The following is a 56,806-nucleotide window of genomic DNA, read 5'->3' on the forward strand; positions in this document are numbered from 1 at the left end:
CCGCGAAGCTTTTGCCGGCTCCAGGGCCACCATCGCCAGCAAGCTGGCCCCTACAAGGGGCCGTGCGGCCCCTGCCTCAACGACTTACAGGCTCGGGAAAGCGAATTGCGACGCCTCATGGCTGGCACGTTGCGGCCAGCGCTGGGTGATTGCCTTGCGCCGGGTATAGAAACGCACGCCATCCGGACCGTAGGCATGCAGGTCGCCAAACAACGAACGCTTCCAGCCACCAAAGCTGTGATAAGCCACCGGCACCGGCAACGGCACGTTGACCCCGACCATCCCCACTTCGATCTCGTCGCAGAACAAGCGCGCCGCTTCACCGTCACGGGTAAAGATGCAGGTGCCGTTACCGTATTCGTGATCGTTGATCAATTGCATGGCCGCTTCCAGGCTGTTGACCCGGACGATGCACAGCACCGGCCCGAAGATCTCCTCCTTATAGATACGCATCTCAGGCGTCACGCGATCAAACAGGCAGCCGCCAAGGAAGAAGCCCTCCTCATGATCCTTGACGCTCAAACCACGACCGTCGACCACCAGTTGCGCCCCCGCCATCACACCGTCTTCTATATAGCCACTGACCTTGTCGCGATGCTGACCGGTCACCAATGGCCCCATGTCCAGCCCGCACGAAGTCCCCGCACCGATCTTCAACGCCTTGATCTGTGGCACCAACTTGGCCACCAGCGCGTCCGCCACCTGGTCGCCCACGCAAACCGCCACGGAGATCGCCATGCAACGCTCGCCGCAGGAACCATAGGCGGCGCCCATCAAGGCACTGACCGCATTGTCCAAATCCGCATCCGGCATCAGCACCGCATGGTTCTTTGCCCCGCCCAGGGCTTGGACGCGTTTGCCGCGCTTGGTCCCTTCGGCATAGATGTACTCGGCAATCGGAGTCGAACCGACAAAGCTCAGGGCCTTGACTTCCGGGGCCTCGATCAGCGCATCCACCGCAGTCTTGTCACCATGCACCACATTCAGCACGCCCTTGGGCAGACCGGCTTCCAGCAGCAACTGGGCGATCAGCAAGGTCGAGCTCGGATCGCGCTCGGAGGGCTTGAGGATAAAGCAGTTGCCGCAAACGATCGCCAGCGGATACATCCACAGCGGCACCATCGCCGGGAAGTTGAACGGCGTGATACCCGCCACCACGCCCAGTGGCTGGAAGTCGGACCAGGCGTCGATGTTCGGACCGACGTTACGGCTGTATTCACCCTTCAACACTTCCGGCGCGGCGCAGGCGTACTCGACGTTCTCGATACCGCGCTTCAATTCACCGGCGGCGTCTTCCAGAGTCTTGCCGTGTTCTTCGCTGATCAGTTGGGCGATGCGCGCCTCGTTCTGCTCCAGCAATTGCTTGAAGCGGAACATCACCTGGGCCCGTTTGGCCGGCGGGGTATTGCGCCAGGCCGGAAAGGCCGCCTTGGCCGAATCGATGGCCCGCTGGATGGTCTCGCGATCCGCCAGCGGCACCTGATGGATCACCTGGCCGGTAGACGGGTTGTACACTGCCGCCGTGCGACCGGAATCGCTGACCAGTTGGCCGTCGATCAAATGTTGAATTGCGCTCATTGCGGGGCTCCAGAACATGGGTATAGCGGAGCGAGTGACCTCGCTCCCGCCAGGGAATAACGTTGGCCGTCTATACGGAAGGATCAGTCGAGCTTGTTCAGCACTTCGCCGACCGCATCGAACAGGCGATCAAGGTCCTGCGGCTGGCTGTTGAAGGTTGGCCCGAATTGCAGGGTGTCGCCGCCAAAGCGCACGTAGAACCCGGCCTTCCACAGGGCCATGCCGGCTTCGAACGGCCGCACGATGGCGTCGCCGTCACGAGCAGCGATCTGGATCGCGCCAGCCAGGCCGTAGTTGCGGATGTCGATGACGTTCTTGCTGCCCTTCAAGCCATGCAGGGCATTTTCAAAATGCGGCGCGACTTCGGCCACGCTCTGCACCAGGTTTTCCTTTTGCAGCAGGTCGAGTGCCGCCAAGCCGGCCGCGCACGCTACCGGGTGCGCCGAGTAGGTGTAGCCGTGAGGGAATTCCACCGCGTACTCAGGCGTTGGCTGGTTCATGAAGGTCTGGTAGATCTCGCTGCTGGCAATCACCGCGCCCATCGGGATGGCACCGTTGGTCACCTGCTTGGCGATACACATCAAGTCTGGAGTCACGCCAAAGCTGTCGGCACCGAACATCGCGCCGGTACGCCCGAAACCGGTGATCACTTCGTCGAACACCAGCAGGATATTGTGCTGGTCACAGATTTCCCGCAGGCGCTTGAGGTAACCCCGTGGCGGCACCAGGACACCGGCGGACCCGGCCATGGGCTCGACGAAAACGGCGGCGATGTTGGACGCATCGTGCAGTTCGATCAGCTTGAGCAACTCATCGGCCAAGGCGATACCGCCCTGCTCCGGCATGCCACGGGAAAACGCATTGCTCGCCAGCAGGGTATGAGGCAGGTGATCGACATCCATCATCGCCTGGCCGAACAGCTTGCGGTTGCCGTTGACACCACCCAGGCTGGTCCCGGCGATGTTCACCCCGTGATAACCACGGGCCCGACCGATCATCTTGGTCTTGGTCGCCTGGCCTTTCAGGCGCCAGTAGGCGCGCACCATCTTCACCGCGGTATCGGCGCACTCGGAGCCGGAGTCGGTGAAGAACACATGATTCAGATTGCCTGGCGTCAGCGCGGTGATTTTCTCCGCCAACTGGAACGACAACGGGTGACCGTATTGGAAGCCCGGCGAGTAGTCGAGGGTGCCCAGTTGCTTGGCCACCGCTTCCTGGATTTCCTTGCGGGTGTGCCCGGCACCGCAGGTCCACAGACCGGACAGCGAGTCATACACCCGGCGGCCCTTGTCATCGATCAGCCAGCTGCCTTCGGCGGCAACGATCAACCGCGGATCGCGCTGGAAGTTGCGGTTGGCCGTGTAGGGCATCCAGTGAGCATCGAGCTTGAGCTGGCTGGCCAGGGAAGCGGGTGCGTTTTCAGACATGTTCATGGGCGAAACCTCGCAGGGCAATAAGCGGCGCAGGAGTTGAAAGCGTTCTTGCAGCTAAATTGCCACGGCGATAAAGTCGGTGAAATCCAACTTTTCTAATGTTCAGTCAGCAGACTACTAAACTATATGACTAAGCTATGAGCAGCCGCCGCCTCGACCCCCTGGCGCAAGTCAGCGACTTTGATATCCGTTTGCTGCGTATCTTTCGCAGCGTAGTGGAGTGCGGCGGCTTTTCCGCGGCGGAAACCGTGCTCGGTATCGGCCGCTCGGCCATCAGCCAGCAGATGAGCGATCTGGAGCAACGCCTCGGACTACGCTTGTGCCAGCGTGGAAGGGCCGGTTTCTCGCTGACCGAGGAAGGCCGCGAGGTGTATCACTCGGCGCTGCAACTGCTGGGCGCACTGGAGAGTTTCCGCACCGAGGTCAACGGACTGCACCAGCACCTGCGCGGCGAGTTGATCATCGGCCTGACCGACAACCTGGTGACCCTGCCCCATATGCGCATCACCCACGCGCTGGCCCAGTTGAAGGAACGTGGGCCGGACGTGCGGATCCAGATCCGCATGATCGCCCCCAACGAGGTGGAACAAGGCGTGCTCGACGGCCGCCTGCATGTCGGGGTGGTGCCCCAGGCCAGCGCCTTGTCGGGGCTGGAGTATCAACCGTTGTACAGCGAGCGTTCGCTGCTCTACTGCGCGGTGGGACATCCGCTGTTCTATGTCGACGACAAGCAATTGGACGACAAACGTCTCAATACCCAGGATGCCATCGCCCCGACTTTCCGCCTGCCGGCCGAGATCCAGGCGCATTACCAGGCGCTCAATTGCACCGCCAGTGCCTCGGACCGCGAGGGCATGGCGTTCCTGATCCTGACCGGACGCTATATCGGCTACCTGCCCGATCACTACGCCAACCTCTGGGTCCAGCAAGGTCGGCTGCGGGCCCTCAAGGCCGGCAGTCGATTCTATGACCTGAGCCTGGCCTCGGTGACGCGCAAGGGCCGGCGCCCGCACCTGGTGCTGGAAAGCTTCCTCGAGAGCCTGGCGGCGACCCGCTGAAGATGATCACGCCCCCTGCCCCGTAAGAACAATACACGGCTCAAGGGCCTCTTCGCGGGCAACGCGTGGCTAAAATCCCCAATCGCCAACAAGCCGGCGCCAGCAGAATATCGTGCTCAACCCACTGCCGTGAATAGTTACCCCTAAAGCGACAGAATCGACTCGTCTCAAGGCTTTATATGATCACAGGACTTGTCTGAACCCCGTGGGTACGCTATCTGTGCACGGGTTACGCCCACAGACCCGCTCGGAACTGCCCATGACCGTTGAAGCCCTTGTCCTCGCCGGAAAGCCCGCCAGCCGAATTCGCCAGAAAAACCAGGACGCGATTATCAAGGCCGCCGCGGACGAATTCGCCCGCCATGGTTTCAAAGGCACCAGCATGAACACCATTGCCCTGAATGCCGGGCTGCCCAAGGCCAACCTGCACTATTACTTCACCCACAAGCTGGGGCTGTATATCGCGGTACTGAGCAATATCCTCGAACAGTGGGACAGCACCTTCAATCACCTGAGCGCCGACGACGACCCGGCCCAGGCGTTGGCCCGCTATATTCGCGCCAAGATGGAGTTCTCCCGACGCCAGCCACAGGCCTCGCGGATCTTCGCCATGGAAATCATCAGCGGCGGCGAATGCCTGACCGAGCACTTCAACCAGGATTACCGTACCTGGTTCCAGGGCCGCGCGAACGTGTTCCAGGCCTGGATCGATGCGGGCAAGATGGACCCGGTCGATCCGGTGCACCTGATCTTCCTGCTCTGGGGCAGCACCCAGCATTACGCCGACTTCGCCACCCAGATCTGCCGCGTCACCGGCCGCCCGCGGCTGACCAAGCAGGACATGGAAGACGCCAGCAACAACCTGATCCGTATTATCCTCAAGGGCTGCGGCCTGACGCCGCCCCTCTGATCCTCTTGAACTGAAGCCGAATAGCGTATGCCTTTTACCCTTGCCGGCGTTTGCGAATACCGAGAGGAAATTCGCAAAAGCCGCTTTATCACCCTCGCCGCGCCCATCACCAGTGTCGCCGAAGCCCAGGCCTTTATCGAGCAACACAGCGATCTGGATGCGACCCACAACTGCTGGGCCTGGAAACTGGCCGACCAATACCGCAGCAGTGACGACGGAGAACCCGGCGGTACCGCGGGCCGGCCGATCCTGGCCGCCATCGAGGCCCAGGATTGCGACCAGGTCGTGGTCCTGGTCATCCGCTGGTATGGCGGCATCCAACTGGGCACCGGAGGCTTGGCCCGTGCCTATGGCGGCGGCGCCAACAAGTGCCTGCAAAATGCCGAGCGGTTGCCGCTGATCAACCGGGTCGCACTGAGCTGCGCCTGCGCCTTCAGCGAGCTGGCCCTGGTCAAACTGCGAGTGGCCGAGCTGGGCGGCCTGATCGTGGCGGAACAGTTCACCGCCAACGGCGTGGAACTGGAGCTGGCCGTGGGCCAGGCACAGATTGATACGCTACAACGGCAACTGGCCGATCTCAGTCGCGGGCGCATTCTCTTGCAGCGCCAGGCATGACCGATCAGTTCAGCCATGCGCTTCACACACGTGGCACACACCACGGGGTTGCCCACAATCACTGTGCACCCGACTGTGGATAACCTGAGCACATCCGCCTGTAACCCTTCTGCAACGTGGCTTTGCGGCTGCTGATCAGTTTTTGTCCAATCGCCCTTCGGTACCGCAAAATCTTCCGCTAAACAGCAAGTTAGCGGGGTTTATCGCGTTTGGAGAATAGCCCAATGGTCTTTATGCCCAAGCGTCGGGCTTGCACACAGATACTGTGGAGCAACCTGTGGATAAGCCGTGCAAGGGTGGCCGAGCCGCCGATCCAGCCGAGCCTGCGTGAAGTTGATCGTTTTTTGATCAGGCGCATGATCCGATATCGCCTGGCCCGACTGCCTCGCCTGCGCCCTGGAGGGTCGGTCCCTGGCAGGGATGACGATGCAGAAACTGCGATTGCAATCGCCGGCAAGCGGGCTACAGAGGTTGTGCATCGGTCGAAAGCGCTGGGCGTACCGGCCATAGCTGCGCGATCCCCCAAACCAGTTCGAAGAACAGAAATACGGCGATGATCATGTTCGCTCCCTGGCTCAGGGCATAGGCCTGCCAGGTCGCGAACAGCATCCGGCCCACCGCGTCATAACGGCCGAATGTCTGTTGCGGGTCACGGATGCGCAATACCGCCCAGACGCAGACGATCGACCCCATCAGGTTCGCCATCAACAGATGCGCGGGCGCGAACGGCGGAAAACTTCCCGACAGGTTCAACGCCGCGGCCAGTGCCAGCAGAACACCATGCAAGGCGAGAAAACTCCAGGGCGTGACAAAGCCCGCCGTGACGATCAAGTCATACCAAGCGCTGACCCGAACCAGCCGACGGTACTGTTCTGTGCTCCACATGCTGCGTCTCCATGGACATTCAGGGAACACAGAGGCTAAAGCCTGGAGTATGCTCCAAGGTCAAGCCTTTCCAGAGAGCAAGTAGCATGCGTATCGGTGAGCTGGCGCGGGCCTGTGCCGTCAGTTGCGACACCCTGCGTTTCTACGAACAGCGCGGTTTGATCGTTGCCCAACGTAGCGCCAACGGTTATCGGGATTATCCTCCCGAGATGGTGCAACTGGTGCAGTACATCAAGACCGCCCAGCGCCTGGGCTTCAGCCTGGGCGAAATCGGCAGCAGCGTCGCCGGGGTGTGGAACGCTCCGGATGCCGACAGCGCCGTGACGCAACTGCTGCAAGACAAACTCGTGCTGATCGAGGCGCGTATCGCCGAGCTGGGAGACTTGCGCCTGGAATTGCAGCATCGCCTGCAACAAAGTTGTCCTCTGAGAACAGGACTGTCATTACACAAGGAGTTTGCTCATGAGCAATAAGAACGCGTTGATCATCGGTGCTTCCCGAGGCCTTGGACTCGGGCTGGCCAAACAATTGCTGGCCGATGGCTGGGACGTGACCGCCACCGTGCGCGACGTGCACAAGGCCGACGCCCTGAAGGCCCTCGGCCCGGTGCGGATCGAAAGCCTGGACATGGCCGATCACGCGGCCGTGACCTCACTGGCGCAACGCCTGGAAGGCCAGGTATTCGACTTGCTGTTCGTCAATGCTGGCGTCAAGGGGCCGGAGGACCAGCGGCCGGGCAGCGCCTCGCTGGCAGAGATCGGCCAGTTGTTCATGACCAATGCCATCGCCCCCGTGGCCCTGGCCCAGCGTTTTGTCGGCCAGATCCGTCCGGGCAACGGGGTGATCGCCTTCATGAGTTCGGTCCTGGGTAGCGTGACCTTGCCCGATGCCCCGGACCTGGCCTTCTACAAAGCGAGCAAGGCCGCGCTGAATTCCATGACCAACACCTTCCTGAGCGAAGTCGAGGCCCCCACCTTTACCGTACTGTCGATGCACCCGGGCTGGGTGAAAACCGACATGGGTGGCGAGGGCGCGAATCTCGATGTGGCAACCAGCGTCCGCGGCCTGATCGACCAGGTCAATGCCTATGCCGGCCGGGGTGGGCATCACTTCATCAACTACAAGGGCGAGACGATTCCCTGGTGAACGCCGCCCCCCCCCTTGTAGGAGCGAGCAAGCTCGCGCCTACAAGGGGGCGAATTCGAGCTGGATTTGGTCAGTGTCTCGATGACATCTGTAGAATGTCTGCCATCTGCACCTGATGAGAAGAAAACCATGTACGACTGGCTCAATGCCCTGCCCAAGGCGGAACTGCACCTGCACCTGGAAGGCTCGCTGGAGCCGGAGCTGCTGTTCGCCCTGGCCGAACGCAACAAGATCGCCCTGCCGTGGAGCGACGTCGACACCTTGCGCAAGGCCTATGCCTTCAACAACCTGCAGGAATTCCTCGACCTCTATTACCAGGGCGCGGACGTGCTGCGCACCTCCCAGGACTTCTACGACCTGACCTGGGCTTACCTGCTGCGCTGCAAGGCGCAGAACGTCATCCACACCGAACCCTTCTTCGATCCCCAGACCCACACCGACCGGGGTATCCCCTTCGAAGTCGTGCTCAATGGCATTGCCGCGGCCCTCAAGGACGGCGAGCAGCAACTGGGCATCGGCAGTGGCCTGATCCTCAGCTTCCTGCGTCACCTCAGTGAAGACCAGGCGCAGAAGACCCTGGACCAGGCGCTGCCGTTTCGCGACGCGTTTGTCGCGGTCGGGCTCGACAGTTCGGAAATGGGCCACCCACCGAGCAAGTTCCAACGGGTCTTCGATCGGGCCCGCGGCGAGGGCTTCCTGACCGTCGCCCACGCTGGCGAGGAAGGTCCGCCGGAGTACATCTGGGAAGCCCTCGACCTGCTGAAAGTCCAGCGTATCGACCACGGTGTACGGGCCATCGAGGATGAGCGGCTGATGCAGCGGATCATCGACGAACAGATCCCGCTGACCGTCTGCCCGCTGTCGAACACCAAGCTCCGGGTGTTCGACAACATGTCGCAACACAACATCCTCGAGATGCTCGAACGCGGCGTGAAGGTCACGGTGAACTCCGATGACCCGGCCTACTTCGGCGGTTACGTGACCGAGAATTTCTACGCGCTGCACACACACTTGGGCATGACCAAGGAACAGGCCCAACGCCTGGCGCAAAACAGCCTGGATGCGCGCCTGGTCAAACCCTGATTAGGTAAGCACCGGACACTGAGGGAGCGGCGCTGCTCTTGTGGGAGCGGCGCCCCGACAAGCTCCGCGCCCACACAAAATCCGCTTCCACAGGTTCGAACTCCACCACCCGGACTACCCCCCAGCCACTTCGCTCAACTCCTCCAGCGCCTTGCCCTTGGTCTCCATGCCGAAGCGCCAGACCAGCGCTGCCGCAATTACAAAACACAACGCCCCCAGGGCGAATACCCCGCCCTGTCCGGTCACCGGGAACACCAGCCCGGTCACCAGCGGCCCGAGCAACGAGCCGATCCGTCCCACCGCCGAGGCAAAACCGGAGCCCGTGGCCCGCGCCGAGGTCGGGTACAACTCCGGCGTATAGGTGTACAACACCGCCCACATGCCGAACAGGAAGAACTGCATCAACAACCCCGACCCCACCAGCAAGCCGACATTGCCGCCGAACACCGCACTCTGCCCGTAGAAAAACGCCATGACCCCACCACCGAGCAAGGTGACGATGCACACCGGCCTGCGCCCCCAACGCTCCACCAGCCAGGCCGCCATCAGGAAGCCCGGAATCCCGCCCAGGGAAATCAACACCGTGTAATACACCGACTGCGTCACCGCGAACCCCGACTGCTGCAGCAAGGCACTGAGCCAGGAGGTCAGGCCGTAAAAGCCGAGCAAGGCAAAGAACCAAACGCTCCAGATCATCAGCGTGCGCTGGCGGTACAACGGCGACCACAGCTGTTGAAAGGCCGAAAAGAAACTTGGCGCACGCTCCACGCCACGCGGCAAGCGCAGCGGAATCGGCAGCGTGCTCTGCTGGAGCGACGTCCGCACCCGCTCCTCGATGGCGCACAGTACCCGATCCGCCGCCTCGTGATGCCCGGCCTGCTCCAGCCAACGTGGCGATTCGGGGATGAAAAAGCGAATCGCCAGGACGAACACCGCCGGTATCGCCAGCACCAGGAAGATGTCGCGCCAGCCCACCAGCGGCAGCAGGAAATACGACAGCACCCCGGCAGCGACAAAGCCGAGGGGCCAGAAACCGTCCATCAGCGCGATATAGCGCCCGCGCCGCTTGGCCGGAATCAGTTCCGAGAGCATCGACTGGGCAATCGGAAACTCCATGCCCATGCCGAACCCCAGCAGAATACGAAACAGCGTCAGTGTCTCGACGGTCTGCGCGGTGGAACACAGGTAACTGGCCACGCCCCAGAGCACGATGCTCCATTGGAACACCGGCTTGCGCCCGAAACGGTCGGCAAGCAGGCCCGACAACGATGCGCCGACCACCATGCCAAAGAAACTCGAACTGGCCAGTAAACCGGCCTGGGCACTGCCGAGGGCGAACTCGGCTTTGATCGAGCCGAGCAGGAAAGTCATCATCGCCAGGTCCATGGAGTCGAAGAAAAACGCCAGGGCAATAATGATGAAAATCAGCCGGTGATAACCGCTGATGGGCAAGCGTTCCAGTCGTTCCGCCGCGCTGTAGCCTTGAGCTTCCATGGGATATCTCTCGATTCGAATCTTCGATCGAGTGTGCGGGATCGTCAGGAGGGCTTGTTTCTGGATACGACCTGTTCGCAGCCTTGAGCGACGCCCACCGCATCCATGCGGCGGGCTGGTGGAGCTCAGCTGGCCAATTCGAGCTCGACTTCACTGGCCAGTTTGTCGATCTGCCGCTGTCCGAGCGTGGACACCTGCAAGGCCCGGGAGTCTTCCCGCGCGGCCAGCCAACCCGATTGCAGGAACAGTTGCAGCAGCCCGGCACCCAGCGCGCCCCCCAGATGGGGCCGACGTTGCACGTCGTGGCAGACACAGGCGATCTCGCGCTGACCATGGACCAGCGCCTGAATGTACAGGCCGCGCTCGGCCAGGTGGGCGGCGCCCTTGCTGGTCACCCGCAGGCGCAGTTCCTGTTGTTCGATCCAGCCCGCCCCGAGCAGACGCTGGTAGAGTTCGCCAGCCAGCGTACCGCCCAGGTGATCGTGGCAAACCCTGGCGTGGCGCAGAGCCTCGGCATCCGGCGCCAGGGCCTTGACCGCATGCGCCAGCGCCAGTGGCGCACTGGCCAACGAGGCGCTGGCCAAGGCTTGCACCGCCGTGCCGACTTCCGGGGCGGCGAGTCGGAAGAAGCGCTTGCGGCCACGCTCCTCGATACGAACCAGGCCACCAGAACTCAGGCGCGCCAGATGGGCGCTGGCCGAGGACAGCGACAGCCCCGTGCACAGGGCCAACTCATCGGCAGCCCGGGCGCTGCCATCCAACAACGCCCACATCATCGCACTGCGCTTGGGGTCGGCAAGCAACGTGGCAATCTGACTGACGCAAGGTGCATATTCCATGTCTTCACTCCCTGTTGAAACACTGATCGAACGCACACGGGGCATACTGAGGAGTAATCCCGCCCAAGCCAAGACGCGAAAATGCCAAAAACCGGGCGATTCTTCGTCGTTTGGCAATCAACGGCGGCGAATGAAACAAAATGCGTAATCCGCCGAAAGGATATTGGATCCAATGCAATCAGCCTAAACCACAATGTGCCCGGAGCCGACCTTTATTCCTGAACGGGTTGTAACAGAACCTCTTCGAAGTCGACGTGTCTCATCGGCGGGACACCGGCGCCAAGCGTCCCAGTTGCGCACATCGCCGGCTCAGCATCTCGCGCAGCAGGTTCACCGGCTTACTCAATTGAGCGCGATGGGCGCACAACAAATTCAGCGGCGCGCGCTCACAGCGCAGCTCTGGCAACAGCACCTGCAAGCGTCCCGCCAGGACATCGGCCGACACATCCAGCCAGGATTTGTAGGCGATGCCAGTACCGGCGACGGCCCAGCGGCGCACCACATCGGCGTCGTCACTGAAACGGTCGCCGCTGACGGTCAGGCCGACTTCGCGCTTGCCGTCGTGAAAACACCAATGGTCATGGACCCGGCTGCTGAGCATATAAAGCAGGCAATTGTGCTGCGCCAGTTGCGCCAACGCGCGAGGCTCGCCGTGTCGTGCCAGATAACTCGGTGCCGCGCACAGTACCCGGCGGTTGTCCGGCGCCACGGGCAACGCCACCAGGCTGGAGTCCTCCGGCTCGCCATAACGCAAGGCAATGTCCACCGGCTGGCGGAACAGATCGGCGATACGATCCCCCAGCAGCAAGCGCACCGTCAGTTGTGGATATTCGCGCTGGAACTCGTCCAGCCAGGGCAGTAACAGGTTGCGTCCGAAGTCCGAGGGCGCCGATAGCTGCAAGACACCACTGACCTGGTCCTGACCGCGAGCCAGCAGCCGGCGCCCTTCATCGAGTTGGCTCAAGGCCGCCCGGGCATACTCAAGGAACCCCTCGCCCTCGGCGGTCAGCCGCAGGCTACGGGTCGAGCGCGCCAGCAAGCGCGCCCCAAGTTGTTGTTCGATGCGTTTCAGCGCGGCGCTGGCCACCGCCGCCGACATGTCCATGACCCGCGCCGCCGCCGACAGGCTGCCAAGGTCGGCGGCACGGACAAACAACTGCAAGTCATCGAAACGCAACATGACGGACTCCGGCATTATCAAAAAAAAATTGAAAGAGACTGCTGTTTTAGCCGGTTTTATCTCCAAGAGAAATAACCAATCATGGCGCCATCGAAATCACTGTTCTCTGGAGTGCTCCTATGAAAGCCATTGCCTTCTACGCGTCCCTGCCCGCCAACGACCCGCTGTCGCTGCAGGACATCGAACTGCCGGCCCCGGTCGCCGGCCCTCGTGACCTGCTGGTCGAGGTCAAGGCCATCTCCGTCAATCCGGTGGACACCAAGGTCCGTCAGTTCATGCCGCCGGAGAATGGCGAAGCCAAGGTGCTGGGCTGGGACGTGGCCGGCGTGGTCAAGGCGGTGGGCAGCGAGGTCGGCCTGTTCAAGGTCGGCGACCGGGTCTTCTATGCCGGCTCGCTGACTCGCCCCGGGGCCAACAGCGAACTGCATGTGGTGGATGAGCGCATCGTCGGGCGCATGCCAAACAGCCTGGGGTTTGCTGAAGCCGCCGCCTTGCCCTTGACCGCCATCACCGCCTGGGAGCTGCTGTTCGAGCGCCTGCGGATTGCCGAGGGCAAGGCCGATCAGGGCCAGAGCCTACTGATCGTCGGTGCCGCCGGCGGCGTGGGTTCGATCCTGACCCAACTCGCCAGCCAGTTGACCGGCCTGAAGGTCATCGGTACGGCTTCGCGCCCCGAAACCCAGGACTGGGCGAGGAAACTCGGCGCCGACCTGGTCATTGATCACAGCCGGCCCTTGAGCGAAGAACTCAAGGCACACGGACACCCGCAGGTGACCCATGTCGCCAGCCTGACCCAGACCGATAGCCACCTCGATGAACTGGTCGAAGCCCTCAAGCCCCAGGGCAAGCTGGCCCTGATCGACGATCCGAAGGGCTTCGACATCAGCAAGCTCAAGCGCAAGAGCCTGTCGTTGCACTGGGAGTTCATGTACACCCGCTCGATGTTCGAGACCGACGACATGATCGAACAGCACAACCTGCTCAACCGCGTCGCCGAGCTGATCGATGCCGGGGTGTTGAAAACCACGCTGGGCGAGCACTTCGGCCAGATCAATGCCGCCAACCTGCGCCGTGCCCATGAATTGCTGGAAAGCGGCAAGGCCAAGGGCAAGATCGTGCTGGAAGGGTTCTGAGTCGAATTCCGCGAGTCTATCGACCTGACACCCCCCTCCCCTGTAGGAGCCAGCTTGCTGGCGATGGCGGCCAGACTTACCGGCCTCATCGCCAGCAAGCTGGCTCCTACAGGGGAGCGGCGGTTCTGGAGTCGTGGTTTGATGAGAACGGTTTGCTCCCGCAAAAACCAGAACAACCACCAGTCAGATGTTTGATCCTGGTCATTTGCCAGCAAGAAATCAGCGCTACACTCGTAGCCTCACTGCTGTTTTGGTTTTAATGCAGTCATTTTCAAAAAACAGAGAATGAGTCGTTACCAACAGGAGGAAGTCCGTAATGAAGATACTGGTTAAAGAACTGACCAGGCCCCACGGCAATCAATGGCAGGTCCGTCTGGACCAGCACGTGGTGACCTTCCGTAGCGAATCCGAGGCCCGCGCCTTTGTCAGCACCCTGCAAACCAGGTTGCAGGCCCCCCACGTCTTTCCCGAGCATCAGCAACGCGCCGTTGGCTGATCCCGCCGGGGACCTAGCCCTGAATGACTCGCGCGTGTTGCACGCGACGAGTTGTCATGGCCAGTGTCACCACCAGTACACCGCACAGGCTGATGACCAAGGCCATCGGCACGGCGCTGCCATCGTGCAATATCCCCACCAATGACGCCGCGGCCGCCGCCACGCCGAACTGCAGGCAGCCCAGCGTCGCCGACGCACTGCCGGCGCGCGCGCCCTGGCCGTTCATGGCGCAGGCCGAGGCGTTGGGCAGGATGCAGCCCAGGCTGGAAATACAGATGAACAACGGCACCAGCAAGGGCCACAGTTGTTCCGTGTGCAAGCTGCTGACCGCCAACAGTGCCAGGCCGGCCGCCAGGTAAACCCACACGGCGCGCGCCAGCAGATAGGCCGGGCCGCGCTTGGCCAGCAAGCGGGCATTGACCTGAGCCGTCAGAATGAAACCCGCCGCGTTGCTGCCGAACAGCCAGCCGTAGTGCTCGGCCGGTACCCCATAGAGCTTGATGAACACGAACGGCGAACCGGCGATATAGGCAAACATCCCGGCAATCGCGATACCACCGGTCAAGGCGTGGCCGAGGAACAGGCGGTCGGCCAACAACCGACCGTACTGACGCAGCGCCCCCGACAGTGGCGGGCGCGGATGATTGGCCGGCAGGCTCTCGGGCAGGCCGAGCATCACGGCGATGGCCGCCAATGCACTGAAGAACGTCAAGGCGATAAAGATCGAGTGCCAGCCATAGAGGTTGACCAGTACTCCGCCGAGCATCGGCGCCAGGATCGGCGCCAGCCCCACCACCAGCATCAGTTGCGAGAAGACCTTGGCCGAACCCACCGCATCGCATTTGTCGCTGACCACCGCCCGGGATATCACCATCCCGGCGCAGCCCCCCAGGGCCTGGACGAAACGCGCGGCAATCAGCCACTCCAGGCTCGGGGCAAAGGAACAGGCCAGGGACGCGACAGTGAACAGCGCCACCCCCACCAGCAGCGGCACCCGTCGACCGAAGCGGTCGGCCACCGGGCCGTAGGCCAACTGGCCGATGGAGAGTCCGAGGAAATACACGGCCAGAGTCAGTTGGATATGTTTTTCATCGGTCCCGAACGCGGTGGCCATGGCCGGAAAACCCGGCAGGTAGAAATCGATGGCCAAGGGCGCGAAGGCGCTCAGGGCTCCGAGAATCAGGATGGTTCGCAGGTTCATCAGGGGTCCAGGGAAGATCGGCGCGGGCTGCTAGTCTAGCGGCGCGCGAAGTCCTTGAACATTCTGATAGGTCGCTAACTATTAAAAATACCGGATTCGCGTCAACCCGCCAGCTTCGCCTCATAACCTTCTTCGCTGATCGCGCCGAGCACTTGCTCCGCCGACAGCCGACTGCTGCTGACAACGACTTCCTTCGCCGCCAGGTCGACCCGCACCTCGGCGGTCGAATCCAGCGCCTGGACCGCCTGGGTAATGGCCCGTACACAGTGAGCGCAAGACATACCCTGGACATTGAAGACTTGCATGACACAGCTCCTTTCATGGGGGAATGTCCGTAGTCTCAAGCTTACCACCATGGCAAGGTCAAGTTCCTGACGACACTGCCGGGCTGGCATTCAGCGCGAGCTTGCGCCAAGCTTCGGCATCGACGATCAAACCGTAGGAGATTCAGCCATGCGCTGGTCAGTTTTCAGCCTGTTCGGCCTTCTCAGCCTTTTCGGGGCGAGCCCCTTCGCCAATGCGGCCGGAGAGAACTACGCCGTTCTGATCATTTCTCGCGAGCGCCTGGAAGTCTCCACCTCCTGCGAGATCGGCGTTTATCTCCAGGACCAACTGTCCGCCCGGCTGTTCCAGGAACAGTCCACCTCCTTCAACCTGCCACCAGGCAATGTCTCCGTGCGCTTGAAATCCCTGCCAGGGCAGGCTCCCGGCTGCGCCCCGAGCATGCTGACCACCCCCGAACAGGTGATCAAGCTCAATGGCGGAGATGTGCGCAAGTTCTCCATCGTCGGCGGACCGGAAGGCCTGCGCTTGAAACAAGCACCACTGGGTTATCAATAAGCGCTTGACCTTGCCAGGGGGGCAAGGTTGATCCTTGGGGCAACTTCTCCAGGAGTATTGCCCATGCTCGAATCCACCCTCTTCGACCTGCCGATCGCCGGCATGACCTGCGCCAGTTGCGCCGGCCGGGTCGAGCGCGCCTTGAGCAAGGTGCCAGGCGCCAGTGCCGTGAGTGTCAACCTTGCCACCGAACAGGCCCGCGTCCAGGCCCCGGCCGACAGCCTGCCGGCGCTGCTCAGTGCCGTCGAACAGGCCGGCTACAGTGTACCCACGCAAACCCTGGAACTGGATATTGGCGGTATGACCTGCGCTTCCTGCGCGGGCCGGATCGAGCGCGCCTTGAGCAAGGTGCCCGAGGTGCGGCGGGTCAGCGTCAACCTGGCCAGTGAACGGGCCCATCTGGATCTGCTCGGCCAGGTCGATCCCGCCGTGCTGATCGCCGCGGTCACGGCTGCCGGTTACACCGCCAGCCTGCGGCAAAACGAGGCCGCCGGCGCCCTGGATCAACAGCGGCGCCTGAACCGCGAGCGCATGTCGCTGTTGCTGGCGATTGCCCTGGCCCTGCCGCTGGTGGTGCCGATGCTGGTCCAGCCGCTGGGCTACCACTGGATGCTGCCGGCCTGGTTGCAATGGGCGCTGGCCACGCCGGTACAGTTCATCTTCGGAGCACGCTTCTATGTCGCCGCCTGGAAAGCCGTCAAGGCTGGAGCTGGCAACATGGACCTGCTGGTCGCCCTCGGTACCAGCGCCGGCTATGGCCTGAGCCTGTATCAATGGGCCAATACCGCCCCGGGCAGCATGCCTCATCTGTATTTCGAAGCCTCGGCGGTGGTGATCGCCCTGGTGCTGCTGGGCAAGTACCTGGAAAGCCGCGCCAAGCGCCAGACCGCCAGTGCCATCCGTGCCCTCGAAGCCTTGCGTCCGGAGCGGGCGATCCAGGTGCTGGATGGCCGAGAGCAGGACGTGGCCATCAGTGCCCTGCGCCTCGATGACCTGGTGCTGGTCAAGCCCGGGGAACGTTTTCCGGTGGACGGCGAGGTAGTCGAAGGCCGCAGCCACGCCGATGAGGCGTTGATCAGTGGTGAAAGCCTGCCGGTGCCCAAGCAGCCCGGTGACCCGGTCACTGGCGGTGCCATCAACGGCGAAGGTCGGTTGCTGGTGAAAACCCGGGCATTGGGCGCCGAAACCGTATTGGCGCGAATCATCCGCCTGGTCGAGGACGCCCAGGCCGCCAAGGCACCGATCCAGAAGCTGGTGGACAAGGTCAGCCAGGTGTTCGTCCCCAGCGTCCTGCTGCTGGCCCTGGCAACGCTGATCGGCTGGTGGCTGCACGGCGCACCGTTGGAGACCGCGTTGATCAATGCGGTGGCGGTGCTGGTGATCGCCTGCCCCTGTGCCCTGGGCCTGGCGACGCCAACGGCGATCATGGCCGGCACCGGCGTGGCCGCCCGCCACGGCATCCTGATCAAGGACGCCGAAGCCCTGGAACGCGCCCATGAAGTCAGTGCCGTAGTCTTCGACAAGACCGGCACCCTCACTTCCGGCACGCCACGCATCGCTCACCTGGTCACTGCCGACGCGGATGACGACAACGCGCTGCAACTGGCCGGCGCCCTCCAGCGCGGCAGCGAACATCCCTTGGCCAAGGCGGTGCTGGACGCCTGCGCGGAACGCGGCCTGGCCCTGGAGAATGTCAGTGACAGCCGGGCGCTGAGCGGACGCGGTATCGCCGGGCGTCTCGGCGAACGCGCCCTGGCACTGGGCAATCAACGCCTGCTGGATGAAAGCGGCCTGGACGCCGGCGCGCTGGCAACGTCGGCGAGCACCTGGGAAGCCGAAGGCCGGACCTTGTCCTGGCTGATCGAGCAAAGCCCGCAACCGCGCGTGCTGGGCTTGTTCGCCTTCGGCGACACGCTCAAGCACGGTGCCCTGCAAGCCATCGAGCAGCTCAAGGCCCGGCAGATCAGCAGCCACCTGCTGACCGGGGACAACCGCGGCAGCGCCCGGGTGGTCGCCGAGGCCTTGGGCATCGATGATGTTCACGCGCAAGTGCTGCCGGCGGACAAAGCCGCCATCATCACAGCGTTGAAGCTACAGGGGGTAGTGGCAATGGTCGGCGACGGCATCAACGACGCCCCGGCCCTGGCCGCCGCCGATATCGGCATTGCCATGGGCGGCGGTACCGATGTCGCCATGCACGCGGCGGGCATCACCCTGATGCGCGGCGATCCGCGGCTGGTGCCGGCGGCCCTGGAGATCAGCCGCAAGACCTACGCAAAGATCCGCCAGAATCTGTTCTGGGCCTTCGTCTATAACCTGATCGGCATTCCCCTGGCCGCCTTCGGCCTGCTCAACCCGGTTCTGGCCGGCGCGGCCATGGCCTTGTCCAGTGTCAGCGTGGTGAGCAATGCGTTGCTGCTCAAGACCTGGAAACCCAAAGACCTTGACTGAAGGAGTTGTCATGAACATCGGCCAAGCAGCCCGCCAGAGCGGCCTGAGCGCGAAGATGATTCGCTACTACGAAGCCATCGGCCTGCTCAAGGTCGCCAGCCGTACCGACAGTGGCTACCGCTTGTACAGTGAACAGGACTTGCACACCCTGGCGTTTATCAAGCGCTCGCGGGACCTGGGCTTCTCCCTGGAAGAGGTCGGCAAGCTGCTGACGCTCTGGCAGGACCGCCAGCGCGCCAGCGCCGACGTGAAAGCCCTGGCACGCCGGCATATCGATGAATTGAACCACAAGATCGAGGAATTGGCCGGTTTGCGCGATACCTTGCAGGACCTGGTGGAACACTGCCACGGCGATCATCGGCCCGATTGTCCGATTCTCAAGGATCTGGCGTCGGGAGGCTGCTGCAAATAAAAAATCCGGCCAAGGCCGGATTTTCCATTCACGCGATCAATGCTGCATCCACGGCGGAGGCGGCTCCTCGGCCTTGCTCGGCGGTTTGTCATCCGCCGCGCGGATCGCCTGGCGGCGCTCCTCCTCGAATCGCGCGGCTTCGATCTCGCGCATCACACTGCCGACATCCGCCAGTTCTTCCGGATCGTCGAACTCACCCGTCAGAACACTGCCCGGATGCAAGGTGCCGGCCTCGAACAACGCCCACATCTCCTTGGCGTAGCGCGTGTGCTTGAGTTCCGGGGCGAAACGCCCGAAATAGGCCGCCATGTTGCCGACGTCCCGCTCCAGCATGCTGAAGGCATGGTTGTTACCCGCCGCATCCACCGCCTGGGGCAAGTCGATGATCACCGGCCCCTGCGGCGTCAACAGCACGTTGAACTCCGACAGGTCACCGTGCACCAGACCGGTACACAACATCAGTACGATCTGCGAAATCAGGAACGCGTGATACTCGCGCGCCTGATCCGGCTCCAGCACCACATCGTTGAGGCGCGGCGCGGCATCGCCGTACTCGTCCGCCACCAATTCCATCAACAGTACGCCTTCCAGGAAGTCGAACGGCTTGGGCACCCGTACCCCGGCGCTGGCCAGACGGAACAACGCCGCCACTTCCGCGTTCTGCCAGGCGTCCTCGGTCTCCTTGCGGCCGAACTTGGACCCCTTGGCCATGGCGCGGGCCTGCCGGCTGTTGCGCACCTTGCGGCCTTCCTGATACTCGGCCGCCTGACGAAAACTTCGTTTATTCGCCTCCTTGTAGACCTTGGCACAACGTAGCTCGTTGCCACAGCGCACCACATAAACCGCTGCCTCTTTACCACTCATGAGTGGGCGCAGCACCTCGTCGACCAGACCGTCCTCGATCAGGGGTTCAATGCGTTTTGGAGTCTTCATCAGCTTTTATTGTGGGTCCTTTATTGCCAAACACGCGAATGTCACTCGTTATACGGCAATCCTCTCACAGCGGGGAGAGGATGCCGACCTCGAATACTCTCCAATGCACTCAATGTGCCAGATTATTCCGACGAATCGGCCAGGAGAAAACGGCGTCTCAAGAGAATAGCCAAGGATTATCAAGCGGTGGTTCATGCAACACCTTGTCATTTCCGACCACGATTGAAAGCCCAATGCTCAGAAAAGATCAGAATATTCGCCGTGTACCTCAACTTTTTTCCGCGCCAGCCGAAGGCTTTTAAGACTAAAGGCGTTTTTGTCGGACAATCAGCACGCCGCCAGCGAAACGGATGTTCAGCACACCCACCACTTGCACAACTGCCCTATACCGACCACACGTGCTCGGCACGCCTGGGGTCTACAAGAAAATTCTGGAGCGCGGATGAACATCAAGCAGAAACTGACCTGGGCGTTTGCAATCGTCGCCTGCTTACCGGTGGTACTGGTTGCCACCCTGGTGGTGCTGAACCTGCGTAGCGAAGCCCGCAGCAACTTTGTCGACGGCAGCGGTCGGGAGATCCGCCAGGTCAGCAACGCCATGCAGTTGTTCTTCGACGGCGTCAGCCAGAACGTCGAATACCTGACGAACCAGCCGTTGATAAAAAATTCCGACGGCGCGATCAAGGGCTACATGAACGCCGATGCCGCACAAATTGCCCTTAACGAGCAGGACAAACAGATCTACGACCTGCTTGAGGGCATGAGACAGGCCCATCCGGCTTATTCCTATGTGTCCTACGGCGTTGGCAACGGTGGCTACGTCTCGACGCCAGCCGACCCGAAACTGGCCAACTACGACCCACGTGTCCGGCCCTGGTACAAGACCGCGATCGCCAATCCCGGCAAGACCCTGCGGACCTCCGCCTACTACTGGGCGGCCGACGATGCCGTCATGATCGGTACCGTGCGCACCGTGGACAACAAGCTGGGACCCCAGGGTGGCGTGGTCGGCGTCGACGTGACCCTCAAGCAACTCACCGAGATCGTCAAGCAGATCAAGCTCGGTGAAAGCGGCTACCTGATGTTGATGGAGAACAGCGGCAACCTGTTGGTGGACCCCAAGGCACCCGAGCACAACTTCAAGGCCCTGGGCAGTCTCGGTGGCGGTTATGCCGACCTGGCCAAGGCGGGCAAGGGCCTGGTGGAAGTCGACATCAACGGCGAGCACTACATGGCCAATGTCTGGCCGTCCGAGCAGTTGGGCTGGACCTTTATCGGCCTGATCAAGCAGAGTGAGGTGATGAGTTCGGCCAACCAGTTGACCTGGCTGGTGGCGATCATTGCCGCCGTGCTCGCGGTGATCTTCGCCATCGTCGGCGCCAGCTTCGCTGGCCTGATCATTCGGCCGATCCGTAGCGTCGCCAGCGGCCTGGAAGGCATCGCTCAGGGCGAAGGCGACCTGACCCAGAACCTGCAGATCCGTGGCAACGACGAAACCGCGCAACTGGCGAACTGGTTCAACCAGTTCCTCGGGGCGATCCGCAGCCTGATTCAGCACATCGGTTTGTCGGCGAACAAGATTCTCGATTCATCGCATAACTCCACCCGGGTTTCCGGGGACATGGCCGACGCCGCCGGACGCCAGCGCGAGGCGGTAGACATGGTGTCGACGGCCTTCCACGAGATGGTCGCCACCGCCAACGAAGTCGCCCGCTCCTGCAGCCAGGCCGCCGAGTCGGCCGACAGCGGCCAGCGCCAGGCCCGTGAAGGCCAACAGCAGATCGATGCGGCGGTCAGCAGCGTCGACCAGTTGAGCCGTGAGATCGAGCAGTCAGCCCAGTCGATGCAGCAACTGGAGAGCGACAGCAACAATATTCAGTCGATTCTCGGCACTATTCGTTCAATTGCCGAACAGACCAACCTGCTGGCGCTCAACGCCGCCATCGAAGCGGCCCGGGCCGGTGAACAAGGCCGTGGCTTTGCGGTGGTGGCCGACGAGGTGCGGGCCCTGGCCAAGCGCACCGCCGACTCCACGGCGGAAATCGACGGGCTGCTCGGTAACCTGGCCAAACGCACCAGCCAGGTCGCCCAGCAGATGCATGCCAGCCTCGAGGTGTCGCAGGAGTCGGTGAACCGCATCGGCCTGGCGCGCACCAGTTTCGGACAGATCCGCGAATCGGTGGACGTGATCCGCGATATGAACACGCAAATCGCCACCGCGGCGGAAGAGCAGCACCACGTCGCCGAAGACATCAATCGGCATATCAGCCAGATCCATGGCGATGCGCAATTGGTGGCGGAACTGGCGAACTCGGCGCGGCTCGACTCCCAGGGCCTGGCGGGGCTGTCCAGCGAACTGGATGCATTGGTCAAGCGCTTCCGCACCTGATACTCAAGATAGCCGCCCCCAATGTAGGAGCAGTGCTTGGGTGGGAGCGCTGCTTGCCCGCGAAGAGGCCCTTGAGGGCGCTAAAAAGCTTCGCGGGCAAGCACCGCTCCCACACGCATCCACAATGAGCCTCTCTGTGCTCAATGGCGGAACAGCTCACCCGGCGTATAGCCGAACAAGCCCTTGAACGCGGCGATAAACGCCGACGTCGAGTCATAGCCACAGGACAGCGCGGCCCGGGTCACGCTGTCGCCCTCCTCTAGCACACTGAGCGACGACAACAATCGCGCCCGCTGGCGCCAGCCACGAAAACTCAGGCCGGTCTCGCGCTGAAACAGTCGCATCAAGGTTTTTTCCGACATGCCCAGACGCCCGGCCCACTGCCCCAGGGTCACATCCAGTTCCGGGTTTTCAATCAGTTCGTTGCACAAGTCGAGCAACCGCGAATGGCGCGGCAACGGCAGCGAGAAGCCCACTTCCGGTAGCTCCGACAACTGGTCCAGCAGCACCTGAACCAGGCGCCCCGCGCTGCCATCCTCGGGATAGTCGGCCGGCAACAGACAGAAACGCTTGATCAACTCCCGGGCCAGCGGCGTGACCTCCAGCACCCGGCAGCGCGCCGGCGCCCACTGGCAATCCTCGCGACGCACGTACAGGCTGCGCATTTCCGCGCGCATCGAAGTGACCACTTCATGTTCCAGCCCCGCCGGAATCCAGACCCCCCATTGCGGTGGCGCGAAGAAGCTGCCCTCGGCAGTGTGCACCCCCAGCACCCCGCTGATGGCATAGGAAAACTGCACCCAGTCATGGCGATGACGAGGCGTCCACGACCCAGCGCCCAGGCTCTCGGCCCGGGCATACAGCGGGCGTGGCAGGGTTGCCAGCACGGGGATCTGTCGCTGGGGGCCCCGTTGTCCGTTAGTCGGCATGGATGAACCTTATGTCGCAAGACGGCTTGCAGCTGCGACATTAGGCCAAGCAATCCATTCTTACAATGCCATCGGTGCCATCTCTGCTGGCCCTCAACACTCGACAATTGCTGGCCCCTACGAGCGCGGTAATGCGACACAATGAATTCGGCCTATCATTCGAAGGATATTTCCCATAAAAATGAAGGCTTTTTCCCACAAATACAGCAACTGCTCATTAGGAACCCGCGCATGGCCGTGAACTGGCAATACCTGACCACTGCGCCCAGCCTGCCCACGCTGTACCTGCGCGCCGCCACGCGACGCGTAATTACCGGGCGGACATTGCCTGATCGGGGGCTACGCAGTTGGGTGACCGTCAATGACCAGCGCCTGGCCGCCTATCGCAGAGTCTGTGGTTTTCCCGACAACGGGCCGATGCCCGCGACCTACCCCCATGTGCTGGCCCTGCCGCTGCAATTGCAACTGCTGACGGCCAAGGATTTTCCCTTCCCGCTGCCGGGCCTGGTACACCTGAGCAATCGTATCCGCCTCCTGCGGCCCTTGGGCGGCCCCGGTAATCTGCGGATCGGTGTACAGGTGCGCAACCTGCAACCGCATGCCCGTGGCGCAACCTTCGATCTGCTCACCCAGGTCGATGACGCGCTCGGACCACTGTGGGAAGCCGAAAGCCGGGTACTCTGTCGGGGCGTAATCCTGGACGCCAAGCCGCCGAAGAAAAACAAGGCCACGTCCTGGCCCCTGCTGGAGCTGTCGCACTGGCAGGTTCCCGCCGATATCGGCCGGCAGTACGCCAGGGTTTCAGGCGACTACAACCCGATCCATCTGACGGACCTGAGCGCCCGCCTGTTCGGTTTTCCCCGGGCCATCGCCCATGGCCTGTGGAACAAGGCCCGGATCCTGGCGGCCCTGCAGGCACATCTACCGAGCGCGAATATCGAGATCGAGGTAACGTTCAAGAGGCCGGTGCGCCTGCCCGGCGAAGTCGGACTGTGGGCCAGTGCGCCAGGGGCGAACGGCGCGTTCATGCTGTCCGGCGCCAAGGGACTGGAGCATCTGCGCGGGGTTTGGCAACCCATCAGCTGACTCCGCGGGCCTACCCGCCCTGACGAATATTTCATCTTCCGCGGGTGTTATCCCTACAGCAAGCCCCTTGCTTCCCGTTCTTATCCACCGGAAGCTAGGCGCCTTGAAGGAGAACCCCCGCATGAACCTCGACGAACTGACCCAACGCCTGCACGGCATCCGCGATCGCAACGACTGGAAAGTTTTCCACAGCCCGAAAAACCTGGCCATGGCCGCCAGCGTGGAGATGGCCGAGCTGGTGGAGATTTTCCAGTGGCTCAGCGAGGACCAATCGCGCCAGCTGCCGCCGGACAAGCTCGCCCATGCCGGGCAGGAAGTCGGTGATATCGTCCTGTATCTGCTCCTGCTGTGCAGCGAGCTGGGGCTGGACATGAACGAGGTGGTCCGCGCCAAGCTGGCCGACAGCGAACGGCGCTTTGCCCAATGAGCGACCGTCACTTCGATCAGTTGGCGACCCGCTTCGCCGAAAAAATCTACGGCGGCGCCAAGGGCGCGATCCGCCTCGCCGTGCTCCAGGCCGACCTGACCGAGAGCTTGCCGCAGCGCCCGTTGCGGGTGCTGGATATCGGCGCGGGCCTGGGTCATATGTCATTGTGGCTGGCCGAACGCGGTCATCAGGTAACCCTGGCCGAACCCGCCGAACCGATGCTCGAGGGCGCGCGCCAGCGCTTCGCCGACGCCGGCCAACACGCGACCTTCATCCAGGCACCGTGGCAGGACCTGCTCGGCCAGCTCAGCGAACCCTATGACCTGGTGCTCTGCCACGCCGTGCTCGAATGGCTGGCCGAACCCCATGCGATCCTGCCGGTGCTGCGCCAGCTGTGCAAGCCGGATGGCTGGCTGTCCCTGGCCTTCTACAACCGTGATGCATTGATCTACCGCAACTTGCTCAAGGGCCATTTCCGCAAGATGCGCAAGAACGACATGGCCGGCGAAAAGCAAAGCCTGACCCCGCAGCAACCGCTTGATCCGCGCGAGCTGGCGGCGCAACTTGAAAGTCTGTGGCGTGTCGAAACCCAGAGCGGGATCCGGGTTTTCCACGACTACATGCCGATTGAATTCCAGGCCCGCGCCGCGCTGGCGGACCTGCTGGAAATGGAGCTGGCCCACCGTCGCCACCCCGCTTTTGCCGGCCTGGGACGCTACCTGCACTGGGTCTGCCGTCCGCTCTGAATGTGGAGGATGCAATGAGTCGCCGTTTTTATCTGCTCGCACTGTGCCTGGGGATAAGTGCCTGCCAGAGCAACAATCCCTACACCGCCAGCTCCCGGCCCCTGCCGCCCGCTCCGTTGCAGGCGCCCCATGGCCCGGACATGAGCGCCTATCCGGCGCCCCCACGGGACTATGCACGCTATCGCACCTGGGCCTGGGTCAATGATCAACTGCCCGCCGGCACCACCTGGGCCGACCCGGCGCAGTTGGCCGAAGTGGTCGGCAACGCCCTCGAACAGCAGGGTTTGCGCCCACGTCGCGACCGCGCGCCAGCGGACCTGCGGGTCAGCGCCGACCTGCATGTGGAAAAACGCCTGCGCCAGGTCCAGGAAGACTATGGTTATGCCGGCGCGTATGGCGGCGGCCCCTACGGGAATCGCTACGGCATGTACAACAGTGTCCCGATCGTGCGCACCTATGAGGTGCAAGTGCTCGTGGTGCGTATCAGCTTGTTCGACGCCGGCACCGGCCAACCGGTCTGGAGTGCCAGCGCCGAGACCGGCACCCAGGGCAATCAGCTTGAGCGCGCGGATGCCTTGCGCGAAGCCGTGGGCAGAGCCCTGGCCAGTTATCCACCCAGCTAGCCCCGGAGAAAAAGCATGTTCCGCCGTCTCGCTTTAGTGGTTTTTGCCGTGCTGCTCAGCGCCTGCGAAACCACCCAGGTCAACCACGACTTCGACGCCAGCCGCGACTTCGCCAGTTACCGCAGTTGGAGCTGGAAAGAGCCCGCGCTGCAGTACCGACCGGACGATCCGCGGATCAAGAGTGACCTGACCGAACAGCGGATTCGCCAGGCGGTTGGCGAGCAGTTGGACCAGCGTGGCTTACGCCCGGCCGTGGACGCTGGCAAGGCCGATGTGAAGGTGCAGGCATACCTGATCGTCGACAACCGCCAGCAGCAGGTCAGCACCAGCTACGGTGGCGGTTGGGGTGGGCCGTGGCAAGGCGGTCTCTGGGGTGGGCCGGGCTACACCGAAACCCGCAACGTCGACTATCAGGTCGCGACGATCCAGATCGATCTGTTCGATGGCAAGGACGGCAAGCTGGTCTGGCGCGGCAGTGCCGAGCAGACGGTCAATGACCGTTTGACACCGGCCGAGCGCGGCGCGGCGATCAACCAGGCAGTGGCCAAGTTGATGACGGCGTATCCGCCGAGGTAATCGCGCGCGCAGGGCCGCCGCCAGCACCCGGCCTTCGTCATCAAGCCACAGCCGCAAGCCATCGGCCTCCGGTCGAGCGCCGGCCTCATCCATTCCAGGAGGCGCTACACTGAAAAGCGAACTCAGTGACAGGGATTGCACATGAATACCTCCTCCCTCCCACGCCAACAGCTCCTCCTCGTGGACGACGAAGAGGACGCCCTGCTGGAGCTTACGCGACTACTGGAGGGCGAAGGCTTTTGCTGCTTCAGCGCCACCACCGTCAAGCGGGCGCTCTCGCACCTGATGCGTCACCCGGACATCGCCCTGGTGATCACCGACCTGCGCATGCCGGAAGAAAGCGGCGTGCCACTGATCAAGCGTCTGCGTGAACATACCTCGCGCCAGCACCTGCCGGTAATCGTCACCTCCGACCAAGCCGACATGGACGATGTCAGCGACATGCTGCGGCTCCAGGTCCTGGACCTGTTCCGCAAACCCATCTGCCACGAGCACCTGCTGGAAACCCTCAACAACCTGTTTCCGCAGCCTCGGATGCATCTGGGCCACCTCTCTTGATGCACTGTCTGGACAACCTTCGGGGGGGCCTGTAAAACCTGCTCCCAACGAGCGCGGCGCATCAGTCGACTCATTCATCAGGGGTACCTATGCAGGTAGAGAGTTTTTTCGAATGGCTGGGCCAGGCACTGGGCTCGGTCATTCGCTTTATCATCGATGGCCTCAGCGGCTTCTTCCACATGCTGACCCATGCCGGCGGCAACTTTATCGACGGGTTCGCCCGCGCCCTGGGCATGAGCCCCTCGATCTTCAGCATCCTGATCCTGATCCTCGGCCTGATGCTGCTCTATTCGGCGGTCCGGGCCTTCATGCGCGCCTCGATCTTTCTCGGCATCCTCTGGCTGATCCTCGGCCTCTGGCTGTTGAGCTGGATCATTCACTAGTTACAATGCCGGCTCTGCCAAGGAGCTCGCATGTCCCCCCTGATCGCTGACTGGCGAGACCGCCCAACTCACCGCCGGGTCTGGGCGCTCGCCGCCCCCATGATCCTGTCGAATATTTCCGTGCCCCTGGTGGCGCTGGTCGACAGCAGCGTGATCGGCCACCTGCCCCATGCCCATCAGTTGGGCGCGGTGGCGGTGGGGGCCAGCCTGTATATCTTTCTGGCCTGGGCCATGGGCTTCCTGCGCATGGGTTCCACCGGTTTCGCCGCACAGGCCGCCGGACGCGGCGACGGCGCGGCGTTACGCCAAGTGCTCGTCCAAGGGCTGCTGCTGAGCCTGGTGCTGGCGCTGTTCCTGGGAGCCATCGCCGTGCCCTTCAGTGAGTTGGCGTTGACCTTCATGCAACCCTCACCCGAGTTGCACGCACTGACCCTGGCTTTCTTCAATACCCGGCTGTTCGGCCTGCCGGCGGCGCTGGCCAGCTATGCCCTGGTCGGCTGGTTCCTCGGCACCCAGAATGCCCGCGCGCCGCTGGCCATCCTGCTGACCACCAACCTGGTCAATATTGCCTTGAACCTGTGGTTCGTCATCGGCCTGGACTGGGGCGTGATCGGTTCAGCCCGGGCCTCGGTGATTGCCGAATGGACCGGTGCCCTGCTCGGTCTGGCCCTGACCGGCAAGGCCCTGCGCGCCTACCCCGGACACATTGCCTGGGCGGCCCTCAAGCGTTGGCGGAGCTGGCGCCCGCTGCTGACGGTAAACCGCGATATCTTCATTCGCAGCATGGCGCTGCAAACGGTGTTCTTCCTGATCACCGTCCAGGGCGCACGCCTGGGCGACGCCACTGTCGCGGCCAATGCCCTGCTGCTCAACGGCCTGTTGCTCACGGCACACGCCCTGGACGGGTTGGCCCATGCCGTGGAGGCGCTCTGTGGCCACGCCATCGGCGCCCGCGATCGCGATACCCTGCGCCGCTCCCTGGTGGTGGCGGCGGGTTGGTCGCTGCTGATCAGCCTGGGTTTCGGGCTGGCGTTCCTGCTCGGCGGTCGCTTGTTCGTCAGCTTGCAGACCGACATCCCCAGCGTGCGCGACATCGCCTTCGGCTACCTGCCTTATCTGGCGCTGTTGCCGCTGATCGCGGTCTGGAGCTACCTGCTCGACGGCTTGTTCATCGGTGCCACCCGCGCCCGGGAAATGCGCGACAGCATGCTGCTCAGCGTACTGCTCGGCCTGCCCTGCGCCTGGTTGCTGAGTGGCTTTGGCAATCACGGCCTGTGGATAAGTTTCCTGTTGTTCATGGCCCTGCGCAGCCTGATCCTGGGCCTTTACGCGTTGAAGCTGCGCCGCGATGACCGCTGGTTCAGCCAGCTCGCGCATTGAGCCGAGGCCGGCGCTGCCAGCTCAATCCGTGGTTCCGCTCCAGGCGCGCCGCAGATTGTCCAGGCGCTCGCCAGGGGAGTCTCCCGGCAGTCCCGGTGGAATGGGCGCAAGCGGATATTCCGCGCGCAGATGCAGCCAGCCATCGAGCAGGCCGTACTCACGAAACCCCTGGGCGATACCCTCTTGCAAATGGCACCAGGTCCTGTCGTATTCATGCCCACCGCAGCGGCTCCACTGGTAGGCATGGCGCTCCAGCAGGCAACTCTGCAAGCGGCGCTGCTGGCGCTGGCTCAAGACCGGGGGCGCGTCGAGGGCCGGGACCTCGAGCCCGGGATTGAGCAACTGCTGCCAGCCAACGCCACCAATGGCCCGGTCCGCCCAAGTCCCGCCATGCCAGTACAGGCGACAGATGGGGCCGAGCCAGCCGCTCAGCTCGCCGGCATCCGACGAGTCGAAAAAATAGCTGGCGGTCTGCGGGTTGTAGTAACTGAGCAAGCCTCGTTGCTGTTCGTCGAAAGCCACCACCAGTATCCGCCGCAGGTGTGCCAGCAACACCTGCACCGGGGCCCGACTGTGCAGGAACAACCCCGGCCAGAGAGCAGGGCTGGCCCGGCTGAGACGGCTCAACAGACAATCCTCGGACACTTGCAACAGTCGCGGAGCAACTTCAGCCAGGCCCTGAAACGGCGTGCCTTCGAACAGGTTGTACGCCAGGTAGTGTGCGTAACGCTCCCTCAGGGCCTCGACCACCCCCGGTGCACCGGGAACATCCAGCAGCAACCATTGGCTGCAGTTTTCCGCAGCACTCATGGCAGGCCCTTTCTCGGGATCGCATCCCGACAGGCGCACTCCCGCACCACACAATGCCGCTCACTACCGCCCATCGACCGTCCGCACAAGAGCACCAGGGGATAAGCGCCGTGCAGTGCCTCGAGAATCGGCTCGCGTCGCGGCTGTTGCGGCGCGCCGGGTAACGACGCAGGCCCACCCGCATCGCCCCGCATGACAATTCGCGGCACCTGTGGGTCAGCCCCCTGGAAGCGGATCCACAGTGGTGTGCCAACCGCCAGGGGCGAACCGCTGGCTTGGCACTCACGCTCCAGCGTCCGGGCCAACGGCAGCCAGCAGGGGGCCTGTGGCGAACCCGGCCCCTGGGAAAAAGCGTCGATGTGTACCGCCACCCGTCCCTGTGCATCGCGAAAGGCCCCCAGCGCGTCGGTACCCACCACCCGAGCCCGGAACAGCCCCGACAATAGCGGACGGGAACAAGTCCTTCGGGAACGAAAAGCCACCTCCCAGGAAGTCGCCGCAAAGACATTGCCGTAGCGCAGTCGTGGCCCGGGGGCCATGGAGTCGCCGAGCCGGCTGTCACCACGATGCCGAAGCCGGGTGACCAGCCACAAGCGGTTCCAGGCCATGTGAGGGTGGCCCGAAACGGGCAGGTACGCCCCGCAGGTCAAGCCGAACAGATCGCTTTCGCCCTCCGCCATCTCGGGAGCGCGACCGGCGCGGCGCCGGACGCTATCCGCCAGCGTGACGCGCAGGTCCAGCACGCCGGGGCCCGTCTCGTCAGCGAAGCGCGCCCGCGGAGCTTGCCGAAACGCACCTTGATGATCGGCAAAGACCAACAAGTGCACTTCCCGGCGGTGCTCGAAGTGGTAGTGAATACCCTCCTCCGCGCAGAGCCGCTGGACAAACGCCAGACTCGACTCCTCGTACTGCACGCAATAGGCGCGCCGGGCATAGTGGCCCTTGAGCGAGAAGTGCACCGCATCGTCACCCAGGCCGTGCTCCTCGAGCACCCGGGCAATGATCGCCGGGACCGAGCATTGCTGGAACAGCCGTCGGCTCACACGCTGTGCCAGACACCCCAGGCGAGGGCCCAGGGACAGACGACAATGGCCACGCGCCAAGCCCTGGAGCGTCAGGTTGACGCCCTGTATCTGCGCGTGAAAGCCGCCATTTCCAGTCCCCAGCGCCAGGTAGCAAGCGCGGTACATCAACCCGGCCAGATCCAGTTCGCCTTCCTCGTCCAGGACATCCAGCTCAAAGGCAAACAGCTCGTCGATCGCTTCCGTGCCGGTAAAGGCGGTGACAATCAGGGGATGGGACAAGCCCGCTACATCCAGCCGAAAAAACGGCTCGTTGACTGGATCGAACATTGGCTTTCCTCATACGTGGGACCGACGAGGATTCTCGCCGAGAGACAAGGCCGAGTAGAGGGCTGAACTGGTGTTAGAGAAAAGACCTACACAAAACACGGAACAGAGGAAGCCATCATCTTGACTCCAATGCATAAAAAACCCACCGCGGAGGGTGGGTTTTTTAACAAACAGACATTACCTACAAGACCAAAGGAAAAAACCAGGATCAAACAAGGTAGCTTCCTAGGAACTATTGGTGCGGTCTCATGAGGACAGGTACGAAGAACGGGTCAGCCCCAGACGCAGGGCATCCAGGTACTGGGTACGCTCTTTCACGCTGATGTTCGCGCTGGCGACCTTGTCGCGGTAATGCGTCATCAGTTCCTCTGGCGACAGATGCACGTAACGCAGCATGTCCTCGATGGTGTCATGGGTCTCGATACCGGCGTGGTAAACGCTGCCATCCGGGTTCTGGTAGATGTTCACCGAGTCGGTGTCACCGAACAGGTTGTGCATGTCACCGAGAATTTCCTGGTAGGCGCCCACCAGGAAGATCCCCAGCAGGTAGTCCTCGCCCTCGTTCAGGGCGTGTACCGGCAAGCTGGTTTCGATGCTCTGCTCGTCGACGTATTGCTTGATCTTGCCGTCGGAGTCACAGGTCAGGTCTTGCAGCACGGCGCGGCGCAGCGGCTCTTCATCGAGACGATGCAGCGGCAGGATCGGCAGAACCTGGCCGATGGCCCAGGTGTCCGGCAGGCTCTGGAACACCGAGAAGTTGCAGATGTACTTGTCGGCCAGCTTGTCGTTGAGCTCGTCGAGCACCTGGCGGTGCGAACGCTGGCGGGCTTTCAACGAGTTGTGCAGACGGCGACACACGGCAAAATAGCATTGCTCGGCCAGGGCTTTCTCGGCCAGGGTCAGCTTGCCGTCGGCGTACTGGGTGGCCACGTCGCTCATGTAGTGGGTGGCACGCCAGTAGGTTTCGGTGACCATCTCGATATCGGTCGGCCCCAGCAGCTCCACCAGCCACTGCACGGTTTCCGGCAGGTTCTCCGGGTTCTCGATACGCGGCACGTCGTCGTTATGCTTCTCGACGTCGGTTACCTGCACCACCAGCATGGCGTGGTGGGCGGTCAGCGAACGACCGCTTTCGGAGAATATGTTCGGATGCGGCAGGTTCTGCGCATCGCAGAATTCCTTGAGCATGCCGACCACGACACCGGCGTAGTCATCCATGTCGTAGTTGATCGAGCTGGCGTTGCGCGAGTGGGTACCGTCGTAGTCCACCCCCAGGCCGCCACCCACGTCGATGTGATCCACCGGCAGGCCGAGGTTGCGCAGTTCGCCATAGTAGCGGATCGCTTCCTTGAAACCGTACTGGTAGTCCGCCAGGTTGGCGATCTGCGACCCCATGTGGAAGTGCAGCAGGCGAACGCCCTGGTCCAGGCCGGCGTCGCGGAAACGCTCGACCACCGACAGCAGCTGCGCCGCCGAAAGACCGAACTTGGACTTCTCGCCACCGGTATCGGCCCACTTGCTCGAGGCCAGGGACGACAGGCGCACCCGCAGGCCGATCCGTGGCTTGACCTTGAGGGCGGCGGCCTCCTCGATCACCAGTTCGACCTCGGATTCTTTCTCGATCACGATGAATACCGTGTGCCCGAGCTTCTGCCCCATCAGCGCCAGGCGAATGAACTCGCGGTCCTTGTAGCCGTTGCAGACGATGGTGCCACCTTTCGGTGCCAGGGCCAGCACCGCCAGCAGCTCCGGCTTGGAACCGGCTTCCAGGCCGATGGAGACGTTCTGGGTAGCGATGATGTTCTCGATCACCGCTTCCTGCTGGTTGACCTTGATCGGGTACAACGCGGTGTACTTGCTCTGGTACTCCAGACGTTCGATGTTGGCGTCGAAGGCCCCGGTCAATTGCCGCACGCGGTCCTGCAGGATATCCGGGAAGCGCACCAGCAACGGCAGAGACAAACCGCTCTTGCGCAGTTCATCGACCTGCTCGAAGAGATCAATGGACGAACTGCTCGGACCGTTCGGACGAACCTCGACGCGACCGGCGTCATTGATCGCGAAATACCCGGCCCCCCAATGACGAATCCCATAAACACTGCGGCTGTCCGCAACTGTCCATTGGCTGCCATCGTCTTTGCGTGTGCGTCGTACGGACATCGAAGTCCCCTATAAAGAAGTCAAATAGCGCCACCTGGGTCCAGGCTGCGCGCAGTCTAAAGAATGAAAATGACGATTCGCCTGCATGCAAGGGACTAGGACCTTGAATCCAGTACCGAGTTTAGAGGCTGTTCGGGAACAGGCTCTGTGAAAACCCTGGGGACGACAGCCCGACCTCGTTCAGCCGGGCCGGCAGGTCAACTTCACAGGGGTTTTCACAGAGGCTGCTAGCCGCCGGACTTCTTCGCCTTGAAACCGTGTTTGAGCAGTTCCGCCAACAGCAACTCGACGTGATCGCCCTGGATCTCGATGACGCCATCCTTCAAGGCTCCACCGGTACCACAACGCTTTTTCAGCGTGGTCGCCAGTTCCTTGAGGGCATCCTCGGCCAACGGCACGCCGGTGATGGTGGTCACCGTCTTGCCGCCACGCCCCTTGCTTTCGCGACGCACGCGGGCAATGCCGTCGCCGGCCGGGAGAACGGTTTGTTTGCAGATACAGGCGGCCACCGGCTGGCTACAGTCCGGGCAATGTCGACCTGCGTCGGTGGAGAACACCAAACCGCCCAAGGCGGCGAAGGATGCGGCTTTTTTGGCCACCGGTAATCCTCTTGGGAGGACTAAAGACTGGTCACCTCCCCGGGAGGGGCCTGCGACCGCGAAGCCCCACTCAGGCAGGGGCAGCGCAACTGCGACGGGCAATGCCGCCACAGCTTTTGAAAGTCGCGCAGTGTAACGGCAAAAAGCCCCCGGCCCAATAGCCAATCGGCGCCAATTGATGAAGCTTTTGCGACGTCGACGGCGGGTTATCGCAGATAACGTTTCAAGGCCGCCAGGGAGTCCGGGCAATAGGGTTTTTCCAGGGTTTCACCCAGGGCCCGCGCGACCGGGACAAAGCGCGCCTCGAGCACCTCTTCCGGCTGCAGGCGCAGCGGCCCGTCCCAGACCGCGCTGAACACCGCGCACCAGAGCCGATTGCCTGGCTGGTCGAAGAAAAAGTGCTCATGCTCGGTCAGTGGCACGCCACTGACACCGAGTTCCTCTTCCAACTCGCGGGCGGCGGACTCGGCGTAACTTTCATCCGCCTGCACCATGCCGCCGGCGGCTACGTCCCAGTAACCGGGGTAGATGGCCTTGCTCAAGGTCCGCCGGTGCACGCACAGCTCACCGGCGGAGTTGAACAGCAGGATATAGGTACCGCGCCCGATCAGGCCGCGCTCGCGCAACTCGGCCCGGGCCAGGGCACCGAGCAAACGGTCATCGGCGTCGACCCAGGCGATCTGTTCGGCATCGGAGGCGGCACGATGCCGGGCCTCCTTCGAAGCATTATCCATGGCTCAACCCTGGTTCAGCAGTTGACGCAAATCGATCACCGCCGCATTGGCCCGGGAAATGTAGTTGGCCATCACCAGCGAATGGTTTGCCAGGATGCCGAAGCCGCTGCCATTGAGGATCATCGGGCTCCAGACCGGCTGCTGGGAAGCCTCCAGTTCACGAATGATCTGCCGCACGCTGACCGTGGCGTTCTTCTTCGCCAGGACATCGGCGAAGTCGACTTCGACGGCCCGCAGCAGATGGGATAACGCCCAGGCCTGGCCCCGCGCCTCATAGAACACGTTGTCGATCTGCAACCACGGGGTTTCGACGATTTCCTCGTCGACCTGCGGCACCTGCCCCGGAATCACGCTTTCGGTTTTCAGCGCGGTGTTGAGCTTGACCCGTCCGACACTGGCCGACAGGCGCTGGGACAGCGAACCCAGGCGGGTCGCCACGTCACCGAGCCAGTTGTTCAGGTTGTCGGCACGCGCATAGAACAACGCGTTGTTCTGGTTCGGGTCGGACAAGCGGGCCTGGTAGCGGCTCAGGGAGTTGATCCCTTCCTGGTACTCCGACTCGCTGGACGGCAACATCCAGCTCTTGTTGTCGAAGTTGAAGCGCGGTTCGGCCTTGGCCAGGTCGGCATCTTCGGCCGATTGCGACTGGGAACGGGCGAAGTCCTTGCGCAGGGCGCGGGTCAGGTCGCGGACCTGGACCAGCACGCCGTATTCCCAGCTGGGAATATTGTCCAGCCAGACGCCTGGCGGAAAGCGGTCGTTGGACAGGTAGCCACCCGGCTTGTTGAGCAAGGTACCGGCCACGCTCTTGAGGGTTTCGACCGTGGTGTAGCCCACCACCATCTTGCGGCCTTCCTTCTCCGCGGCCAGTTGCGCATTCTGCTGCACCGGAAACAACGCCGGCTCCTGGCTCCAGTACCAGCCAATGAGGATCGTGGCCAGCAGGTACAAGCCCACCAGGGTCACCAGCGCACGACTGAAGAGCATCCCGCGCAGGTAACCGCGAGTCGCCGACTTGGGTTCGGCGGCACGCTCCGGCGCGCGGTCTTCGCGTTTTTTCCAGTCCAGCATGGCACTATCCTTTTCCTGAATTCATCGGTTCGACCACAACCCTGCCCCATCGTGCCTTGCCTGTCTTTGCACCAGATCAAGGACACGGCAGCGTTGCCATCCGTGCGAGCACTATAAATCAAGCCCCGGCGCGACGCCTCCTCGATACGACCTATCTGCTCTTCTTGTGGGATGCGGCGGGTTCAGACCGCCGGGTCAGCAAATGAATGCGCTTAATTGACGTATGACACGTTCATTGACGATAAGAGCTGCTAGCATAGAGCCACCAGTCGTCCCCAGCCGTTCCCCTCACTAGTAGTCAGGATATGACCGAGCCAGAAGACCCCAGCCGCGAGCGCCTCAAGCAGCACTTTGCCCAGCGGGTCATTCACCAGGCCCGGCAAATCCTCGAGATCTGGCAACGCCTGCAACGCAGCGAATGGTCGAGCGCCGACATGTCCGAGCTGAATGAGGCCAACCTGCGCCTGCTGCGCTTCGCCGAACGCTTCGAGCAACCCGAACACAGCCAGTTGGCCCGCCATATCAGCCTCTCCCTGGAAGCCGTGGGGGCCAACCGCGGACGCCTGAGCAGCAGCCTGATCACCGAACTCAATCGCCTGATGCAGCGCCTGTCGCGCACCGGCCTGCGCCACGGCGACCAGTTCGAACACACCTTCCTGCCGCCGCTGCGCAAACCGGTCTACGTGATGTTGCAAGACCACGACCGCGCCGAACGCCTGGCCAAGCAACTGGAGTTCTTCGGCCTCAGCGCCCAATCGCTGGAGAATGTCACGGCGTTCCGCGCCGCGATGGCCGAGCGTCTGCCTTCGGCCATCGTCATGGACGTCGACTTCAGCAGTACCGGCATGGGCCTGCACCTGGCCGCCGAAGCGCAACTGGGCCTGGAACAGCGGCTGCCGCTGTTGTTCTTCAGTCTCCACGAGACCGACACCCCGACCCGCCTGGCCGCCGTGCGTGCCGGCGGCCAGGAGTTTCTCACCGGCACCCTGGAAGCCTCCAGCCTGCTGGAGAAGATCGAAGTCCTCACCTGCGTCGCCCAATACGATCCGTACAAAGTGCTGATCATCGACGATTCACGGGCCCAGGCGCTGCACACCGAACGTCTGCTCAACAGCGCCGGGATCGTCACCCGGACCCTGATCGATCCGATCCAGGCCATGGCCGAACTGGCGGATTTCCAGCCCGACCTGATCATCCTCGACATGTACATGCCGGCCTGCACCGGCACCGAACTGGCCAAGGTGATCCGACACAATGATCGCTATGTCAGCGTGCCGATCATCTACCTGTCGGCCGAGGACGACCTGGACAAACAGCTCGACGCCATGAGCGAGGGCGGCGACGACTTCCTGACCAAGCCGATCAAGCCGCGCCACCTGATCACCACCGTGCGCAACCGCGCCGCCCGGGCCCGCAATCTCAAGGCACGGATGGTCCGCGACAGCCTCACCGGCCTGTACAACCATACCCATATCCTGCAACTGCTCGAAGACTGCAGCTTCCGCGCCCGCCGCGAATGCAAGCCACTAAGCTTTGCGATGCTCGATATCGACCACTTCAAGCGGGTCAACGATAGCCACGGCCACCCCATGGGTGACCGGGTGATCAAGAGCCTGGCGTTGTTTCTCAAGCAGCGCCTGCGCAAGACCGACTTTATCGGGCGTTATGGCGGCGAAGAGTTCGCCATTGTCATGCCCGATACCGACATCGAATCGGCCTACAAGGTGCTGGATGAAATTCGTCAGCGCTTCGCGGAAATCCACTACCCGGCGCAACCAGAGGACCTGTGGTGCACCTTCAGCGCCGGGGTCGTCGAGTTACAGGCCGATTCCGACAGCCTGATGATGGCCACCCAGGCCGACGAGGCGCTCTACCGCGCCAAACATGCCGGGCGCAATCGCGTGCAAGCAGCAAGGCAAAGTGCCATCTTTTCCGCGGATTCCACCGAGTCCGTCATGACCTTGTAACAAAACAGCAATAACTTCAGGCGCTTACCACTCTTTGTCGTGGATAGAATCCTGAATGCGCCTGAAGCTGCTGACCAATCTCAACACCTTGCTGCTCGTCACCGTCTGCCTGGCGCTCGGGGCCACGCTCTGGTGGTCGCAGCAGGCGCTGGAGCGCCCCTACCAACTGATGGAGCGTTACCTCAGCCTGTCGCAACAGTTCCAGAACCAGGCGGCGCGCAATATTGAAGACTATCTGGGCAGCGGCGATGCCTTGCGCCTGAGCAGTGCGAGCCAGGCCATCGAACACCTGGACAAAGACCTCGGCGCCCTGCCGCCGGACATGACCGCCACTCTGCGCCCCAGCCTCGCCGCCCTGAACGACTTCAGCAAAACCGACCTGCTCGCCGCCGGCAAGCTGGCCGGCGATCCCCAGGCCCTGCTGCTCCAGGCCGAACGCGAGCTGGGCGCCAACCTGGAACAACTGGGCCAGTACGCCACCGGGGCCAAGGCGCCGGGCGCGGCCGACTACCTGCCTCCGTTGCTGGCAGCCTCGTCGCACCTGACCAAGTTGAGCCTGGCGCGGGACAAACTGGTCAGCAGCGGCCGTAGCGAACTGGCGACCGATGTCGAGCGGGAACTGGCGAGCATCCGTAGCCAGGCCGAAATACTGGAAGCCCTGCCGTTGCTCGGCGTGACCGCCAGCAGCGAATCCAACACCGACGATTTCAGCGCCATGATGGGCCTGGAAAACACCGAGAAGGCCGTGGTCCAGGACACCGGCGTCGACCTCAAGCGCGAACTGCACAGCCTGCTGAGCCGCTATCCGGCGGAACTGACCCGCACCCGCGAGCAGATCCAGAAGCGCGCGGACCTGGCGGCGGCGACCCACCTCAAGATCAATGCCGTGCAACAGGCGATTGCCGCACTGGAGCCGGTGGTTCGCGCCCAGCACGGCAAGATCCAGGGTGATGTGCGGTTGCTGCAGGGGGTGATGATCGGCCTGATCCTGTTGATCGCCCTGCTGATCGATACCTTGCAGCGCAAGCTCTCGCGGGTCCTGAGCAACCTCGCGCCGGCGCTGTCGATCTGGGCCGAAGGTGACTTCAGCCGGGATATCCACCTGGGCAAGACCAATCGCGAACTGCGCGACATCGAAGCTTCGTTGAACCGCCTGCGCGCCTATCTGGTGGATCTGGTGGGCACCATTCGCCAGAACGCCGAGGAAGTGGCCGGCAGCAGCCGCGCCCTGGCCGACCTGAGCGGCGGCCTGCATACCGGCGCCGAGCGCCAGGCGGGGGATACCGCGCAGATTCGCGACGCCCTCGGTGAACTGGAGGCAACCATCCAGCAAGTGGCCGGCGACGCCAGCCAGGCCGCCGATGCCAGCCGCAGCGCCGGCAGTGCGGTCGAACACGGTCAGAAGGTCATCGGCCTGAGCCTGACCGGCCTGCACGCACTGGTGGGTGAAGTCCAGGGTAACGCCCAGATGATTGAACAACTGGCTGAGGAATCAGCCACCATCGGCGGTGTGCTGACGGTGATTCGCTCGATTGCCGACCAGACCAACCTGTTGGCGCTGAACGCCGCCATCGAAGCCGCCCGCGCCGGGGAAATGGGCCGCGGTTTCGCCGTCGTCGCCGAAGAGGTACGCAGCCTGGCGCAACGCACGGCCGGCGCCACGGGCGAGATCCAGACGCTGATCGCCGGCCTGCAAAGCGCGGCGCGACAGTCGGTGGAAGGCATGCGCGCGCAAGTCGAACATGCCGAGGCCACGGCCAGCCAGGCGCAGGCAGCGGATGGCGCGCTGGACAAGATTGTCGGGGCGATCCAGACCATTGCCGAAACGGCGGTGCGCATCGCCGATGTCACCGCCCAGCAAAGCGGCGCGGTCAGCGAGATTCGCGATCACAGCGAGCGGATTCACCAGTTGGGTGGCGACAACCTGCTACGCATCGGCGAGGGGCGCAGCCAGGGCGAGCGATTACTGGTACTGGGCGGGCAGCTGCATACCGCCGTGCAGGCCTTCCGCGTCTGAAAAGCCGGCTATCGGGTGGTTCTGCAAACCGCGCGAAAGCTGTGTGGGCTTGCCGTCGATAGCAGCCGCACGGACGCCCCACGACTCAAGGTCCTCATCGCCGGCCAGGCCTCTCCTACAGGGCGCGTGTTCGCGACGGCCCTGCGCGCGCCAGCGCAGTCCGCTATCATGCGCCAACCTCTGCTTCGCGAGATTGCCATGCGCCGCCTGCTTTGCCTGATGCTCCTGCTGTTCATCTTGCCATCCGCCAGCGCCGGACTACTGGACGGCCGCCCCAACCCGACCCTGGGCGCCGCGAACAACAGCACGGACTTCCTGCCAGTGCACGAAGCCTTCCAACTGAGCCTGGTCAGCAGCACTGCGCAAGCCATCACCCTGCGTTTCGTCCCCAGCCAAGGCTATTACCTGTACCGCCAGCGGTTCCAGTTCCGCAGCGAACCGGCCGACATCAAGCTGGGAGCGGCACAACTGCCCGCCGGCGAGTCGAAACACGACGAGTACTTCGGCGATGTCGAGGTCTACCACGGCATACTCGACGTCACACTGCCAAGGGACGCCAGCGACTCCCGCGCCTTCACCCTCGTCGTCACCTACCAGGGTTGCGCCGACAAGGGCCTGTGCTATCCACCGGAAACCGAACGCCTGAACATCGAAGGCGCAGGCACCGCGAACGCCTCCCCGGACACCTCGGCCAAAGCCGCCTGGCACTGGAGCCAGTTGGCTCTGTTCTTCCTCGGCGGCCTGGCCCTGACCTTCACTCCCTGCGTGCTGCCAATGCTGCCGATCGTTTCCGGCTTTGTCCTGCACGGGCGGGTCAGTGGCCTGCGCGGATTCAAACTGTCCCTGGCCTACGTACTGGCCATGGCTGCCTGCTTCGCCCTGCTCGGCGCGCTGATGGGCCTGTTCGGCGCACAACTGAATCTGCAGGCACGCCTGCAATCGCCCTGGGTACTGGTGCCCTTCGCCGGGTTCTTCGTGATCTTCGCCCTGGCCATGTTCGGCCTGTTCGAACTGCAACTGCCCCAGGCCCTCAGCAGCCGCCTGAATCGCCTGGCCGACGGGACCAGGGGCGGCTCGCTATGGGGAGCGGCAATGCTCGGGGTGGTCTCCAGCCTGCTGGTTTCGCCCTGTGTCTCGGCGCCCCTGGCCGGCGCCCTGCTGTACATCAGCGCCAGCGGCGATGCGCTGGGCGGCGCCCTGAAACTCTTCGCCCTGGGCCTGGGCATGGGCGCCCCGCTGTTGCTGATCGCCACTGGCGGCGCGGCCTGGCTACCGAGGAGCGGCCCCTGGCTGGTGACGGTCAAGAACGCCATCGGCGTCCTGCTGCTGGGTGTGGCGCTGTTCATGCTCAGCCGGATATTGCCGGGCCAGATCACCTTGCTGCTGGTCGGCCTGCTGGCCGCGGGCGTGGCCTTGTTCCTCGGGGCCCTGGAGTTCGTCACGAAAACCGTCCGGCAACGCCTGGCCCAACTGCTCGGGCTGTTCCTGCTGGCATACGCGCTGAGCTGCTGGTACGGCGCCTTCAGCGGCCAGGCCGATCCGCTGAACCCCATCGGCCATGCCCAATCGCCCCAGGCCGGGACGAAGCCGCAGAGCGCCCGCTGGCAAACCATCAGCACCCCGGCCGAGCTCGATGCCGTCCTGGCCGAGGCCCGTGGCGCCGGGCAACCCCTGCTGCTGGACTGGTACGCCGACTGGTGCATCAGCTGCAAAGTCATCGAGCACGAAGTACTCAACGAAGCCAACGTCGTCGAAAAACTCAAGGGCTACCGATTGGTGCGCTTCGATATCACCGCCAGCAACACCGAACAGCGCGCGCTGCTCGACCGCTACAAGCTGTTCGGTCCACCCGCGCTGATGTTTTTTGCCCGAAACGGCGGCGAAGTAGCGGATCTACGGGTGATCGGCGAGATCAATGCGGTGGACTTCGCCGAACGTGTCGCGAAAGTGAATGACCAGATCTAACAATTGAGTCATAAATTTCGCGCGAACATCGGACATCGTGCTGGCTATTGCAGGTAACTGGACAGTCGCCAAGGCTTTCCGGCATAGTCGGCGCGCATCGACAACTGCACGTGAATAACAAGGAACAACCGATGGCGACGCTACTGGTTCTGCACGGACCCAACCTGAACCTGCTCGGCACCCGCGAACCGGGCGTCTACGGCGCGGTGACGCTGCTCGAGATCAACCAGGACCTGGAGCGCCGGGCCCGCGAGGCCGGGCACCATTTGCTGTACCTGCAAAGCAATGCCGAGTACGAACTGATCGAGCGGATCCATGCCGCCCGCGGTGAAGGCGTGGATTTCATTCTGATCAATCCGGCGGCTTTTACGCACACAAGTGTCGCATTACGTGACGCGCTGCTGGCGGTGAGCATCCCATTCATCGAAGTGCATTTGTCGAATGTGCACAAACGCGAACCTTTCCGCCATCACTCCTACTTTTCAGATGTCGCTGTGGGAGTGATCTGCGGCCTTGGCGCCAGCGGTTACCGACTGGCCCTGGAGGCCGCCCTGGAACAGCTTGAATCACAGGCTAAACACCCCTGACCGACCCTTGGGAGTTGACGATTAATGGATATCCGTAAAGTTAAGAAACTGATCGAATTGCTGGAAGAATCCGGTATCGACGAGCTTGAGATCAAGGAAGGCGAAGAGTCCGTACGCATCAGCCGCCACAGCAAGACCCCGGCGCAGCAGTACTATGCTCCGGCACCAATGCCCGCGCCGGTCGCCGCCGCTCCGGCCGCGGCACCCGTGGCAGCGGCTCCGGTCGCTGCGGCCGCCCCGGCACTGAACGGCACCGTAGCGCGCTCGCCGATGGTCGGTACCTTCTACCGCAAGGCCTCGCCTGCTTCCCCGTCTTTCGTCGAAGTTGGCCAGAGCGTGAAGAAAGGCGACATCCTGTGCATCGTCGAAGCCATGAAGATGATGAACCACATCGAAGCTGAAACCAGCGGTGTGATCGAGTCCATCCTCGTCGAAGACGGCCAGCCGGTTGAGTACGACCAACCGCTGTTCACCATCGTTTGAAGCGCGGAGAGCCAACGATGTCGAAACCAGCGAAGTTGGAAAAAGTCCTGATTGCCAACCGCGGTGAAATTGCGCTGCGGATCCTGCGCGCCTGCAAGGAACTGGGGATCAAGACCGTCGCCGTCTACTCCAAGGCCGACAAGGAGCTGATGCACCTGGGCCTGGCGGACGAATCCGTGTGCATCGGCCCGGCGCCTGCCGCCCAGTCCTACCTGCACATCCCGGCCATCATCGCGGCGGCGGAAGTGACCGGCGCCACGGCGATCCACCCGGGCTACGGTTTCCTCGCGGAAAACGCCGACTTCGCCGAACAGGTCGAGAAATCCGGTTTTGCCTTCATCGGCCCGCAAGCCGACACCATTCGCCTGATGGGCGACAAGGTTTCGGCCAAGGACGCCATGATCAAGGCCGGCGTACCGACCGTTCCCGGTTCCGACGGCCCGCTGCCCGAAGACGAGGAAGAAGCCCTGCGCATCGGCCGTGAAGTCGGCTATCCGGTGATCATCAAGGCCGCCGGTGGCGGTGGTGGTCGCGGCATGCGCGTGGTGCACAAGGAAGAAGACCTGATCTCCTCGGCCAAGCTGACCCGCACCGAAGCTGGCGCGGCGTTCGGCAACCCGATGGTGTACCTGGAAAAATTCCTCACCAACCCGCGCCACGTGGAAGTCCAGGTGCTGTCCGACGGCCAGGGCCACGCCATTCACCTCGGTGACCGCGACTGCTCGCTGCAACGCCGCCACCAGAAGGTCCTGGAAGAAGCGCCGGCCCCGGGTATCGACGAGAAAGCCCGCCAGGAAGTCTTCGCCCGCTGCGTCAAGGCGTGCATCGACATCAACTACCGTGGCGCCGGCACCTTCGAGTTCCTCTACGAGAACGGCAATTTCTACTTCATCGAGATGAACACTCGCGTGCAGGTGGAACACCCGGTATCGGAAATGGTCACCGGCATCGACATCGTCAAGGAGATGCTCAGCATCGCCGCGGGCAACAAGTTGTCCTACACCCAGGAAGACGTGGTGATCCGCGGTCACGCCCTGGAGTGCCGGATCAACGCCGAGGACCCGAAGAAATTCATCCCGAGCCCTGGCACCGTCAAGCATTTCCACGCACCGGGCGGCAACGGCGTTCGCGTCGATTCGCACCTGTACAGTGGTTATGCGGTACCGCCGAACTATGACTCGTTGATCGGCAAGCTGATCACCTACGGCAAGGACCGTGACGAAGCCCTGGCGCGCATGCGCAACGCCCTGGACGAAATCGTGGTGGACGGGATCAAGACCAATATCCCGCTGCACCGCGATCTGGTTCGCGACGAAGGCTTCTGCAAGGGTGGCGTGAACATCCACTACCTGGAACACAAGCTCGCCAACCAGTGAGTGCGTGATCCGACCGACAAGGCCGCTTAATTGCGGCCTTGTTGTTTTTGCTCCTTTTGTGGGAGCAGAGCTTGCTCGCGAAGAGGGCCTCAAGATCGCCAAAAGCTTCGTGGGCAAGCTCCGCTCCCAGCAAGCCACGCGCCTACGGGGGATTGCGCCAGACTCAGGTTCGCTTTTTTGAATACCGTCCGGGGCGCAGCTCAAGTAGACTTGCGCGTTTCTCGCAGCCCCAGCGGTTGCACACTCCATTTTTGCAAAGGTGCCCGCCATGCCTTGGCTGCAAGTACGCCTGGCCATCAGCCCGGAACAAGCCGAAACCTACGAAGACGCCTTCCTCGAAGTCGGCGCCGTTTCGGTCACCTTCATGGACGCCGAAGATCAACCGATCTTCGAACCGGAACTCAATACCACCCCGCTGTGGTCCCACACCCACCTGCTGGCCCTGTTCGAAGGCGGCACCGAAGCGAACAGCGTGCTCGCGCACCTGGAATTGCTGACCGGCGCGCCCCTGCCCGAGCACCACAGCGAAGTGATCGAGGACCAGGACTGGGAACGCAGTTGGATGGACAACTTCGAACCGATGCGCTTCGGTCGACGCCTGTGGATCGTCCCGAGCTGGCATGCCGCGCCGGAGCCCGAGGCGGTCAACCTGCTGCTCGACCCGGGCCTGGCCTTCGGCACCGGCACCCACCCGACCACCGCGCTGTGCCTGGAATGGCTCGACGGCCAGGACCTCAAGGACTGCAGCGTACTGGACTTCGGCTGCGGTTCGGGGATCCTGGCGATCGCCGCCCTGCTGCTGGGCGCCAAGGAAGCGCTCGGAACCGATATCGATGTCCAGGCCCTGGAAGCCTCTCGCGACAACGCCGGGCGCAACCAGATCGCCGAGGCGCTGTTCCCCCTGTACCTGCCACAAGACCTGCCCCAGGTCCAGGCCGACGTACTGGTGGCCAATATCCTCGCCGGCCCGCTGGTATCCCTGGCCCCGCAGTTGTCGACCCTGGTCAAGCCCGGTGGGCGTCTGGCGCTCTCGGGGATTCTTGCCGAACAAGGCGCGGAAGTCGCCGCCGCTTATGCCCAGGACTTCGACCTTGACCCAATTGCCGATCGCGATGGCTGGGTGCGCATCAGTGGTCGTCGGCGCTAGAATGGGCGCCTGCATGAACCGGATCGCCGCATGACCGACAGCTTCGTCACCCAGTGCCCGCATTGCCAAACCAGTTTCCGCGTCAGCCACGCTCAATTGAGCGTGGCCCGTGGGGTGGTTCGTTGCGGCTCCTGCCTGCAGGTGTTCAACGCTGCGCGACAACTGCTCGAACAACGCGCGGCCAAGGAAGCGGCGAGCGCCGTCGTCGTGCCGAAACCGGCACCGCCGCCGCCAGAGCCAGAGCCAGAGCCAGAGCCGCCAGAACCACCACGAGCCATCAGCCAGAAGCAATGGACGGCCGCAGAGCTGGATCTGGACGACCTCGACCTGGACGAAGAGCTGGCGCGCCTGGAACAGCGGGAAATCCAGCCGGCCAAGGCATTCGGCCAGGACCGCGGTGGCAAGGGCGAGTCGCTCAGCGCCCGCCGCGACGGCCCGGACACTGAAGAAGAGCCATGGCCCGACAGCCTGTTCAGCGAGCCGCCGAACCAACCCCTCGAAGCCGACCCTGTCGATAATGGCGAAATGCCTTCAGCCAAGGCCGCGGCAAAGCAGGCTGAAGCGCCCAAGTCGGCACGTACCGAGCCTTCGTTGTCCTTCGACCTCGCCGATCTGGACGACGAGCCGCCCGTCCCCCGCCTGCAGCTCGAACACGACGAACTGGAAGACGAGGTGTTCCATGCGACCCCGGCGACCGAACACGCAGTCGAGCCCGTCCTCGAGAATGAGCGCAAGAACTCCCGGCGCGAGCGCAACGAGCCCGGCCTGCACGACGATGTGCTGCTGGACCTGGTCGATGACCCGATCCAGCTCGACTGGCAACGCCGCCGCTCCCCCTGGGGCCGTCGCCTGCTCTGGTTGCTGCTGGTATTGCTGGCCGCCGGCGCCCTGCTCGGTCAATACGTCGGCTATCACTTCGACGAACTGGCGCGCCAGGATCAGTACCGCCCCTGGTTCCAGCAGTTGTGCCCGGAAATTGGCTGCAAGGTACCGTCAAAAGTCGATATTGCCCGGATCAAGAGCAGCAACCTGGTGGTCCGCAGCCACCCGGACTTCGCCGGTGCCCTGGTGGTGGACGCGATCATCTACAACCGCGCGCCGTTCTCCCAGCCCTTTCCGTTGCTGGAGCTGCGCTTCGCCGACCTCAATGGTCATCTGATCGCCAGTCGCCGCTTCAAGCCGGCCGAGTACCTGAGCGGCGACCTGGCCGGCCAGGCTGAAATGCCCCCCCAGACGCCGATCCACATTGCCCTGGATATCCTCGACCCGGGCGCCAAGGCCGTGAACTACAGCCTCAGCTTCCACTCGCCCGAGTAACCTGGCGCTCATCATCGGCTGGACGGCAGTTTTCTGGCGACAACCAAACCGCCAGCGATAACCAGATAACTGCTCAGATTTTATCCAATTTTGCCTTTATCCAGTCATCGAGAGCGGGTATCATGCCAACCCTTTTTCGAACTCTCTTGATCCGGCCCCCCACAACAGGGAAGTCCTATGTCGGCGGTACGCATCGGCCCGTATACATTGCAGAACGGCTTGATTCTCGCCCCCATGGCGGGCGTCACCGACCAGCCCTTTCGTCAGTTGTGCCGACGCTTGGGCGCGGGTCTTGTAGTCTCGGAAATGGTCACCAGCGACATGAGCTTGTGGAACAGTCGCAAATCGCGTCTGCGCATGATCCACGAAGGCGATCCCGAGCCCCGCTCGGTACAGATCGCCGGCGGCGACGCACAGATGCTGGCGGATGCGGCCCGGGCCAATGTCGAGCTGGGTGCACAGATTATCGATATCAACATGGGCTGCCCGGCGAAGAAGGTCTGCAACAAGGCCGCCGGCTCCGCGTTACTGAAAGACGAAGCACTGGTGAGCGAGATCCTGCACGCTGTCGTGGCGGCGGTTGAGGTCCCGGTCACCCTGAAGATCCGCACCGGCTGGGACCGGGCGAACAAGAACGGCCTGACGGTGGCGAAAATAGCCGAACAGGCGGGAATCACTGCATTGGCGGTGCACGGGCGTACCCGCGCCGACCTGTATACCGGTGAAGCCGAGTACGACACCATTGCCGCGATCAAGCAGGCGGTGTCGATCCCGGTCTTCGCCAACGGCGACATCGATTCGGCCGAGAAAGCCCGGTACGTGCTGCGCGCAACCGGCGCCGATGGCCTGTTGATCGGCCGGGCCGCCCAGGGGCGACCATGGATTTTTCGTGAAATCGAGCATTTTCTGCGTACCGGCGAAACCCTCCCGGCACCGGAGCTGTTCGAGGTGGAACGTATTCTGCTAGAGCATCTGGCTGCGTTGCATGCCTTCTATGGGGAGGTGATGGGTGTGCGTATCGCCCGCAAGCACGTCGGCTGGTATCTCGCAACCTTGCCGGGCGCCAAGGAGTTTCGCGCCCACTTCAATCGTGTGGAAGATACGGAAGCACAATGCGCCAACGTTCGTGAGTTCTTTGCCGAGCGTTACAAGAGCCTGGTGACAGGGGAAGGAAGAGGGGTGGCCGCATGACGATGATGACCGAGACTTTAGTGAGTGGAACAACGCCCGTGAGCGACAACGTCAATTTGAAACAGCACCTCAACACCCCGAGCGAAGAAGGCCAGACCCTTCGCGGGAGTGTCGAGAAGGCGCTGCACAATTATTTCGCCCACCTTGAGGGCGCGGCCGTCACGGACGTGTACAACCTGGTGCTCTCGGAAGTCGAGGCGCCCTTGCTTGAAAGCGTGATGAACTACGTCAAGGGCAACCAGACCAAGGCCAGCGAGCTGCTCGGGCTGAACCGCGGCACCTTGCGCAAGAAACTCAAGCAATACGACTTGCTGTAAGCATTCAATCAAACCAGAAAGGCGCCCGCGTAGAACCGGTCGCCTTTTTTGCTGACTCCTTTGCTTTTGATGGAAATTGAGATGACCGACCAGACTACCCGCCTGCCGATTCGCCGTGCCTTGATCAGTGTTTCCGACAAGACCGGGATCCTCGAATTCGCCAAGGAGCTGCAAGCCCTCGGCGTGGAGATCCTCTCCACCGGCGGGACCTTCAAGCTGCTGCGGGACAACGCCGTGGCCGCGGTGGAAGTCGCTGATTACACCGGTTTCCCGGAAATGATGGACGGCCGGGTCAAGACCCTGCACCCGAAAATCCACGGTGGCATCCTCGGTCGTCGCGGCATTGACGACGCCATCATGAACGAGCACGGCATCAAGCCGATCGACCTGGTGGTGGTCAACCTCTACCCGTTCGAAGCCACCATCTCCAAACCCGGCTGCGACCTGCCGACCGCCATCGAGAACATCGATATCGGCGGCCCGACCATGGTCCGCTCGGCGGCCAAGAATCACAAGGACGTGGCCATCGTGGTCAACGCCAGCGACTACGGCCAGGTCCTGGAAAGCCTCAAGGCCGGTGGCCTGACCTACGCCCAGCGCTTCGACCTGATGCTCAAGGCCTTCGAACACACCGCCGCCTACGACGGCATGATCGCCAACTACATGGGCACCGTGAACCAGGCGGCCGAAACCCTGTCGACTTCCGGCCGCAGCGAATTCCCGCGGACCTTCAACAGCCAGTTCATCAAGGCCCAGGAAATGCGCTACGGCGAGAACCCGCACCAGAGCGCGGCGTTCTACGTGGAAGCCAAGCCCGCCGAAGTCGGCATCGCCACCGCCACCCAGTTGCAAGGCAAGGAACTCTCCTATAACAACGTGGCCGATACCGACGCCGCGCTGGAATGCGTGAAGAGCTTCGTCAAGCCGGCCTGCGTGATCGTCAAGCATGCCAACCCGTGCGGCGTGGCGGTCAGCCCGGACGCCGAGGGCGGCATCCGCCAGGCCTACGAACTGGCCTATGCCACCGATAGCGAATCGGCCTTCGGCGGCATCATCGCCTTCAACCGCGAACTGGATGCCGAAACCGCCAAGGCCATCGTCGAGCGTCAGTTCGTCGAGGTGATCATCGCCCCAGCCGTGAGCGCCGAGGCCCGCGCCATCGTCGCCGCCAAGGCCAATGTGCGCCTGCTGGTCTGCGGTCAGTGGGACGCCAACCGCGCCCCGGCCTGGGACTACAAGCGCGTCAACGGCGGCCTGCTGGTGCAGAGCCGCGATATCGGCATGATCAGCGCCGACGACCTGAAGGTCGTGACCCAACGCGCCCCGACCGAGCAGGAAATCCACGACCTGATCTTCGCCTGGAAAGTCGCCAAGTACGTCAAGTCCAACGCCATCGTCTACGCCAAGAACCGCCAGACCATCGGTGTCGGCGCCGGCCAGATGAGCCGCGTCAACTCGGCGCGTATTGCTGCAATCAAGGCCGAGCATGCTGGCCTGCAGGTGCAGGGCGCGGTCATGGCCTCGGACGCGTTCTTCCCGTTCCGCGACGGCATCGACAATGCGGCCAAGGTCGGGATCACCGCGGTGATCCAGCCAGGCGGCTCGATGCGTGACAATGAAGTGATTGCTGCCGCCGACGAAGCCGGTATCGCCATGGTCTTCACCGGCATGCGCCACTTCCGTCACTAATACGACGACGGCCGCACTGCAGCCGGCATCTGCTGCGTTGGAGCCGACCTCGATGATGCTCATTGCCAAAAGGCAACTCCGCTCATCGAGGTCGACTCCGCCTTGCATCTACCGGCTTCATTGCGAGCTCCTACAGCGTCAAGCGCTTTAGGTTTCAATAGAATTCAGCGTCATCGAGGTTTTTGAAATGAATGTTTTGATCATCGGCAGCGGTGGCCGTGAACACGCCCTGGCCTGGAAAGTGGCGCAGGACCCGCGGGTCAAGAAAGTTTTCGTGGCTCCGGGTAATGCCGGTACCGCCATCGAGGCCAAGTGCGAAAACGTCGCCATCGACGTTCTGGCCCTTGAGCAGTTGGCCGATTTCGCCGAGAAAAACGTGTCGCTGACCATCGTCGGCCCGGAAGTGCCGCTGGTCGCCGGCGTCGTCGACCTGTTCCGCGCCCGTGGCCTGGACTGCTTCGGGCCAACCGCCGGAGCGGCCCAGCTCGAAGGTTCCAAGGCCTTCACCAAGGACTTCCTGGCCCGCCACAAGATCCCGACCGCCGACTACCAGAATTTCACCGAGATCGAGCCGGCCCTGGCCTATCTGCGTGAAAAAGGCGCGCCGATCGTGATCAAGGCCGATGGCCTCGCCGCTGGCAAGGGCGTGATCGTCGCCATGACCCTGGGCGAAGCCGAAGACGCCGTGCGCGACATGCTCGCCGGCAATGCCTTCGGTGAAGCCGGTTCGCGGGTGGTCATCGAGGAATTCCTCGACGGCGAAGAAGCCAGCTTCATTGTCATGGTTGACGGCAAGAACGTCCTGCCCATGGCCACCAGCCAGGACCACAAGCGCGTCGGCGACGGCGACAGCGGCCCGAACACCGGCGGCATGGGCGCCTACTCGCCGGCACCGGTGGTCACCGCCGAGGTGCACCAGCGGGTCATGGACCAGGTCATCTGGCCCACCGTGCGCGGCATGGCCGAGGAAGGCAACGTCTACACCGGTTTCCTGTACGCTGGGCTGATGATCGACCAGGCCGGCAACCCGAAAGTCATCGAGTTCAACTGCCGCTTCGGCGACCCGGAAACCCAACCGGTGATGCTGCGCCTGCAATCGAGCCTGATCCTGCTGATCGAGGCCGCATTGGCCCAGGCCCTGGACAAGATCGAAGCCCAGTGGGACCCGCGTCCGAGCCTGGGCGTCGTCCTGGCCGCCGGCGGTTACCCCGGCGACTACGCCAAGGGCGCCGTGATCAGCGGCCTGGATGCTGCCGCTGGCCTGGAAGGCAAAGTCTTTCACGCCGGTACCGCATTGAAGGATGGCCAGGTAGTAACCTCCGGCGGCCGCGTGCTCTGCGCCACCGCCCTGGGCAACAGCGTCGAAGCCGCGCAGCAGCAAGCTTACAAGCTCGCAGCTAAGATTGATTGGGAAGGCTGCTTCTACCGTAGCGATATCGGCTACCGTGCAATTGCACGCGAACGCGCAGATTCAAAGGAATAAACTATCCGAAAGGATAGGCAAGGGCGTTCAGCCCTTGCCGAACTATTCCAGCCCTGCGCATAGTTATCACCAGGCATCAACCTACGAAGGGATTTCGCCGTGCGCTGGCTCAGGATCGCCATAGGTTTCACTGTCAGCTTGCTGACCCTGCTCTGCCTTGCTCCGGCCCAGGCCTCGCCAGGTATTGGCTGGGCGTCCTTGCTTGACGAACAGGCCGACCTGCAACTGAGCGATATCCGTTCTTCGCGCTACACCAACCAATTCAGTCCGGTTGAGCTTGAACGCCTGACCGCCGCCAGGCCCGAGGGAGCCTTGTGGCTACGCTTTCGCCTGCAACCGGGCACACACGAACAAGTGCTACGGATCTTCGCCCCCGACCTCGCGCGTCTGGATCTCTATACCCTCGACGGCGACAACCTGATCGCCCAGGTACACACCGGCAACAACCTGCCCCAGGCCGAGCGACCGCTGCCCAGCAGTGACTTCATGCTGCCGCTGGTACAAAGTCCGCGGCCGCTGGATGTCTACCTCAGGCTGGTGTCCAAGCACGAGCTGCGTCCGCATATCACCCTCGAGCCGGCCATTGCGGTCGCGGCCGACCAGAACCAGTCACTGCTCTACGGCCTGTTATTCGGCTGCCTGATGATGCTGATCCTGCACAACCTGATCCGCTTCGCCTATACCCGCTCGCGCAGCAGCCTGTGGCTGGCCTCCTGCGAGGGCTTCCTGCTGCTCAGCGCGCTGTTCCTGCTGAACCTGATCGGTCCCTGGCTGCCCGACTGGCATGGCGCGCAAACCCCCGCCGCCTATGTGGCGCTGCTGCTGACCGCGCCCTGTGGGTTGATGTTCACCTATTCGTTCTTTTCGCAATTGGGCCCGCACCCGCTGAACAAGCTGCTGCTGGGCGATATTCTGCTCATCAGCCTCGGCGGCCTGCTGCTGTTGTTCGTCGACACCCTGCCACTGAACATCATGACCTACGGTCTGGTCGGCCTGGCGAGCCTGAGCATCCTGCTGGTGGCCGCCTATCACTGGCAAAAGGGCTACCGCCCGGCACGCCTGTTCGTGGTGGCCATGGTGATCTTCAACATCGGCACGCTGGTCATCCTCCCGGCGCTGCTGGGGCTGACGCAGGTGGCGCCGCAAGGCCTGATCATCGCGTTGCTGATTTTTATCTGCGTCAGCGGCCTGTTGATGAGCGTGGCCCTGGGCGAGCGCCGCCGCAGCATTACCGAAGACCAGTTCAGCCTCAGCCGCGACCTGGCGGCCAGCAACGCGGAAATCGCCGCCAAGGCCGAGTTCCTGGCAAAGATCAGCCATGAGATCCGCACACCGATGAACGGCGTGCTGGGCATGACCGAACTGCTGCTCGGCACGCCGTTGTCGGTCAAGCAGCGCGACTATGTGCAGACCATCCACAGCGCCGGCAACGAGTTGCTGACCCTGATCAACGAGATCCTCGATATCTCCAAGCTGGAGTCCGGGCAGATCGAACTGGATGACGTGCAGTTCGACCTCAATGCCCTGATCGATGACTGCCTGAGTATTTTCCGCGCCCGGGCCGAGCAGCAGAATGTCGAGCTGATCAGTTTTATCCAGCCACAGGTGCCCCGCGTGATCAGCGGCGACCCGACGCGCTTGCGCCAGACCCTGCTCAGCCTGCTGGAACACGCCCTGAAGAAAACCGACGAAGGCGAGATCCTGATTGTCGTCGCCCTCGACGAACGCAGCGGCCAGCCACGCCTGCGCATCGCGGTCCAGGACAGCGGCGTGCCGATGGGCGACGAAGAGCGTGACGCCCTGCTCCACGCCGAGCTGCAGAGCAAGAACTTCCTCGCCGCGACCCGCCTGGGCGGCAACCTGGGGCTGGTGATCGCCCGCCAACTGGTGCAACTGATGCAAGGCGAGTTCGGCATCAAGAGCGGCACCCACCAGGGCAGTACCCTGTGGCTGACCCTGCCGCTGGATCCGTTGCTCCTGGAGAACCCGACTTCCGACCTCGACGGCCCGCTCAAGGGCGCTCGGGTACTGGTGGTCGATGACAACGACACCTGCCGCAAGGTGCTGGTGCAGCAATGCAGCGCCTGGGGCCTGAACGTCAGCGCGGTGCCGTCGGGCAAGGAGGCCCTGGCGCTGCTGCGCACCAAGGCACACCTGCGCGACTATTTCGACGCGGTGCTGCTGGACCAGAACATGCCCGGCATGACCGGCATGCAACTGGCGGCGAAGATCAAGGAAGACCCGAGCCTGAACCATGACATCCTGCTGATCATGCTCACCGGCATCAGCAACGCGCCGAGCAAGATCATCGCGCGCAATGCCGGGGTCAAGCGCATCCTCGCCAAGCCGGTGGCCGGCTACACCCTCAAGACCACCCTGGCGGACGAACTGGCCCAGCGCGACAAGGGCCCCGCGCCGACACCGATGACCAGTCCCGAGCAGGTGGAACCGATCTCGGTACCGAGCGACTTCCGGATCCTCGTGGCCGAAGACAACAGCATCTCCACCAAAGTGATTCGTGGCATGCTCGGCAAGCTCAACCTCAAGCCCGACACCGCCAGCAACGGCGAAGAAGCCCTGCGGGCGATGAAAGCCCAACGCTACGACCTGGTGCTGATGGACTGCGAGATGCCGATCCTCGACGGTTTTTCCGCCACCCAGCAACTGCGGGCCTGGGAGGTCGGCAACCAGCGCGTGCGCACCCCGGTAGTGGCTCTGACCGCACACATTCTCAGCGAACACAAGGAACGCGCGCGCCAGGCGGGCATGGACGGGCATATGGCCAAGCCGGTGGAGTTGTCGCAACTGCGTGAATTGGTCGAGCATTGGGTGGCCGAACGCGCGAATCAGCAGGCCCAGGTACCGACCTCCTGACGGCCGGGCCCAGCTCGATCCGTAACAATCGGTGCGCTCCATTCCCCGACAGAGCCGACAGCCCGCGCAACGCCTGATAGACTGCCGGCGCCCTCCTCCGCCGCGAGCCCAGACCATGCTCCACGTGTTATTCAGCGTTTACCTGAAGATGCTCGTGCTCTATAGCCCGTTCTTCGTCCTATCCTGCTTCATCAGCCTGACCCGGGGTTATTCCAGCAAGGAACGGCGACGCCTGGCCTGGAAAGTCGCGCTGGCGACGCTGGTGTCCAGCGTGCTCCTGTATCTGTTCGGGCGGGTGATCTTCAGTGTGTTCGGCATCACCGTGGATGCCTTCCGCATCGGTGCCGGCAGCGTGCTGTTCATTTCGGCGCTGGGCATGGCCCAGGGCAAATCGGCGGTGCAGACCGACAACATGCAGCAGGACGTGACCATCGTGCCGCTGACCATCCCCCTGACCGTTGGTCCCGGCACCATCGGTGCGCTGCTGGTGATGGGGGTCAGCCAACCGCACTGGGACGACAAGCTCTCGGCCATCGTCAGTATTGCCCTGGCGAGCCTGACCGTCGGCGTGGTGCTGTACCTGTCCAACCGGATCGAACGTATCCTCGGCGACCAGGGCTTGCAGATCGTCAGCCGCCTGATGGGGCTGTTCGTCTGCGCCCTGGCGGCGCAGATCATCTTTACCGGGGTACGCGGGTATCTGGTGCCTTGAAATCAGGACTCGGAGCGGTCGCTCTTGAGTCCCTGAAGCAACCCTTCGCTTTCCAGCGCGGCGACGACGCTTTGCTCCTCGACGGCGTAGACCCCCCGTGCCGCCCGCCATACCAGCTTCTTATCCTGCAATGCCACAAGCGCCTGTTGCACCCCAGGGATATCGGCTTTCGCCACATCGGGAGCAATGCCGGCAGCCCGCAGTGCTACAGCGTAAAGCAGCATGGTCTGGCTCTCGAAAGGGGCGTAGGCCGCTCCCGCAGCGGCCATCACCCGCAGCACCGCGGATTGAATAGGGGTGAGGCTGTGCACCACACGCATCAACTCCTGGTTCATGCCCCGCGCTTGAATGAGCACTTCCTCGGCAAAGCGCGCAGGCCCATTCTCATCGGTCAGGTCGAACTCGTACTGTAAAACTCCCGCCGCCGCCGCGAGCACCTCGGGACGGCTTGAGGCCTGCCGGAACAATTCGAGAACCGACTTGGGCTCCAGCGAGAAGGGCAAAGCCACATTGGCACAGAACCACTCAATGTAATCGGCGCCCAATGGCGGGAACTTGATCAGCGGCGCGCCGAAGAATGCCTGGTCCTTGCTGTTGCGCAGCATCGCCAACTTGTCACTGTTGGACCCGGTACAGACCACGCGCAAACCAAAGTGCCGGCTGCTGTTGAGCTCGTCGCGGGCGGCCTTGAGGGCAAACATCGTCGCCACTCCCGCCTCGCTGGTGATCGCGTGCTGAGCCTCATCGATGATCAGCACAATCATCTTGCGCGTCTCATCCGAGAGTGCCGCCAATGCGGCGCTCAAGGAAATATCCTTGCCCAGGCCGATACGATCAAGATCGAACGACAGCCCGCCAACCTTGAGCTTGTCCATTCCGGCGCCCTTGGCCAGGCGCTGGATAACCCCTTCGTTTTTTGCCAGTTCGCTACGAATGGCACTCAGGATGACGGTCCCCGGATCGGCCGACATGTTTTCCCAGAGGTCGGCGTACACCACCAGGGTCCCAGCCGCCTCAAGCGCCGGGCGCAAGTCTTCACGCATGAAGGTGGACTTGCCGGTTCGACGCGGTGCCGCGAAAAACAGGCCGGAGCTGGCAGCACTGCCGATAGCCGTGCTCAGGATATTTTTGGTGTACGCCTGGGCCTGGCTTGCACGATGGAAAAACGGTTGGTGGGAGGGCATGGCAGGCTCCTTTATAGTCAATTATAGATAATTATAGATGATTATAGAGAAGCCGTTTCATAGCCAATTACAGACGATTATAGAGAATTATAGATGCCGCTCTTTCTGAGGCCGCAGCTTCTCAAGACCGGGGCTTTTCACCATACCAGCGCGGGGTGTACACCCACTCGCCGCCCTCGGCGCGGGGGAAGACGCAGGTGGTGGACGAGCCGATGATAACCATCGTGCGCATATCCACCTGGTCCGGCGTCAATTCACCCAGGCTGGTCACCCGCAAGGTCTGTCCCGGCCGGCCGATATCCCGCCCCAGCACCACTGGCGTCTGCGCCGCGCGGTGCGCGGCGACGATTTCCAGGGCCCGGCCCAATTGCCAGGGTCGGGAACGCGAAATCGGGTTGTAGAAGGCCAGGGCGAGGTCGGCCTCGGCGGCCAGGTCGAGACGCTTCTCGATGATGGCCCAGGGCTTGAGGTTGTCCGAGAGCGACATCACGCAGAAATCATGTCCCAACGGCGCACCGGCCTGGGCCGCCGTCGCCAGCGAGGCGGAGACCCCCGGCAGGATCTCCAGGTCGACGCTGTGCCAGCGTGGGTCGGCGGACTCGTGCAGGGCTTCGAGCACCGCTGCCGCCATGGCGAATACACCCGGGTCGCCGGACGACACCACCACCACCGAACGGCCCTCGGCCGCCAACTCAAAGGCGTGTCGGGCGCGCTGCATCTCTTCGCGGTTATCGGTGCAGTGCAGCACCTGATCGGCGCGGAACGGCCCGGCCATGCGTACATAGGTTTCGTAACCCAGTACATCGTTGGCCTTCGCCAGTTCGGCCTTCACCGCCGGCACCATCAGTTCGGCGGCCCCCGGGCCGAGGCCGATCACCGCCAGGCGACCGCGTGGACGACCGATCCGCTCCGGCTCCAACGGCTGGCCGGCGACCGCGATCGCCAAGTCCGCGCCGACGCAGATCGCTGGCAACAACTGCGGTATTG

The 56,806-nt window shown here is 63.0% G+C and carries 52 protein-coding genes and 1 pseudogene (1 of these 53 only partly in view); 35 read left to right on the forward strand and 18 right to left on the reverse strand.

What is annotated here, in order from left to right; all coding sequences use genetic code 11:
* Positions 1–84: 84 nt before the first annotated feature.
* Together PFEN_RS04380 and PFEN_RS04385 are read right to left on the reverse strand one after the other, a co-directional pair.
* Positions 85–1,578, reverse strand: a complete 1,494-nt coding sequence (locus PFEN_RS04380) for a CoA-acylating methylmalonate-semialdehyde dehydrogenase (protein ID WP_191485793.1) — start codon at positions 1,576–1,578, stop codon at positions 85–87.
* Positions 1,579–1,661: 83 nt separating this feature from the next.
* Positions 1,662–3,011 (reverse strand): aspartate aminotransferase family protein, encoded by a 1,350-nt coding sequence (locus tag PFEN_RS04385; RefSeq protein ID WP_191485794.1) that lies wholly within the window; start codon positions 3,009–3,011, stop codon positions 1,662–1,664.
* A gap of 137 nt (positions 3,012–3,148) precedes the next feature.
* Between PFEN_RS04385 and PFEN_RS04390 the strand changes: the two genes are divergently transcribed.
* The 3 genes from PFEN_RS04390 to PFEN_RS04400 all read left to right on the forward strand — a co-directional run bounded on the left by PFEN_RS04390 (position 3,149) and on the right by PFEN_RS04400 (position 5,594).
* Complete coding sequence (locus PFEN_RS04390; protein WP_191485795.1) at positions 3,149–4,069, forward strand: LysR family transcriptional regulator; 921 nt, start codon at positions 3,149–3,151, stop codon at positions 4,067–4,069.
* Positions 4,070–4,322: 253 nt separating this feature from the next.
* Positions 4,323–4,979 (forward strand): TetR/AcrR family transcriptional regulator, encoded by a 657-nt coding sequence (locus PFEN_RS04395; protein ID WP_412071386.1) that lies wholly within the window; start codon positions 4,323–4,325, stop codon positions 4,977–4,979.
* Between the two features lie 27 nt (positions 4,980–5,006).
* Positions 5,007–5,594 carry an IMPACT family protein gene (locus PFEN_RS04400; RefSeq protein ID WP_191485797.1) on the forward strand — a complete coding sequence of 196 codons (588 nt, stop codon included), beginning with the start codon at positions 5,007–5,009 and terminating at the stop codon, positions 5,592–5,594.
* Positions 5,595–6,056: 462 nt separating this feature from the next.
* On the opposite strand, the gene PFEN_RS04405 is transcribed toward PFEN_RS04400, so the two are convergent.
* A complete protein-coding gene (locus PFEN_RS04405; protein ID WP_191485798.1) occupies positions 6,057–6,479 on the reverse strand; it encodes a hypothetical protein in 423 nt (140 codons plus the stop codon).
* An 86-nt stretch (positions 6,480–6,565) separates the two neighbouring features.
* On the opposite strand from PFEN_RS04405, the gene PFEN_RS04410 reads away from it, so the two are divergent.
* From PFEN_RS04410 to PFEN_RS04420, 3 genes are all read left to right on the forward strand, one after another.
* Positions 6,566–6,952 carry a MerR family transcriptional regulator gene (locus tag PFEN_RS04410; protein WP_191485799.1) on the forward strand — a complete coding sequence of 129 codons (387 nt, stop codon included), beginning with the start codon at positions 6,566–6,568 and terminating at the stop codon, positions 6,950–6,952.
* Positions 6,942–7,625: an SDR family oxidoreductase gene (locus PFEN_RS04415; protein WP_191485800.1), complete on the forward strand. Its 684-nt coding sequence runs from the start codon at positions 6,942–6,944 to the stop codon at positions 7,623–7,625. Before PFEN_RS04410 ends, PFEN_RS04415 begins: the two co-directional genes overlap by 11 nt.
* A 129-nt stretch (positions 7,626–7,754) precedes the next feature.
* Entirely contained in the window at positions 7,755–8,708 is a 954-nt protein-coding gene (locus tag PFEN_RS04420; RefSeq protein WP_191485801.1) for an adenosine deaminase, read from the forward strand.
* Between the two features lie 114 nt (positions 8,709–8,822).
* Here PFEN_RS04420 and PFEN_RS04425 read toward each other — a convergent pair whose 3' ends face one another.
* From PFEN_RS04425 to PFEN_RS04435, 3 genes are all read right to left on the reverse strand, one after another.
* Positions 8,823–10,202, reverse strand: coding sequence for an MFS transporter (locus tag PFEN_RS04425; protein ID WP_191485802.1), 1,380 nt, complete (start codon positions 10,200–10,202; stop codon positions 8,823–8,825).
* Positions 10,203–10,327: 125 nt separating this feature from the next.
* Positions 10,328–11,041 carry an ArsR/SmtB family transcription factor gene (locus PFEN_RS04430; protein ID WP_191485803.1) on the reverse strand — a complete coding sequence of 238 codons (714 nt, stop codon included), beginning with the start codon at positions 11,039–11,041 and terminating at the stop codon, positions 10,328–10,330.
* A gap of 259 nt (positions 11,042–11,300) precedes the next feature.
* Positions 11,301–12,221, reverse strand: a complete 921-nt coding sequence (locus PFEN_RS04435) for a LysR family transcriptional regulator (protein ID WP_191485804.1) — start codon at positions 12,219–12,221, stop codon at positions 11,301–11,303.
* Positions 12,222–12,340: 119 nt separating this feature from the next.
* Between PFEN_RS04435 and PFEN_RS04440 the strand changes: the two genes are divergently transcribed.
* The gene (locus PFEN_RS04440; protein WP_191485805.1) at positions 12,341–13,354 is read left to right on the forward strand and encodes a zinc-binding alcohol dehydrogenase family protein; all 1,014 of its coding nucleotides are present in this window, start codon (positions 12,341–12,343) and stop codon (positions 13,352–13,354) included.
* Positions 13,355–13,670: 316 nt separating this feature from the next.
* The gene (locus PFEN_RS04445) at positions 13,671–13,850 is read left to right on the forward strand and encodes a hypothetical protein (RefSeq protein WP_191485806.1); all 180 of its coding nucleotides are present in this window, start codon (positions 13,671–13,673) and stop codon (positions 13,848–13,850) included.
* Between the two features lie 13 nt (positions 13,851–13,863).
* Here the strand turns inward: PFEN_RS04445 and PFEN_RS04450 are convergent, their stop codons facing one another.
* Together PFEN_RS04450 and PFEN_RS04455 are read right to left on the reverse strand one after the other, a co-directional pair.
* Positions 13,864–15,051: a multidrug effflux MFS transporter gene (locus PFEN_RS04450; RefSeq protein ID WP_191485807.1), complete on the reverse strand. Its 1,188-nt coding sequence runs from the start codon at positions 15,049–15,051 to the stop codon at positions 13,864–13,866.
* 101 nt (positions 15,052–15,152) lie between these two features.
* Positions 15,153–15,356, reverse strand: a complete 204-nt coding sequence (locus PFEN_RS04455) for a heavy-metal-associated domain-containing protein (RefSeq protein WP_191485808.1) — start codon at positions 15,354–15,356, stop codon at positions 15,153–15,155.
* A 148-nt stretch (positions 15,357–15,504) separates the two neighbouring features.
* On the opposite strand from PFEN_RS04455, the gene PFEN_RS04460 reads away from it, so the two are divergent.
* From PFEN_RS04460 to cueR, 3 genes are all read left to right on the forward strand, one after another.
* Positions 15,505–15,891 carry a hypothetical protein gene (locus tag PFEN_RS04460; protein ID WP_191485809.1) on the forward strand — a complete coding sequence of 129 codons (387 nt, stop codon included), beginning with the start codon at positions 15,505–15,507 and terminating at the stop codon, positions 15,889–15,891.
* Positions 15,892–15,954: 63 nt separating this feature from the next.
* On the forward strand, positions 15,955–18,342 hold the full coding sequence (locus PFEN_RS04465) for a heavy metal translocating P-type ATPase (protein WP_191485810.1): 2,388 nt from the start codon (positions 15,955–15,957) through the stop codon (positions 18,340–18,342).
* Between the two features lie 10 nt (positions 18,343–18,352).
* Positions 18,353–18,754 carry a Cu(I)-responsive transcriptional regulator gene (cueR, locus tag PFEN_RS04470; protein ID WP_191485811.1) on the forward strand — a complete coding sequence of 134 codons (402 nt, stop codon included), beginning with the start codon at positions 18,353–18,355 and terminating at the stop codon, positions 18,752–18,754.
* A 36-nt stretch (positions 18,755–18,790) separates the two neighbouring features.
* On the opposite strand, the gene PFEN_RS04475 is transcribed toward cueR, so the two are convergent.
* Positions 18,791–19,687 (reverse strand): PA4780 family RIO1-like protein kinase, encoded by an 897-nt coding sequence (locus tag PFEN_RS04475; RefSeq protein WP_191485812.1) that lies wholly within the window; start codon positions 19,685–19,687, stop codon positions 18,791–18,793.
* Positions 19,688–20,285: 598 nt separating this feature from the next.
* On the opposite strand from PFEN_RS04475, the pseudogene PFEN_RS31270 reads away from it, so the two are divergent.
* Both PFEN_RS31270 and PFEN_RS31275 read left to right on the forward strand, forming a co-directional pair.
* Positions 20,286–21,218, forward strand: a pseudogene (locus PFEN_RS31270) (cache domain-containing protein); the annotation flags it as partial.
* 129 nt (positions 21,219–21,347) lie between these two features.
* Positions 21,348–22,076: a methyl-accepting chemotaxis protein gene (locus tag PFEN_RS31275; RefSeq protein ID WP_412071387.1), complete on the forward strand. Its 729-nt coding sequence runs from the start codon at positions 21,348–21,350 to the stop codon at positions 22,074–22,076.
* A 140-nt stretch (positions 22,077–22,216) separates the two neighbouring features.
* Here the strand turns inward: PFEN_RS31275 and PFEN_RS04485 are convergent, their stop codons facing one another.
* Positions 22,217–23,005, reverse strand: a complete 789-nt coding sequence (locus PFEN_RS04485) for an AraC family transcriptional regulator (RefSeq protein ID WP_191485814.1) — start codon at positions 23,003–23,005, stop codon at positions 22,217–22,219.
* A 231-nt stretch (positions 23,006–23,236) separates the two neighbouring features.
* On the opposite strand from PFEN_RS04485, the gene PFEN_RS04490 reads away from it, so the two are divergent.
* The 8 genes from PFEN_RS04490 (at position 23,237) to PFEN_RS04525 (ending at position 28,784) form a co-directional block, all read left to right on the forward strand.
* On the forward strand, positions 23,237–24,091 hold the full coding sequence (locus PFEN_RS04490) for a MaoC family dehydratase (protein WP_191485815.1): 855 nt from the start codon (positions 23,237–23,239) through the stop codon (positions 24,089–24,091).
* A 121-nt stretch (positions 24,092–24,212) separates the two neighbouring features.
* Positions 24,213–24,518, forward strand: a complete 306-nt coding sequence (locus tag PFEN_RS04495; protein WP_191485816.1) for a MazG-like family protein — start codon at positions 24,213–24,215, stop codon at positions 24,516–24,518.
* Positions 24,515–25,264 (forward strand): methyltransferase, encoded by a 750-nt coding sequence (locus PFEN_RS04500; RefSeq protein WP_191485817.1) that lies wholly within the window; start codon positions 24,515–24,517, stop codon positions 25,262–25,264. Before PFEN_RS04495 ends, PFEN_RS04500 begins: the two co-directional genes overlap by 4 nt.
* A 14-nt stretch (positions 25,265–25,278) precedes the next feature.
* Positions 25,279–25,887 carry a DUF4136 domain-containing protein gene (locus tag PFEN_RS04505; RefSeq protein WP_191485818.1) on the forward strand — a complete coding sequence of 203 codons (609 nt, stop codon included), beginning with the start codon at positions 25,279–25,281 and terminating at the stop codon, positions 25,885–25,887.
* A gap of 15 nt (positions 25,888–25,902) precedes the next feature.
* On the forward strand, positions 25,903–26,463 hold the full coding sequence (locus tag PFEN_RS04510) for a DUF4136 domain-containing protein (RefSeq protein ID WP_191485819.1): 561 nt from the start codon (positions 25,903–25,905) through the stop codon (positions 26,461–26,463).
* Between the two features lie 141 nt (positions 26,464–26,604).
* On the forward strand, positions 26,605–27,021 hold the full coding sequence (locus PFEN_RS04515; protein WP_191485820.1) for a response regulator: 417 nt from the start codon (positions 26,605–26,607) through the stop codon (positions 27,019–27,021).
* An 89-nt stretch (positions 27,022–27,110) separates the two neighbouring features.
* Positions 27,111–27,404: a hypothetical protein gene (locus PFEN_RS04520; protein WP_191485821.1), complete on the forward strand. Its 294-nt coding sequence runs from the start codon at positions 27,111–27,113 to the stop codon at positions 27,402–27,404.
* 30 nt (positions 27,405–27,434) lie between these two features.
* On the forward strand, positions 27,435–28,784 hold the full coding sequence (locus tag PFEN_RS04525) for an MATE family efflux transporter (RefSeq protein ID WP_191485822.1): 1,350 nt from the start codon (positions 27,435–27,437) through the stop codon (positions 28,782–28,784).
* 21 nt (positions 28,785–28,805) lie between these two features.
* Here the strand turns inward: PFEN_RS04525 and PFEN_RS04530 are convergent, their stop codons facing one another.
* From PFEN_RS04530 to PFEN_RS04555, 6 genes are all read right to left on the reverse strand, one after another.
* The gene (locus PFEN_RS04530) at positions 28,806–29,594 is read right to left on the reverse strand and encodes a DUF4123 domain-containing protein (RefSeq protein ID WP_191485823.1); all 789 of its coding nucleotides are present in this window, start codon (positions 29,592–29,594) and stop codon (positions 28,806–28,808) included.
* Positions 29,591–30,946: a contractile injection system protein, VgrG/Pvc8 family gene (locus tag PFEN_RS04535; protein ID WP_191485824.1), complete on the reverse strand. Its 1,356-nt coding sequence runs from the start codon at positions 30,944–30,946 to the stop codon at positions 29,591–29,593. Before PFEN_RS04535 ends, PFEN_RS04530 begins: the two co-directional genes overlap by 4 nt.
* 246 nt (positions 30,947–31,192) lie before the next feature.
* Complete coding sequence (gene speA / locus PFEN_RS04540; protein ID WP_191485825.1) at positions 31,193–33,106, reverse strand: arginine decarboxylase; 1,914 nt, start codon at positions 33,104–33,106, stop codon at positions 31,193–31,195.
* 227 nt (positions 33,107–33,333) lie between these two features.
* The gene (locus tag PFEN_RS04545; protein WP_191485826.1) at positions 33,334–33,705 is read right to left on the reverse strand and encodes a translation initiation factor Sui1; all 372 of its coding nucleotides are present in this window, start codon (positions 33,703–33,705) and stop codon (positions 33,334–33,336) included.
* Positions 33,706–33,911: 206 nt separating this feature from the next.
* A complete protein-coding gene (locus PFEN_RS04550) occupies positions 33,912–34,439 on the reverse strand; it encodes an NUDIX hydrolase (protein WP_191485827.1) in 528 nt (175 codons plus the stop codon).
* Between the two features lie 3 nt (positions 34,440–34,442).
* Entirely contained in the window at positions 34,443–35,510 is a 1,068-nt protein-coding gene (locus PFEN_RS04555; RefSeq protein WP_191485828.1) for a DUF2333 family protein, read from the reverse strand.
* Between the two features lie 305 nt (positions 35,511–35,815).
* Between PFEN_RS04555 and PFEN_RS04560 the strand changes: the two genes are divergently transcribed.
* The 14 genes from PFEN_RS04560 (at position 35,816) to PFEN_RS04625 (ending at position 54,635) form a co-directional block, all read left to right on the forward strand.
* Positions 35,816–37,477 (forward strand): response regulator, encoded by a 1,662-nt coding sequence (locus tag PFEN_RS04560; RefSeq protein WP_191485829.1) that lies wholly within the window; start codon positions 35,816–35,818, stop codon positions 37,475–37,477.
* Positions 37,478–38,450: 973 nt separating this feature from the next.
* Positions 38,451–39,494: a methyl-accepting chemotaxis protein gene (locus tag PFEN_RS31280; protein WP_412071388.1), complete on the forward strand. Its 1,044-nt coding sequence runs from the start codon at positions 38,451–38,453 to the stop codon at positions 39,492–39,494.
* Positions 39,495–39,692: 198 nt separating this feature from the next.
* The gene (locus tag PFEN_RS04570; RefSeq protein ID WP_191485831.1) at positions 39,693–41,459 is read left to right on the forward strand and encodes a protein-disulfide reductase DsbD; all 1,767 of its coding nucleotides are present in this window, start codon (positions 39,693–39,695) and stop codon (positions 41,457–41,459) included.
* 131 nt (positions 41,460–41,590) lie between these two features.
* Positions 41,591–42,046, forward strand: a complete 456-nt coding sequence (gene aroQ, locus PFEN_RS04575) for a type II 3-dehydroquinate dehydratase (RefSeq protein ID WP_191485832.1) — start codon at positions 41,591–41,593, stop codon at positions 42,044–42,046.
* 24 nt (positions 42,047–42,070) lie between these two features.
* Positions 42,071–42,529: an acetyl-CoA carboxylase biotin carboxyl carrier protein gene (gene accB, locus PFEN_RS04580; RefSeq protein ID WP_191485833.1), complete on the forward strand. Its 459-nt coding sequence runs from the start codon at positions 42,071–42,073 to the stop codon at positions 42,527–42,529.
* A 17-nt stretch (positions 42,530–42,546) separates the two neighbouring features.
* Positions 42,547–43,905: an acetyl-CoA carboxylase biotin carboxylase subunit gene (gene accC / locus PFEN_RS04585; RefSeq protein ID WP_191485834.1), complete on the forward strand. Its 1,359-nt coding sequence runs from the start codon at positions 42,547–42,549 to the stop codon at positions 43,903–43,905.
* A gap of 268 nt (positions 43,906–44,173) precedes the next feature.
* Entirely contained in the window at positions 44,174–45,052 is an 879-nt protein-coding gene (gene prmA / locus PFEN_RS04590; protein WP_191485835.1) for a 50S ribosomal protein L11 methyltransferase, read from the forward strand.
* Positions 45,053–45,082: 30 nt separating this feature from the next.
* Complete coding sequence (locus tag PFEN_RS04595) at positions 45,083–46,369, forward strand: DUF3426 domain-containing protein (protein WP_191485836.1); 1,287 nt, start codon at positions 45,083–45,085, stop codon at positions 46,367–46,369.
* 177 nt (positions 46,370–46,546) lie between these two features.
* The gene (gene dusB / locus PFEN_RS04600) at positions 46,547–47,560 is read left to right on the forward strand and encodes a tRNA dihydrouridine synthase DusB (RefSeq protein ID WP_191485837.1); all 1,014 of its coding nucleotides are present in this window, start codon (positions 46,547–46,549) and stop codon (positions 47,558–47,560) included.
* Positions 47,557–47,877, forward strand: coding sequence for a DNA-binding transcriptional regulator Fis (gene fis, locus PFEN_RS04605; RefSeq protein ID WP_003186237.1), 321 nt, complete (start codon positions 47,557–47,559; stop codon positions 47,875–47,877). The genes dusB and fis overlap by 4 nt, the downstream gene beginning before the upstream one ends.
* 81 nt (positions 47,878–47,958) lie before the next feature.
* Complete coding sequence (purH, locus tag PFEN_RS04610) at positions 47,959–49,566, forward strand: bifunctional phosphoribosylaminoimidazolecarboxamide formyltransferase/IMP cyclohydrolase (protein ID WP_191485838.1); 1,608 nt, start codon at positions 47,959–47,961, stop codon at positions 49,564–49,566.
* A 187-nt stretch (positions 49,567–49,753) separates the two neighbouring features.
* Complete coding sequence (gene purD, locus PFEN_RS04615) at positions 49,754–51,049, forward strand: phosphoribosylamine--glycine ligase (protein WP_191485839.1); 1,296 nt, start codon at positions 49,754–49,756, stop codon at positions 51,047–51,049.
* A gap of 99 nt (positions 51,050–51,148) precedes the next feature.
* Entirely contained in the window at positions 51,149–53,923 is a 2,775-nt protein-coding gene (locus PFEN_RS04620) for a hybrid sensor histidine kinase/response regulator (protein WP_191485840.1), read from the forward strand.
* Positions 53,924–54,038: 115 nt separating this feature from the next.
* Positions 54,039–54,635 carry a MarC family protein gene (locus PFEN_RS04625; RefSeq protein ID WP_191485841.1) on the forward strand — a complete coding sequence of 199 codons (597 nt, stop codon included), beginning with the start codon at positions 54,039–54,041 and terminating at the stop codon, positions 54,633–54,635.
* A 2-nt stretch (positions 54,636–54,637) separates the two neighbouring features.
* On the opposite strand, the gene PFEN_RS04630 is transcribed toward PFEN_RS04625, so the two are convergent.
* Together PFEN_RS04630 and cobJ are read right to left on the reverse strand one after the other, a co-directional pair.
* On the reverse strand, positions 54,638–55,819 hold the full coding sequence (locus PFEN_RS04630; RefSeq protein ID WP_191485842.1) for an ATP-binding protein: 1,182 nt from the start codon (positions 55,817–55,819) through the stop codon (positions 54,638–54,640).
* A gap of 121 nt (positions 55,820–55,940) precedes the next feature.
* A protein-coding gene (gene cobJ / locus PFEN_RS04635; protein ID WP_191485843.1) for a precorrin-3B C(17)-methyltransferase crosses the window boundary here: on the reverse strand, positions 55,941–56,806 show its 3' portion. 841 nt of this gene lie beyond the right edge of the window; the window shows 866 of its 1,707 coding nt (coding positions 842–1,707); the start codon falls outside the window, past its right edge; it ends in the stop codon at positions 55,941–55,943.

This window comes from Pseudomonas sp. FEN (assembly GCF_904067045.1).
Lineage (GTDB): Bacteria > Pseudomonadota > Gammaproteobacteria > Pseudomonadales > Pseudomonadaceae > Aquipseudomonas.

Bases quoted from the DNA above. Each gene is read 5' to 3' on its own strand.
- PFEN_RS04630 (WP_191485842.1), bottom strand. From the start codon at position 55,819: ATGCCCTCCCACCAACCGTTTTTCCATCGTGCAAGCCAGGCCCAGGCG.
- PFEN_RS04505 (WP_191485818.1), top strand. From the start codon at position 25,279: ATGAGTCGCCGTTTTTATCTGCTCGCACTGTGCCTGGGGATAAGTGCC.
- PFEN_RS04535 (WP_191485824.1), bottom strand. From the start codon at position 30,946: ATGTTCGATCCAGTCAACGAGCCGTTTTTTCGGCTGGATGTAGCGGGC.
- PFEN_RS04435 (WP_191485804.1), bottom strand. From the start codon at position 12,221: ATGTTGCGTTTCGATGACTTGCAGTTGTTTGTCCGTGCCGCCGACCTT.
- PFEN_RS04420 (WP_191485801.1), top strand. From the start codon at position 7,755: ATGTACGACTGGCTCAATGCCCTGCCCAAGGCGGAACTGCACCTGCAC.
- PFEN_RS04515 (WP_191485820.1), top strand. From the start codon at position 26,605: ATGAATACCTCCTCCCTCCCACGCCAACAGCTCCTCCTCGTGGACGAC.
- PFEN_RS04410 (WP_191485799.1), top strand. From the start codon at position 6,566: ATGCGTATCGGTGAGCTGGCGCGGGCCTGTGCCGTCAGTTGCGACACC.
- PFEN_RS04595 (WP_191485836.1), top strand. From the start codon at position 45,083: ATGACCGACAGCTTCGTCACCCAGTGCCCGCATTGCCAAACCAGTTTC.
- PFEN_RS04460 (WP_191485809.1), top strand. From the start codon at position 15,505: ATGCGCTGGTCAGTTTTCAGCCTGTTCGGCCTTCTCAGCCTTTTCGGG.
- purH (WP_191485838.1), top strand. From the start codon at position 47,959: ATGACCGACCAGACTACCCGCCTGCCGATTCGCCGTGCCTTGATCAGT.
- PFEN_RS04405 (WP_191485798.1), bottom strand. From the start codon at position 6,479: ATGTGGAGCACAGAACAGTACCGTCGGCTGGTTCGGGTCAGCGCTTGG.
- cueR (WP_191485811.1), top strand. From the start codon at position 18,353: ATGAACATCGGCCAAGCAGCCCGCCAGAGCGGCCTGAGCGCGAAGATG.
- PFEN_RS04555 (WP_191485828.1), bottom strand. From the start codon at position 35,510: ATGCTGGACTGGAAAAAACGCGAAGACCGCGCGCCGGAGCGTGCCGCC.
- fis (WP_003186237.1), top strand. From the start codon at position 47,557: ATGACGATGATGACCGAGACTTTAGTGAGTGGAACAACGCCCGTGAGC.
- PFEN_RS04390 (WP_191485795.1), top strand. From the start codon at position 3,149: ATGAGCAGCCGCCGCCTCGACCCCCTGGCGCAAGTCAGCGACTTTGAT.
- PFEN_RS04415 (WP_191485800.1), top strand. From the start codon at position 6,942: ATGAGCAATAAGAACGCGTTGATCATCGGTGCTTCCCGAGGCCTTGGA.
- PFEN_RS04430 (WP_191485803.1), bottom strand. From the start codon at position 11,041: ATGGAATATGCACCTTGCGTCAGTCAGATTGCCACGTTGCTTGCCGAC.
- PFEN_RS04490 (WP_191485815.1), top strand. From the start codon at position 23,237: ATGGCCGTGAACTGGCAATACCTGACCACTGCGCCCAGCCTGCCCACG.
- PFEN_RS04485 (WP_191485814.1), bottom strand. From the start codon at position 23,005: ATGCCGACTAACGGACAACGGGGCCCCCAGCGACAGATCCCCGTGCTG.
- PFEN_RS04520 (WP_191485821.1), top strand. From the start codon at position 27,111: ATGCAGGTAGAGAGTTTTTTCGAATGGCTGGGCCAGGCACTGGGCTCG.
- accC (WP_191485834.1), top strand. From the start codon at position 42,547: ATGTCGAAACCAGCGAAGTTGGAAAAAGTCCTGATTGCCAACCGCGGT.
- PFEN_RS04525 (WP_191485822.1), top strand. From the start codon at position 27,435: ATGTCCCCCCTGATCGCTGACTGGCGAGACCGCCCAACTCACCGCCGG.
- PFEN_RS04475 (WP_191485812.1), bottom strand. From the start codon at position 19,687: ATGAAGACTCCAAAACGCATTGAACCCCTGATCGAGGACGGTCTGGTC.
- PFEN_RS04400 (WP_191485797.1), top strand. From the start codon at position 5,007: ATGCCTTTTACCCTTGCCGGCGTTTGCGAATACCGAGAGGAAATTCGC.
- prmA (WP_191485835.1), top strand. From the start codon at position 44,174: ATGCCTTGGCTGCAAGTACGCCTGGCCATCAGCCCGGAACAAGCCGAA.
- PFEN_RS04455 (WP_191485808.1), bottom strand. From the start codon at position 15,356: ATGCAAGTCTTCAATGTCCAGGGTATGTCTTGCGCTCACTGTGTACGG.
- PFEN_RS04530 (WP_191485823.1), bottom strand. From the start codon at position 29,594: ATGAGTGCTGCGGAAAACTGCAGCCAATGGTTGCTGCTGGATGTTCCC.
- PFEN_RS04500 (WP_191485817.1), top strand. From the start codon at position 24,515: ATGAGCGACCGTCACTTCGATCAGTTGGCGACCCGCTTCGCCGAAAAA.
- PFEN_RS04425 (WP_191485802.1), bottom strand. From the start codon at position 10,202: ATGGAAGCTCAAGGCTACAGCGCGGCGGAACGACTGGAACGCTTGCCC.
- dusB (WP_191485837.1), top strand. From the start codon at position 46,547: ATGTCGGCGGTACGCATCGGCCCGTATACATTGCAGAACGGCTTGATT.
- PFEN_RS31280 (WP_412071388.1), top strand. From the start codon at position 38,451: ATGATCGGCCTGATCCTGTTGATCGCCCTGCTGATCGATACCTTGCAG.
- PFEN_RS04550 (WP_191485827.1), bottom strand. From the start codon at position 34,439: ATGGATAATGCTTCGAAGGAGGCCCGGCATCGTGCCGCCTCCGATGCC.
- PFEN_RS31275 (WP_412071387.1), top strand. From the start codon at position 21,348: ATGGTGTCGACGGCCTTCCACGAGATGGTCGCCACCGCCAACGAAGTC.
- PFEN_RS04445 (WP_191485806.1), top strand. From the start codon at position 13,671: ATGAAGATACTGGTTAAAGAACTGACCAGGCCCCACGGCAATCAATGG.
- PFEN_RS04450 (WP_191485807.1), bottom strand. From the start codon at position 15,051: ATGAACCTGCGAACCATCCTGATTCTCGGAGCCCTGAGCGCCTTCGCG.
- PFEN_RS04385 (WP_191485794.1), bottom strand. From the start codon at position 3,011: ATGAACATGTCTGAAAACGCACCCGCTTCCCTGGCCAGCCAGCTCAAG.
- PFEN_RS04625 (WP_191485841.1), top strand. From the start codon at position 54,039: ATGCTCCACGTGTTATTCAGCGTTTACCTGAAGATGCTCGTGCTCTAT.
- speA (WP_191485825.1), bottom strand. From the start codon at position 33,106: ATGTCCGTACGACGCACACGCAAAGACGATGGCAGCCAATGGACAGTT.
- PFEN_RS04570 (WP_191485831.1), top strand. From the start codon at position 39,693: ATGCGCCGCCTGCTTTGCCTGATGCTCCTGCTGTTCATCTTGCCATCC.
- PFEN_RS04495 (WP_191485816.1), top strand. From the start codon at position 24,213: ATGAACCTCGACGAACTGACCCAACGCCTGCACGGCATCCGCGATCGC.
- PFEN_RS04560 (WP_191485829.1), top strand. From the start codon at position 35,816: ATGACCGAGCCAGAAGACCCCAGCCGCGAGCGCCTCAAGCAGCACTTT.
- PFEN_RS04510 (WP_191485819.1), top strand. From the start codon at position 25,903: ATGTTCCGCCGTCTCGCTTTAGTGGTTTTTGCCGTGCTGCTCAGCGCC.
- PFEN_RS04440 (WP_191485805.1), top strand. From the start codon at position 12,341: ATGAAAGCCATTGCCTTCTACGCGTCCCTGCCCGCCAACGACCCGCTG.
- accB (WP_191485833.1), top strand. From the start codon at position 42,071: ATGGATATCCGTAAAGTTAAGAAACTGATCGAATTGCTGGAAGAATCC.
- PFEN_RS04465 (WP_191485810.1), top strand. From the start codon at position 15,955: ATGCTCGAATCCACCCTCTTCGACCTGCCGATCGCCGGCATGACCTGC.
- purD (WP_191485839.1), top strand. From the start codon at position 49,754: ATGAATGTTTTGATCATCGGCAGCGGTGGCCGTGAACACGCCCTGGCC.
- aroQ (WP_191485832.1), top strand. From the start codon at position 41,591: ATGGCGACGCTACTGGTTCTGCACGGACCCAACCTGAACCTGCTCGGC.
- PFEN_RS04380 (WP_191485793.1), bottom strand. From the start codon at position 1,578: ATGAGCGCAATTCAACATTTGATCGACGGCCAACTGGTCAGCGATTCC.